The 56,314-nt window shown below is 68.8% G+C and carries 50 protein-coding genes and 1 pseudogene (1 of these 51 cut by a window edge); 27 read left to right on the plus strand and 24 right to left on the minus strand.

Features of this window, described 5'->3' with window-relative positions; all coding sequences use genetic code 11:
- The 3 genes and pseudogenes from HWW87_RS35940 to HWW87_RS35950 all read left to right on the plus strand — a co-directional run.
- Positions 1-264 (plus strand): annotated as a pseudogene (locus HWW87_RS35940) (efflux transporter periplasmic adaptor subunit); the annotation flags it as partial.
- 15 nt (positions 265-279) lie between these two features.
- Entirely contained in the window at positions 280-3,480 is a 3,201-nt protein-coding gene (gene bpeB, locus HWW87_RS35945; RefSeq protein ID WP_175824249.1) for an efflux RND transporter permease BpeB, read from the plus strand.
- Positions 3,480-5,003 carry an efflux transporter outer membrane subunit gene (locus HWW87_RS35950; RefSeq protein WP_175824250.1) on the plus strand — a complete coding sequence of 508 codons (1,524 nt, stop codon included), beginning with the start codon at positions 3,480-3,482 and terminating at the stop codon, positions 5,001-5,003. Before bpeB ends, HWW87_RS35950 begins: the two co-directional genes overlap by 1 nt.
- Positions 5,004-5,393: 390 nt before the next feature.
- Here the strand turns inward: HWW87_RS35950 and HWW87_RS35955 are convergent, their stop codons facing one another.
- Positions 5,394-6,770 (minus strand): nucleobase:cation symporter-2 family protein, encoded by a 1,377-nt coding sequence (locus tag HWW87_RS35955; protein ID WP_175824251.1) that lies wholly within the window; start codon positions 6,768-6,770, stop codon positions 5,394-5,396.
- Positions 6,771-7,208: 438 nt separating this feature from the next.
- Between HWW87_RS35955 and HWW87_RS35960 the strand changes: the two genes are divergently transcribed.
- The 5 genes from HWW87_RS35960 to HWW87_RS35980 all read left to right on the plus strand — a co-directional run bounded on the left by HWW87_RS35960 (position 7,209) and on the right by HWW87_RS35980 (position 12,037).
- Positions 7,209-8,675 carry an FGGY family carbohydrate kinase gene (locus HWW87_RS35960; protein ID WP_175824252.1) on the plus strand — a complete coding sequence of 489 codons (1,467 nt, stop codon included), beginning with the start codon at positions 7,209-7,211 and terminating at the stop codon, positions 8,673-8,675.
- A gap of 213 nt (positions 8,676-8,888) precedes the next feature.
- Complete coding sequence (locus tag HWW87_RS35965) at positions 8,889-9,995, plus strand: S-(hydroxymethyl)glutathione dehydrogenase/class III alcohol dehydrogenase (RefSeq protein WP_175824253.1); 1,107 nt, start codon at positions 8,889-8,891, stop codon at positions 9,993-9,995.
- Between the two features lie 16 nt (positions 9,996-10,011).
- Positions 10,012-10,860, plus strand: a complete 849-nt coding sequence (gene fghA, locus HWW87_RS35970) for an S-formylglutathione hydrolase (protein ID WP_175824254.1) — start codon at positions 10,012-10,014, stop codon at positions 10,858-10,860.
- A 338-nt stretch (positions 10,861-11,198) separates the two neighbouring features.
- Positions 11,199-11,723 (plus strand): hypothetical protein, encoded by a 525-nt coding sequence (locus HWW87_RS35975; protein ID WP_244107411.1) that lies wholly within the window; start codon positions 11,199-11,201, stop codon positions 11,721-11,723.
- 17 nt (positions 11,724-11,740) lie between these two features.
- The gene (locus HWW87_RS35980) at positions 11,741-12,037 is read left to right on the plus strand and encodes a hypothetical protein (protein WP_175824255.1); all 297 of its coding nucleotides are present in this window, start codon (positions 11,741-11,743) and stop codon (positions 12,035-12,037) included.
- Between the two features lie 24 nt (positions 12,038-12,061).
- Here HWW87_RS35980 and HWW87_RS35985 read toward each other — a convergent pair whose 3' ends face one another.
- From HWW87_RS35985 to HWW87_RS36000, 4 genes are read right to left on the minus strand one after another with little or no spacing between them, the layout of a single operon-like run.
- Positions 12,062-12,844 carry a metal ABC transporter permease gene (locus HWW87_RS35985; protein WP_175824256.1) on the minus strand — a complete coding sequence of 261 codons (783 nt, stop codon included), beginning with the start codon at positions 12,842-12,844 and terminating at the stop codon, positions 12,062-12,064.
- On the minus strand, positions 12,837-13,727 hold the full coding sequence (locus tag HWW87_RS35990) for an ABC transporter ATP-binding protein (protein WP_175824257.1): 891 nt from the start codon (positions 13,725-13,727) through the stop codon (positions 12,837-12,839). The genes HWW87_RS35985 and HWW87_RS35990 overlap by 8 nt, the downstream gene beginning before the upstream one ends.
- A gap of 15 nt (positions 13,728-13,742) precedes the next feature.
- Positions 13,743-14,657 (minus strand): metal ABC transporter solute-binding protein, encoded by a 915-nt coding sequence (locus HWW87_RS35995; protein WP_175824258.1) that lies wholly within the window; start codon positions 14,655-14,657, stop codon positions 13,743-13,745.
- A gap of 46 nt (positions 14,658-14,703) precedes the next feature.
- On the minus strand, positions 14,704-15,165 hold the full coding sequence (locus HWW87_RS36000; protein WP_174390673.1) for a Fur family transcriptional regulator: 462 nt from the start codon (positions 15,163-15,165) through the stop codon (positions 14,704-14,706).
- Between the two features lie 328 nt (positions 15,166-15,493).
- Between HWW87_RS36000 and HWW87_RS36005 the strand changes: the two genes are divergently transcribed.
- The 8 genes from HWW87_RS36005 (at position 15,494) to ugpC (ending at position 23,843) form a co-directional block, all read left to right on the plus strand.
- On the plus strand, positions 15,494-16,270 hold the full coding sequence (locus HWW87_RS36005) for an L-iditol 2-dehydrogenase (RefSeq protein ID WP_085041034.1): 777 nt from the start codon (positions 15,494-15,496) through the stop codon (positions 16,268-16,270).
- Positions 16,271-16,348: 78 nt separating this feature from the next.
- Positions 16,349-17,305 (plus strand): sugar kinase, encoded by a 957-nt coding sequence (locus tag HWW87_RS36010; RefSeq protein ID WP_175824259.1) that lies wholly within the window; start codon positions 16,349-16,351, stop codon positions 17,303-17,305.
- A complete protein-coding gene (locus tag HWW87_RS36015) occupies positions 17,293-18,645 on the plus strand; it encodes a D-tagatose-bisphosphate aldolase, class II, non-catalytic subunit (RefSeq protein WP_175824260.1) in 1,353 nt (450 codons plus the stop codon). Before HWW87_RS36010 ends, HWW87_RS36015 begins: the two co-directional genes overlap by 13 nt.
- Positions 18,646-18,717: 72 nt before the next feature.
- Positions 18,718-20,043: a sugar ABC transporter substrate-binding protein gene (locus tag HWW87_RS36020; protein ID WP_174429607.1), complete on the plus strand. Its 1,326-nt coding sequence runs from the start codon at positions 18,718-18,720 to the stop codon at positions 20,041-20,043.
- A gap of 114 nt (positions 20,044-20,157) precedes the next feature.
- A complete protein-coding gene (locus HWW87_RS36025) occupies positions 20,158-21,105 on the plus strand; it encodes a sugar ABC transporter permease (protein WP_174390678.1) in 948 nt (315 codons plus the stop codon).
- Complete coding sequence (locus HWW87_RS36030; RefSeq protein ID WP_027785273.1) at positions 21,102-21,953, plus strand: carbohydrate ABC transporter permease; 852 nt, start codon at positions 21,102-21,104, stop codon at positions 21,951-21,953. The genes HWW87_RS36025 and HWW87_RS36030 overlap by 4 nt, the downstream gene beginning before the upstream one ends.
- Positions 21,950-22,678, plus strand: coding sequence for an HAD family phosphatase (locus HWW87_RS36035; protein ID WP_175824261.1), 729 nt, complete (start codon positions 21,950-21,952; stop codon positions 22,676-22,678). Before HWW87_RS36030 ends, HWW87_RS36035 begins: the two co-directional genes overlap by 4 nt.
- 55 nt (positions 22,679-22,733) lie before the next feature.
- Entirely contained in the window at positions 22,734-23,843 is a 1,110-nt protein-coding gene (gene ugpC / locus HWW87_RS36040) for a sn-glycerol-3-phosphate ABC transporter ATP-binding protein UgpC (protein WP_175824262.1), read from the plus strand.
- Positions 23,844-23,856: 13 nt separating this feature from the next.
- On the opposite strand, the gene HWW87_RS36045 is transcribed toward ugpC, so the two are convergent.
- A complete protein-coding gene (locus tag HWW87_RS36045; RefSeq protein WP_175824263.1) occupies positions 23,857-24,741 on the minus strand; it encodes a LysR family transcriptional regulator in 885 nt (294 codons plus the stop codon).
- 113 nt (positions 24,742-24,854) lie between these two features.
- On the opposite strand from HWW87_RS36045, the gene HWW87_RS36050 reads away from it, so the two are divergent.
- Together HWW87_RS36050 and HWW87_RS36055 are read left to right on the plus strand one after the other, a co-directional pair.
- On the plus strand, positions 24,855-26,051 hold the full coding sequence (locus tag HWW87_RS36050; protein WP_175824264.1) for a serine hydrolase domain-containing protein: 1,197 nt from the start codon (positions 24,855-24,857) through the stop codon (positions 26,049-26,051).
- Positions 26,048-27,295: an MFS transporter gene (locus HWW87_RS36055; protein WP_175824265.1), complete on the plus strand. Its 1,248-nt coding sequence runs from the start codon at positions 26,048-26,050 to the stop codon at positions 27,293-27,295. The genes HWW87_RS36050 and HWW87_RS36055 overlap by 4 nt, the downstream gene beginning before the upstream one ends.
- A 22-nt stretch (positions 27,296-27,317) precedes the next feature.
- Here the strand turns inward: HWW87_RS36055 and HWW87_RS36060 are convergent, their stop codons facing one another.
- From HWW87_RS36060 to HWW87_RS36075, 4 genes are all read right to left on the minus strand, one after another.
- The gene (locus HWW87_RS36060) at positions 27,318-28,274 is read right to left on the minus strand and encodes a sugar-binding transcriptional regulator (protein WP_244107412.1); all 957 of its coding nucleotides are present in this window, start codon (positions 28,272-28,274) and stop codon (positions 27,318-27,320) included.
- Positions 28,275-28,395: 121 nt separating this feature from the next.
- Positions 28,396-29,877, minus strand: a complete 1,482-nt coding sequence (xylB, locus tag HWW87_RS36065; RefSeq protein ID WP_175824267.1) for a xylulokinase — start codon at positions 29,875-29,877, stop codon at positions 28,396-28,398.
- A 105-nt stretch (positions 29,878-29,982) separates the two neighbouring features.
- A complete protein-coding gene (gene dalD / locus HWW87_RS36070) occupies positions 29,983-31,377 on the minus strand; it encodes a D-arabinitol 4-dehydrogenase (protein ID WP_175824268.1) in 1,395 nt (464 codons plus the stop codon).
- 174 nt (positions 31,378-31,551) lie between these two features.
- Positions 31,552-32,463, minus strand: coding sequence for a LysR family transcriptional regulator (locus HWW87_RS36075; protein ID WP_175824269.1), 912 nt, complete (start codon positions 32,461-32,463; stop codon positions 31,552-31,554).
- Positions 32,464-32,561: 98 nt separating this feature from the next.
- Between HWW87_RS36075 and mdlC the strand changes: the two genes are divergently transcribed.
- The 4 genes from mdlC to HWW87_RS36095 all read left to right on the plus strand — a co-directional run bounded on the left by mdlC (position 32,562) and on the right by HWW87_RS36095 (position 38,274).
- Positions 32,562-34,169, plus strand: a complete 1,608-nt coding sequence (gene mdlC / locus HWW87_RS36080) for a benzoylformate decarboxylase (RefSeq protein ID WP_175824270.1) — start codon at positions 32,562-32,564, stop codon at positions 34,167-34,169.
- A 29-nt stretch (positions 34,170-34,198) separates the two neighbouring features.
- Complete coding sequence (locus tag HWW87_RS36085; protein ID WP_175824271.1) at positions 34,199-35,650, plus strand: aldehyde dehydrogenase family protein; 1,452 nt, start codon at positions 34,199-34,201, stop codon at positions 35,648-35,650.
- Between the two features lie 14 nt (positions 35,651-35,664).
- On the plus strand, positions 35,665-36,609 hold the full coding sequence (locus HWW87_RS36090; protein ID WP_175824272.1) for a 2-dehydropantoate 2-reductase: 945 nt from the start codon (positions 35,665-35,667) through the stop codon (positions 36,607-36,609).
- A 258-nt stretch (positions 36,610-36,867) separates the two neighbouring features.
- Positions 36,868-38,274: an MFS transporter gene (locus tag HWW87_RS36095; protein ID WP_175824273.1), complete on the plus strand. Its 1,407-nt coding sequence runs from the start codon at positions 36,868-36,870 to the stop codon at positions 38,272-38,274.
- 20 nt (positions 38,275-38,294) lie between these two features.
- Here HWW87_RS36095 and kynA read toward each other — a convergent pair whose 3' ends face one another.
- The 3 genes from kynA to kynB form a co-directional block, all read right to left on the minus strand.
- Entirely contained in the window at positions 38,295-39,227 is a 933-nt protein-coding gene (kynA, locus tag HWW87_RS36100; RefSeq protein ID WP_174429631.1) for a tryptophan 2,3-dioxygenase, read from the minus strand.
- A gap of 90 nt (positions 39,228-39,317) precedes the next feature.
- A complete protein-coding gene (gene kynU / locus HWW87_RS36105) occupies positions 39,318-40,568 on the minus strand; it encodes a kynureninase (protein WP_175824305.1) in 1,251 nt (416 codons plus the stop codon).
- A 30-nt stretch (positions 40,569-40,598) separates the two neighbouring features.
- Complete coding sequence (gene kynB / locus HWW87_RS36110; RefSeq protein WP_175824274.1) at positions 40,599-41,240, minus strand: arylformamidase; 642 nt, start codon at positions 41,238-41,240, stop codon at positions 40,599-40,601.
- Between the two features lie 129 nt (positions 41,241-41,369).
- Here kynB and HWW87_RS36115 point away from each other — a divergent pair, with 129 nt between their 5' ends.
- Complete coding sequence (locus HWW87_RS36115; RefSeq protein WP_006477992.1) at positions 41,370-41,870, plus strand: Lrp/AsnC family transcriptional regulator; 501 nt, start codon at positions 41,370-41,372, stop codon at positions 41,868-41,870.
- On the opposite strand, the gene HWW87_RS36120 is transcribed toward HWW87_RS36115, so the two are convergent.
- The 4 genes from HWW87_RS36120 to HWW87_RS37495 form a co-directional block, all read right to left on the minus strand.
- Positions 41,857-42,366, minus strand: a complete 510-nt coding sequence (locus tag HWW87_RS36120) for a flavin reductase family protein (protein WP_174389026.1) — start codon at positions 42,364-42,366, stop codon at positions 41,857-41,859. The two genes, HWW87_RS36115 and HWW87_RS36120, sit on opposite strands and share 14 nt — an antisense overlap.
- Before the next feature lie 280 nt (positions 42,367-42,646).
- Positions 42,647-43,312: a hypothetical protein gene (locus HWW87_RS36125; protein ID WP_175824275.1), complete on the minus strand. Its 666-nt coding sequence runs from the start codon at positions 43,310-43,312 to the stop codon at positions 42,647-42,649.
- Positions 43,309-44,715 (minus strand): selenium-binding family protein, encoded by a 1,407-nt coding sequence (locus HWW87_RS36130; RefSeq protein WP_175824276.1) that lies wholly within the window; start codon positions 44,713-44,715, stop codon positions 43,309-43,311. Before HWW87_RS36130 ends, HWW87_RS36125 begins: the two co-directional genes overlap by 4 nt.
- Positions 44,716-44,800: 85 nt before the next feature.
- Complete coding sequence (locus HWW87_RS37495; protein ID WP_279608069.1) at positions 44,801-44,932, minus strand: hypothetical protein; 132 nt, start codon at positions 44,930-44,932, stop codon at positions 44,801-44,803.
- Positions 44,933-45,277: 345 nt separating this feature from the next.
- Here HWW87_RS37495 and msrA point away from each other — a divergent pair, with 345 nt between their 5' ends.
- Entirely contained in the window at positions 45,278-45,838 is a 561-nt protein-coding gene (gene msrA / locus HWW87_RS36135) for a peptide-methionine (S)-S-oxide reductase MsrA (RefSeq protein WP_175824277.1), read from the plus strand.
- A gap of 31 nt (positions 45,839-45,869) precedes the next feature.
- Here msrA and HWW87_RS36140 read toward each other — a convergent pair whose 3' ends face one another.
- The 3 genes from HWW87_RS36140 to pdxH form a co-directional block, all read right to left on the minus strand.
- Positions 45,870-47,180 carry a DUF72 domain-containing protein gene (locus HWW87_RS36140; protein ID WP_175824278.1) on the minus strand — a complete coding sequence of 437 codons (1,311 nt, stop codon included), beginning with the start codon at positions 47,178-47,180 and terminating at the stop codon, positions 45,870-45,872.
- Positions 47,181-47,203: 23 nt separating this feature from the next.
- On the minus strand, positions 47,204-48,424 hold the full coding sequence (locus tag HWW87_RS36145; protein WP_175824279.1) for a cyclopropane-fatty-acyl-phospholipid synthase family protein: 1,221 nt from the start codon (positions 48,422-48,424) through the stop codon (positions 47,204-47,206).
- A gap of 121 nt (positions 48,425-48,545) precedes the next feature.
- The gene (gene pdxH / locus HWW87_RS36150) at positions 48,546-49,190 is read right to left on the minus strand and encodes a pyridoxamine 5'-phosphate oxidase (RefSeq protein WP_175824280.1); all 645 of its coding nucleotides are present in this window, start codon (positions 49,188-49,190) and stop codon (positions 48,546-48,548) included.
- A 128-nt stretch (positions 49,191-49,318) separates the two neighbouring features.
- Here pdxH and HWW87_RS36155 point away from each other — a divergent pair, with 128 nt between their 5' ends.
- Positions 49,319-50,176, plus strand: coding sequence for a tRNA threonylcarbamoyladenosine dehydratase (locus HWW87_RS36155; protein ID WP_053526310.1), 858 nt, complete (start codon positions 49,319-49,321; stop codon positions 50,174-50,176).
- A 108-nt stretch (positions 50,177-50,284) separates the two neighbouring features.
- Here the strand turns inward: HWW87_RS36155 and trxA are convergent, their stop codons facing one another.
- Together trxA and HWW87_RS36165 are read right to left on the minus strand one after the other, a co-directional pair.
- Positions 50,285-51,133, minus strand: a complete 849-nt coding sequence (gene trxA / locus HWW87_RS36160; RefSeq protein WP_174390107.1) for a thioredoxin — start codon at positions 51,131-51,133, stop codon at positions 50,285-50,287.
- A 52-nt stretch (positions 51,134-51,185) separates the two neighbouring features.
- The gene (locus tag HWW87_RS36165) at positions 51,186-52,067 is read right to left on the minus strand and encodes a pirin family protein (protein WP_175824281.1); all 882 of its coding nucleotides are present in this window, start codon (positions 52,065-52,067) and stop codon (positions 51,186-51,188) included.
- A gap of 214 nt (positions 52,068-52,281) precedes the next feature.
- On the opposite strand from HWW87_RS36165, the gene HWW87_RS36170 reads away from it, so the two are divergent.
- A complete protein-coding gene (locus HWW87_RS36170; RefSeq protein WP_175824306.1) occupies positions 52,282-53,160 on the plus strand; it encodes an EamA family transporter in 879 nt (292 codons plus the stop codon).
- A gap of 45 nt (positions 53,161-53,205) precedes the next feature.
- On the opposite strand, the gene HWW87_RS36175 is transcribed toward HWW87_RS36170, so the two are convergent.
- Both HWW87_RS36175 and tsaE read right to left on the minus strand, forming a co-directional pair.
- Entirely contained in the window at positions 53,206-54,732 is a 1,527-nt protein-coding gene (locus tag HWW87_RS36175) for an N-acetylmuramoyl-L-alanine amidase (RefSeq protein WP_175824282.1), read from the minus strand.
- Entirely contained in the window at positions 54,714-55,265 is a 552-nt protein-coding gene (gene tsaE / locus HWW87_RS36180; RefSeq protein WP_175824283.1) for a tRNA (adenosine(37)-N6)-threonylcarbamoyltransferase complex ATPase subunit type 1 TsaE, read from the minus strand. The genes HWW87_RS36175 and tsaE overlap by 19 nt, the downstream gene beginning before the upstream one ends.
- 17 nt (positions 55,266-55,282) lie before the next feature.
- Between tsaE and queG the strand changes: the two genes are divergently transcribed.
- On the plus strand, positions 55,283-56,314 hold the 5' portion of the coding sequence (gene queG / locus HWW87_RS36185) for a tRNA epoxyqueuosine(34) reductase QueG (RefSeq protein ID WP_175824284.1). 204 nt of this gene lie beyond the right edge of the window; the window shows 1,032 of its 1,236 coding nt (coding positions 1-1,032); the start codon lies at positions 55,283-55,285; its stop codon lies off the right edge, out of view.

Genomic DNA, 56,314 nt, shown 5'->3' on the forward strand with positions numbered 1-56,314 from the left:
CAGAACTGGGTCGTCGAAGGCGGTCTGCAGGCGGGCGATCACGTGATCGTGCAAGGCGTCGACAAGGTGCGCCCGGGCGCGACCGTGAAGACGGTCGCCGCGCAGCTCGCTCCGGCGGCCGATGCCGCCTCGGGTGCTGCTGCCCCCGCCGCGCCGGCCGCCGCCGGTTCCGGCGTAGCCGCTTCGGGCGCCGCAGCCGCTTCGGGTGCCGCCGCATCGGGCGCAGCACCGGCGAGCGCCGCCGCTGCGTCGAGCGCGAAATAACAGGGAGCCTGCTTCATGGCAAAGTTTTTTATCGATCGCCCGATCTTCGCGTGGGTGATCGCCATCATCCTGATGCTGGCCGGGGTTGCGGCGATCTTCACGCTACCGATCTCGCAGTATCCGACGATCGCGCCGCCATCGATCCAGATCACCGCGAACTACCCGGGCGCTTCCGCGAAGACGGTGGAAGACACGGTGACGCAGGTGATCGAGCAGCAGATGAGCGGTCTCGACAACTTCCTGTACATGTCGTCGACGAGTGACGACTCGGGCAACGCAACGATCACGCTGACCTTCGCGCCGGGCACCAACGCCGACATCGCGCAGGTCCAGGTGCAGAACAAGCTGTCGCTCGCGACGCCGGTTCTGCCGCAGGTCGTGCAGCAGCTCGGTCTGTCGGTCACGAAGTCGAGCAGCAGCTTCCTGCTGGTGCTCGCCTTCAACTCCGAAGACGGCAGCATGAACAAGTACGACCTCGCGAACTTCGTGGCGTCGCACGTGAAGGATCCGATCAGCCGGTTGAACGGCGTCGGTACCGTCACGCTGTTCGGCTCGCAGTACGCGATGCGGATCTGGCTCGACCCGAACCGCCTGACCAACTACGGCCTCACGCCGGTCGACGTCAGCTCGGCGATCACCGCGCAGAACGTGCAGATCGCGGGCGGCCAGATCGGCGGCACGCCGGCGAAGCCGGGCACCGTGCTGCAGGCGACGATCACCGAATCGACGCTGCTGCAGACGCCCGAGCAGTTCGGCAACATCCTGCTGAAGGTCAACCAGGACGGTTCGCAGGTTCGCCTGAAGGACGTCGCGCAGATCGGCCTCGGCGGCGAAAACTACAACTTCGACACGAAGTACAACGGTCAGCCGACCGCGGCACTCGGTATCCAGCTCGCGACCAACGCGAACGCGCTCGCGACCGCGAAGGCCGTGCGCGCGAAGATCGACGAGCTCGCACCGTTCTTCCCGCACGGCCTCGTCGTGAAGTATCCGTACGACACGACGCCGTTCGTGAAGCTGTCGATCGAGGAAGTGGTCAAGACGCTGCTCGAAGGTATCGTGCTCGTGTTCCTCGTGATGTATCTGTTCCTGCAGAACCTGCGGGCGACGATCATCCCGACGATCGCGGTGCCGGTCGTGCTGCTCGGTACGTTCGCGATCATGTCGATGGTCGGGTTCTCGATCAATACGCTGTCGATGTTCGGCCTCGTGCTCGCGATCGGCCTGCTGGTCGACGATGCGATCGTGGTGGTCGAGAACGTCGAGCGCGTGATGGCCGAAGAGGGCTTGTCACCGAAGGAGGCGACCCGCAAGGCGATGGGCCAGATCACCGGCGCACTCGTCGGCGTGGCGCTCGTGCTGTCGGCGGTGTTCGTGCCGGTGGCGTTCTCCGGCGGCTCGGTCGGCGCGATCTATCGTCAGTTCTCGCTGACGATCGTGTCGGCGATGGTGCTGTCGGTGCTGGTCGCGTTGATTCTGACGCCGGCACTGTGCGCGACGATCCTCAAGCCGATCCCGCAAGGGCATCACGAAGAGAAGAAGGGCTTCTTCGGCTGGTTCAACCGCACGTTCAACAACAGCCGCGACAAGTACCACGTCGGCGTGCACCACGTGATCAAGCGCTCGGGCCGCTGGCTCATCATCTATCTGGTCGTGATCGTCGCGGTCGGGCTGCTGTTCGTGCGCCTGCCGAAGTCGTTCCTGCCCGATGAAGACCAGGGCCTGATGTTCGTGATCGTGCAGACGCCGTCGGGCTCGACGCAGGAAACGACCGCGAAGACGCTCGCGAACATTTCCGACTACCTGCTGAAGGACGAGAAGGAAATCGTCGAATCGGCGTTCACGGTCAACGGCTTCAGCTTCGCGGGCCGCGGCCAGAACTCGGGTCTCGTGTTCGTCCGCCTGAAGGACTACTCGCAGCGTCAGCATGCGAACCAGAAGGTGCAGGCGCTGATCGGCCGGATGTTCGGGCGCTACGGGAGCTACAAGGACGCGCTCGTGATCCCGTTCAACCCGCCGTCGATTCCCGAACTCGGTACCGCTGCCGGCTTCGACTTCGAGCTGACGGACAACGCCGGTCTCGGCCACGACGCGCTGATGGCCGCACGTAACCAGCTGCTCGGGATGGCTTCGAAGGATCCGACGCTGCAGGGTGTCCGTCCGAACGGCCTGAACGATACGCCGCAGTACAAGGTCAACATCGACCGCGAGAAGGCGAATGCGCTGGGCGTGACGGCGGATGCGATCGACCAGACGTTCTCGATCGCGTGGGCGTCGAAGTACGTGAACAACTTCCTCGATACCGACGGCCGGATCAAGAAGGTGTACGTGCAGGCCGATGCGCCGTTCCGCATGACGCCGGAAGACATGAACATCTGGTACGTGCGCAACGGGTCGGGCGGGATGGTGCCGTTCAGCGCGTTCTCGACCGGTCACTGGACGTACGGTTCGCCGAAGCTCGAGCGCTACAACGGCGTGTCGGCGATGGAAATCCAGGGTCAGGCCGCACCGGGCAAGTCGACGGGGCAGGCGATGGCCGCGATGGAAACGCTCGCGAAGAAGCTGCCGGTCGGTATCGGCTATTCGTGGACGGGGCTGTCGTTCCAGGAAATCCAGTCCGGTTCGCAGGCGCCGATCCTGTATGCGATCTCGATCCTCGTCGTGTTCCTGTGTCTCGCGGCGCTGTATGAAAGCTGGTCGATCCCGTTCTCGGTGATCATGGTCGTGCCGCTCGGCGTGATCGGTGCGCTGCTCGCGGCCACGATGCGCGGCCTCGAGAACGACGTGTTCTTCCAGGTCGGCCTGCTGACGACCGTGGGCTTGTCCGCGAAGAACGCGATCCTGATCGTCGAGTTCGCACGCGAACTTCAGGTGACGGAGAAGATGGGGCCGATCGAGGCCGCGCTGGAAGCGGCGCGCTTGCGGCTGCGTCCGATCCTGATGACGTCGCTCGCGTTCATTCTCGGCGTGATGCCGCTCGCGATCAGCAACGGCGCGGGTTCGGCCAGCCAGCACGCGATCGGCACGGGCGTGATCGGCGGGATGATCACGGCGACGTTCCTCGCGATTTTCATGATCCCGATGTTCTTCGTGAAGATCCGTGCGATCTTCAGCGGCGAGAAGGAAGATGCCGACGAGGCGCTGCGCCTGGCTCAGGAGCACTCGCACCACGAAGAGAAGCCGGGCAACGGCGACCAAGGCAACAAGGGACAGTGATGATGCAAAAACACGCTTTGACTGCAATCGCAGTCGCGCTCTTTGCCACGGGCTGCACGATGGCGCCGCATTACAAGCGGCCCGACGCACCCGTCGCGCAGGCGTACCCGGCCGGCGGCGTCTACGCGACGCAGCCGGGCGCGGCCGGCGCGCGCAGCGCGAACGGCCAGGCGGCGACTGCCATCGGCTGGCGCGAGTTCTTCGTCGATCCGCGCCTGCAGCGGCTGATCGAGATCGCGCTGAAAAACAACCGCGACCTGCGCGTGTCGGTGCTGAACATCGAGGCGGCGCGTGCGCAGTACCAGATCACGCGTGCGGGGCTGTTCCCGACGCTCGACGGTACGGGCACCGGCAACATCCAGCGTCTGCCGGCCGGTGTGTCGACGACAAGGGCGCCGTTGATCTCGCGCACCTACAACGTCGGGCTGTCCGCATCGTGGGAACTCGACCTGTTCGGCCGTGTGCAGAGCCTGAAGGATCAGGCGCTCGCGCAGTACCTGTCGACGTCGTACGCGCGGCAGGCGTCGGAGATCTCGCTGGTGTCGCAGGTGGCGGATCAGTACCTGACGCTGCTGTCGACCGATGACCTGCTGCAGGTCACGGAAAACACGCTGAAATCCGCGCAGGCGTCGTACGACCTGACCAAGCTGCAGTTCGACAACGGCACGGGCTCCGAGCTCGAGCTGCGTCAGGCGCAGACGGTGGTCGAGACGGCGCTCGCGAACCAGCAGGCGCAGGCGCGTGCCCGCGCGCAGGCGCTGAACGCGCTGGTGCTGCTGATCGGCGAGCCGCTGCCGGACGATCTGCCGGCGGGCATGCCGCTCGATGCGCAGAACCTGCTGACGGACGTGCCGGCCGGGTTGCCGTCGGATCTGCTGACGCGTCGTCCTGACGTGATGCAGGCCGAGCAGACGCTGCTGGCCGCGAACGCGAACATCGGTGCGGCCCGCGCGGCGTTCTTCCCGCGCATCTCGCTGACGGGTGCGTTCGGCACTGGCAGCCCGACGCTCGGCGGGCTGTTCAAGGCCGGCACGGCGGCATGGTCGTTCGCGCCGCAGATCACGATGCCGATCTTCGAAGGCGGTCAGAACATCGCGAACCTGAACCTCGCGAACGTGCAGAAGCGCATCGAGATCGCGAACTACGAGAAGGCGATCCAGTCGGCATTCCGCGAAGTGTCGGACGGCCTCGCCGCACGCGGCACGTACGACCAGCAGATCGCGGCGCTGGAGCGCAACGAGCACGCGCAGCAGCGTCGCTTCGACCTGTCGGACCTGCGTTACAAGAACGGCGTCGACAGCTACCTGTCGGTGCTGACCGCGCAGACGGATCTGTACTCGGCGCAGCAGACGCTGATCAGTGCACGTCTGGCACGCTGGACGAACCTGGTCGACCTGTACCGCGCACTCGGCGGCGGCTGGATCCAGCGCGCAGGCGAAGCGCCGCGCGCGCCGGATGCACCGGTCGACTACGACAAGGCGGCCGCTCCGGCGCCTGCGTCGGCCACGGCGACGAACGGGTAAGCACGGAGAAGGGCAGGCGCGGTCTGCCGCGCTTGCACGTCGAACCGGCTGTATGCGGAAACGAGAACGCCGCGGACGAAAGTCCGTGGCGTTTTCTTTTGCGCTGTCGGATCGTGCGGGAGAAGGCCGTTGTCGTGACGATGCGTGTGTCGCGTTCTGCTGGTGCCGACCACGCCGACCACGCCAATCACGCCAATCACGCCAATCACGTCAATCACGTCAATCCGCGCGGTCAGTCGACACTGCGTATCGTGCCGCCGGCGACCCACCTTCCCGCGCGAAGCGCGATCGTCCCAGCACCGCGCACGGTCCCGCACCCGAAAACAAAACGCCACGGCATGCCGTGGCGTTCGTCGTTACCGCTTCGCGTCGTCGTCCGGCGCGGCGCGATCAGTGGTGCACGTCGGCGGGACGCCCGTCGAAGTCGTGTCCCGCGCGCCGAATCTCGCAGCGCGCATCCTTTTCGCCTTTCACGCCGTTGAACACGATGTTCAGGATCACGGCCGAGGCCGATGCCAGCAGGATGCCGCTGTGCAGGATCGGCGCGAGCGCGGGCGGCAGCTTCGAGAAGAAGTGCGGCGACACGACCGGCACGAGGCCCATCCCGACGCTCACGGCGACGATGAACAGGTTGTGCGAGTTGTTCACGAAGTCGACCTTCGACAGCACCTTGATGCCGTTCGCGGCGACCATCCCGAACATCACGATGCCTGCGCCGCCGAGCACGAACGGCGGCACCGACGCGACGACCTGCGCCATCTTCGGGAACAGGCCGAGCAGCACGAGGATCACGCCGCCCGTCGCACACACGAAGCGGCTCTTCACGCCCGTCACGCCGATCAGGCCGACGTTCTGCGAGAACGACGTATGCGGGAACGAGTTGAAGATGCCGCCGATCAGCGTGCCGAGGCCGTCGACGCGCAGGCCGCGCACGAGGCGCTCCTGGTTGACCGGGCGATCGACCATGTCGCCGACCGCGAGGAACATGCCGGTCGATTCGATGAACGTGACGAACATCACCGTGACCATCGTCACGATCGACAGCGGGTCGAAGTGCGGCAGGCCGAAGTGGAACGGCATCACGAAGCCGACCCACGGCGCATGCGCCACGCCGTCGGTGTTCACGCGGCCGATCGCGAACGCGATCACGAAGCCGGCGACGATGCCGAGCAGCACCGAGATGTTCGCGATGAAGCCGCGGCCGAACTTGTTGATCAGCAGGATCAGCATGAGCACGAGCAGCGACAGGCCGAGATAGACGGGGCTGCCGTACTCGGGATTGCCGACGCCGCCGGCCGCCCAGTTGATGCCCACTTCCATCAGCGACAGCCCGATCACGGCGATCACCGTGCCGACGACCACGGGCGGGAAGAACCGCAACAGCTTGCCGATCGTCGGCGCGAGCACGATGCCGATGATGCCGGCGGCGATGGTCGAGCCGAAGATGTCGAGAATGCCGAGGCCGGGGTTCGTGCCGATCGCGATCATCGGGCCGACGGCCGCGAACGTGCAGCCCATGATGACGGGCAGGCGGATCCCGAAGATCCACAGGCCGAGCGTCTGGATCAGCGTGGCGATGCCACACGAAAACAGATCGGCGCTGATCAGGAACGCGATCTGGTCTTTCGGCAGCTTGAGCGCAGCGCCGACGATAAGCGGCACGGCGACGGCGCCGGCGTACATGACGAGGACGTGCTGCAGGCCAAGCGTTACCAGCTTGCCGGTCGGCAGCACTTCATCGCACGGATGGACCGTGTTCGATTGCATCTGTCTCACTCCATGATCTTGTTTTCGGGGTGATACGAAGTTATTCGGAATGAATCCATGCAACAAGAGCACTGGGTTCTATTCCGCTCTTTGCTGGTTCGATATGCCATTTCGGCATGGAGCAGGGGGTCGATCATCGGGAAACTGCCGCAGGAGTGAGGTGTACCGGTTTTATAGCGCTTCAAAATAGCGCCGGCCCCCATGTCAAATATGGGTCGCTTTATGGTGTGTATCGGGCGGGCCGCATAGTGGCAAAAAGCGGTGTGCGGAAATCGTGCCGGGTTAACCCGCGAACGGCCGCTTTTGCGTGCAAGGTGCAGCCCGGTGGCACGCGGCGAGCCGACCGCACTTTCGATGCGTCAACGCGGCGGCAAAAACCGGGGCGCGCATCGCGATCCCGTTATCATCGACATCCGTTCATACGAATCTCCTTACGTCATGCGCCTGCTCGGAATCGACCTCGGCACCGGCTCCGTCAAACTCGTCACGCTCGATGCCGACGGCGTCGAGCGGGCCGTTGCGAGCGAACCTTATGGGTTGTCGTCGCCGCAGCCCGGCTGGGCGGAAATCGCGCCCGACACCTGGTGGCAGGCGCTCGTGCGCGCGGCCGCACGGCTGCCGGCCGACGAGCGCGCGCAGGTCGCGGCGATCGGCTTTTCGGGCCAGATGCATGGCGTCGTGCTGATCGACGCGGCCGGCCAGCCGGTGCGGCCCGCGCTGCTGTGGCCCGACACGCGCGCGGCGCGCGAGGCGGACGCGGCCGGATTGCCCGTCGCCGGATTACCCGTCGCCGGATTGCCCGTCGCACCGAATCCCGTCGCGCCCGGCATGGCGGGCCCGCTGTTGCGCTGGCTGGCGGTGCACGAACCCGATGCACTGCGTGCCGCGCGCTGGGCCGTGCAGCCGAAGGACTGGCTGCGCATCGCGCTCGGCGGCGACGTGGCGGCCGATCCGAGCGACGCGTGCGCAACGGCGCTCGCGACGCCCGACGGCGCGTGGGATATCGCCTTGATCGACACGCTCGGCCTGCCTGCAGACCGCTTCGCGCCGGTTCGTGCGTCCACCGCGCGCTGCGGCGTACTCGGCGCGCCGGCCGCCGCCGCGCTCGGCCTGCCGGCCGGCGTGCCACTCGCAACGGGCGCGGCCGATACCGCGTGCGCGGCGCTCGGCAGCGGGCTGGCCGCGGCCGGCGACGCGCTGCTGACGACCGGCAGCGGCGGGCAGATCGTCGTGCTCGCGGATGCGCTGCCGCCCGCGCGGCGCGGATTGCATCGCTATCGTGCGGCGGCCGGCGGCGGCTATTACACGATGGCGGCGATGCAGAACGTCGGGCTCGCGCTCGAAGCCGTGCGCGGCTGGCTCGGCTACGCGCGATGGGCCGATGCGTATGACGACGCGTTCGCGCAGCCGGCGTCCGAACGGCTGTGCTTCCTGCCGTACCTGACCGGCGAGCGTTCGCCGTGGATGAATCCCGATGCGCGCGGCGGCTGGCTCGGCCTCGGGCTCGGCGACACGCGCGGCGCGATGATGCGCGCCGCATTCGAAGGCGTCGCGTTCGCGTTGCGCGCGGGGCTCGATGCGATCCGCGACGCCGATCGCGGCGATGCGGTGACGACGCTGCGCCTCGCGGGCGGCGGCTCGGTCGATCCGCGCTGGCGCCAGTTGCTCGCCGACGCGCTCGGCGCGTCGCTGCAGGCGATCGATTGCCCGAACGCCGCGACGCGCGGCGCCGCGCTGCTCGCGGGCGTCGCGATCGGGCATTGGCGTGAAGAGGCGTTGCGCGCGCTGGCGCCGAGCGCGTCGCCGGTCGCGGCACCGCACGACGACCGCCAGCTGGCCGCACGCCACGCACGCTTCGTCGATCTGTACGCGCGCACGGATGCATGGTTCACGACGGGCGTTTAAACTCGAACACTTGTTCTTTTGCGCCAGCGATGACGCATCCTGGCAAGCCGGCGACCGTTTCCCGCACGCGATGCGCGGCGGGAGCGGCCATCATGGCGAGCACGAGATTCTTGCGCCGTGCCGCGCGGCACGGCTTCGACCGCTTTGCATGAAACCCCGGCCGGCGCCGCACGCCGGCCCGGGCCGATCTCACCGACACACAGGAGTGACACGATGAAAACGAAAGCCGCGATTGCATGGAAGGCGGGTGCGCCGCTGACGATCGAGGAAGTCGATCTCGAAGGGCCGCGCGCCGGCGAAGTGCTGATCGAAGTGAAGGCGACGGGCATCTGCCACACCGACTACTACACGCTGTCGGGCGCCGATCCGGAAGGGATCTTCCCGGCGATCCTCGGCCATGAAGGCGCGGGCGTGGTGGTCGACGTCGGCCCCGGCGTCGGCACCGTGAGGAAGGGCGACCACGTGATTCCGCTCTACACGCCCGAATGCCGTGAGTGCAAGTTCTGCCTGTCGCGCAAGACCAACCTGTGCCAGAAGATCCGCGCGACGCAGGGCAAGGGCCTGATGCCGGACGCGACGTCGCGCTTCTCGCTCGACGGCAAGCCGCTGTTCCACTACATGGGCACGTCGACGTTCTCGAACTACATCGTCGTGCCGGAGATCGCGGTCGCGAAGGTGCGCGAGGACGCGCCGTTCGACAAGATCTGCTACATCGGCTGCGGCGTGACGACGGGCGTCGGCGCGGTCGTGTACTCGGCGAAGGTCGAGGCCGGCGCGAACGTCGTCGTGTTCGGCCTCGGCGGGATCGGCCTGAACGTGATCCAGGGCGCGAAGATGGTCGGCGCGGACAAGATCATCGGCGTCGACATCAACCCGAAGCGCGTCGAGCTCGCGAAGAAGTTCGGGATGACGCACTTCATCAACCCGAACGAAGTCGAGAACGTCGTCGACCACATCGTGCAACTGACCGACGGCGGCGCCGACTACTCGTTCGAATGCGTCGGCAACGTGAAGCTGATGCGCCAGGCGCTCGAATGCACGCACAAGGGCTGGGGCCAGTCGTTCATCATCGGCGTGGCCGCGGCCGGCGAGGAGATCGCCACGCGTCCGTTCCAGCTGGTGACGGGGCGCGAATGGAAGGGCTCGGCGTTCGGCGGCGCGCGTGGCCGCACCGACGTGCCGAAGATCGTCGACTGGTACATGGAAGGCAAGATCAACATCGACGACCTGATCACGCACACGCTGCCGCTCGAGCGGATCAACGAAGGCTTCGACCTGATGAAGGCCGGCGAGTCGATCCGTTCGGTCGTGCTGTACTGACCGGGAGCGCACCGCCATGCTCGAACTCGTTTCCTCGCATGCGTGCCACGGCGGCGAGCAGCGTTTCTACCGTCACGATTCGGCCGCCATCGGCCTGCCGATGAAGTTCTCGGTGTACCTGCCGCCGCAGGCGGCGCACGGCCGCGTGCCGGCGCTGTTCTATCTCGCGGGGCTCACGTGCACCGACGAGACGTTCGCGATCAAGGCCGGCGCGCAGCAATACGCGGCGCAGCACGGCATCGCGCTCGTGATGCCCGATACGAGCCCGCGCGGCGCGGGCGTGCCGGGCGAGACCGATGCGTGGGACTTCGGTGTCGGCGCGGGCTTCTACGTCGATGCGACCGAAGCGCCGTGGTCGACGCATTACCGGATGGAATCGTACGTGACGGGCGAGCTGCGCGAGCTCGTCGCGGCCGAGCTGCCGATCGACGGCGCGCGGCTCGGCATCTTCGGCCACTCGATGGGCGGGCATGGCGCGCTGACGCTCGCGCTGCGTCATCCGGGCCTGTACCGGTCGGTGTCGGCGTTCGCGCCGATCGCCGCGCCGACGCGCTGCCCGTGGGGCGAGAAGGCGTTCTCGGGTTACCTCGGTGACGATCGCGATGCATGGAAGGCACACGACGCGAGCGAACTCGTCGCGCGCGCCGATGCGCCGAAGTTCGCGGACGGCATCCTCGTCGACCAGGGGCTCGCCGATCAATTCCTCGCGAACCAGCTGAACCCCGACGTGTTCGAAGCCGCTTGCGCGAAGGCTGGCCAGCCGCTGACGCTGCGCCGCCATCCGGGCTACGACCACGGCTACTACTTCATCTCGACGTTCATCGCCGATCACCTCGCGCATCACGCGCGCGTGCTTGTGCGGTGAGCGGTCTCTGACGCCACGTCGTCGCGTTCCAACGGGCGACGTGGCTGTCATCCTCCGTTACGCATTCAACCGGGGCGCCCGCCCGGGAAAATCACCTGCCGCCGTAAATTCGTACTCGTTCTATAGGATACCAAATCGATTCGCCGAATAATGATCGACGATTTAATCGTGGTGAAATTTGTTCGAGCGAGGCTTTGACCTGAATGGGCGACAGGGTTTGCGTGGTATCAAACAACTCCCCGAGCTGGGGGTTGATCAATCTGTTTGCGTGGAAACTTGTGTCCGAATGATGGAATGGCGGCATCAAATACATCCAGGCATTCAAGGATGCGTGGGTCATGCACAACAAGTCACATATCCGCGCAGCAGCGGGGCGAAACCGTCTACCTCGGGAAATGCTCGCGGGCGTATGTTGGATCGAGGTTGGCGGCGACCCCGAATTCATCGATCGCGTTGCATTTGAAGTGCGCACGTTCGACTGGAGTGGTCCGCCGTTCGTCGACAGGCATCTGACACTGACACGTCATCCAGCGATGACATCGTTCGGCCCGGTGAGCATGCAGCTTCGCACGGCAGCACAAACACTCGGAATGGATCCGTCGCAAATGTCAGCGTCGCAATTCCGGCGTTTGGCCCACTGCCTTCAACGCGATATTTTTAATATCGATGTGGTTGCGCGTCATCTGGGCCAATTGGCGAAGCGTGATGGACTCCAATATCCGTTCTCGATGGATCAGATTCGCATCATCGGCGCTCGCTACAACCGAGGAAGTGGGTTGTCTCTCGAGCAAATAAGACAAAATACCAGCTACGGTAACTTCATCGTTACGCATTGGTCGCGCTTCGCTCGGCTCATGCAGTAATGCATCAGGATGCAAACATGGCTCGTCTCGTTCGCTTCGTCATTCATGCCGCATGTGTCATCGGATTGCTCGTCGTTATCACGATCACCGGGAACAAGTATGCGTGGATGCATGAAATCGATCCATCCATCGCGATCGACGCGATCAAGGACGAAGCCGGCGACTATGCGCTGGTCAGTTATGCATTGCTGATGGTCGTTGCGATCACACAGGTCGTGTTGCTTGCGAGGTCCGGGGCCACAGGCGCCAAACCCTGGGTCGGGTTCCTGATCCTCGCGGCAACGGTCGTGTGCGCATGGAGAGCGATCACGTAACGCCATCCGTACGCATGCAAGTCATCATGCCCTGCGCAACAGGCTCGCGCCATACACGAGCGCCGACAGCGCGGTGATCCAGAAGCTCGTCGGCCAGTCGGTGTGGTACGCGAGCACGACGCCGGCCCACGCTTCGAACAGCGCGAACAGCGCGGCGAGCAGCACGCCCGTCGACAGTCGCGTCGACACGTTCTGCGCGGCCGCCGCCGGCCCGACCAGCAGCGTGAACACGAGCAGCACGCCGACGATCTGCGTCGCCGCGGCCACCGCGAGTGCGCATACCGCGAGGAACAGCATCGACACCGTGCGCAGCGACACGCCCTTGGCTTCGGCCAGTTCAGGTTGAAGCGACGCGAACAACAGCGGCCGCGCGATCAGCGCGAGCGCGGCGAGGCTCACCGCGCCGATGCCGGCGAGCACCGCGAGCGTGTCGCGGCTGACCGCGAGCACGTTGCCGAACAGCAGCGCGGTGACCTGCGTCGCGAACGACGTGTAGAAGTGCAGGAACAGCAGGCCGAAGCCGAGCGCGCCGGACAGGATCACGCCGATCGCGACGTCGCGGCCCGCGAGCTTTTCGCCGAGCGCACCCATCCCGATCCCGGCCGCGAGCGTGAAGCCGACCATCCCCCAGATCGGCGAGAGGCCGAGCAGCACCGCGCCCGTCGCGCCGGTGAAGCCGACGTGCGACAGCGCGTGGCCGGCGAAGGTCTGCCCGCGCAGCACCAGGAAATAGCCGACGATGCCCGCGAGCACCGCGACGATTCCCGACGCCGCGAAGGCGTTGATCATGAAGTCGTATTCAAACATCGTGCGAATGCCCGGGATGAGCGTGTCCGTGGTGGTGATGGCCGTGGCCGCCGCCACCGCCGTGCGAATGACCGTCGTCGTCCTCGTGTTCGTGATCGTGCTTCTCGATCTCGACATCGCCCGACATCACGAAGATCTTGCCGTTCACGCGCATCACGTCGATCGGCGATCCGTAGAGCCGCGACAGCACGGGCTTCGTGATTACCTCGTCGACGGTGCCGAGCGCCGCGACGCCGTTGCCGAGATACAGCACGCGGTCGAGCGCGTTCAGCAGCGGATTCAGTTCGTGCGCGGAGAACAGCACGGTGATGCCGAGCTCGCGCTGCACGTTGCGCACCAGTTCGACGACGCCGCGCTGATGGTTCGGGTCGAGGCTGATCAGCGGCTCGTCGAGCAGCAGCAGCTTCGGATTGCCGAGCAGGCATTGCGCGAGCAGCAGGCGCTGCCGTTCGCCGCCCGACAGCTCGGACAACGGCCGGCGCGCGAGCGACGGGCCGCCGACGAGATCGAGTACGCGATCGACGTCGCGGCGCGTGGCCGCGTTCGTGTGCGGCAGGCCCCAGCGATGGCCGTCGGCGGCCATCGCGACGAAATCGTAGCCGCGCATCCGGCGGTTCGCGAGGCCGCTCCTGATCTGCGGCATGTAGCCGATCGATGCGTTGCCGCGCACGACCGGCACGCCGCCGACCGACAGCGTGCCGGCCGACACGGGGACGAGGCCGAGCACCGCGCGCATCAGCGTCGTCTTGCCCGCGCCGTTCGGCCCGAGCACGCCGACGAATTCGCCGGGCTCGATCGAGAAGCTGACGTCGCGCAGGATCGTGCGGCCGCCCAGTTCGAGCGTGACGCGATCGACGGCGAGGGCGTGGGGAGTGGCGGTCATGGTGTTGCGGTCGTGTTATTGCTTGCCGGCGGAAAGCGCGCTGGCGAGTGCATCGAGCTGGCCGATCATCCATTGCTGGAAGGTCTTGCCGGCCGGCTGCGTCTCGGTGACGCTGACGGTCGGCACGCCGCCGTCGCGCGCGATCTTCAGCATGCGCTTGGTCATCGGTTCTTCGGCCTGGCTGTTGTAGATCAGCACGCGTACCTGCTTCTTGCGCAGGTCGCTCTCGAACGCGGCGACGTCCTGCGCACTCGCCTCGGTGTCGTTCATCGTCGCGAGCTGGAAGCGCTGGTTGCGCATGTCGAGGCCGATTGCATCCGACATATAGCCGAACACGGGCTCGGTGGCCGTCACGGGCACGCCCTTGTATTTCGCGCGCAGCGCGGCGACCTTGTCGTCGACGGGCTTCAGCGATGCGATGAATTTCTGCAGGTTCGCGTCGTACTCGGCCTTGTTCGCCGGGTCGGCGCGGCCGAACTCGGCCGCGATCGCGCGTGCGGCCGCCGGCATCGTCGCCGGGTCGTACCACAGGTGCGGGTTGTCGCCGGCCTTCTTGCCGACCAGCTCGGCGACGACGATCGTCGCGCGCTTCGCCTGCTTCGATGCGCCGAGCAGCTTGCCCATCCACGGATCGTAGTCGGCGCCGTTGTAGATCACGACCTGCGCGTGCTGGAGCGCGCGGGCGGTTTTCGGGCTCGCCTCGAACAGGTGCGGATCCTGATCCGGATTGCTGAGGATGCTCGTGACCGCGACGTGGCGGCCGCCGATCTGCGACGCGACGTCGCCGTAGAAATTCTCCGCGGCGACGACGTTGACGGTCGCGGCCTGCGCGAGCGCGGGTGCCGCGATCGACAGGGCAGCGGCAGCGGCGGCGAGCCAGCGGACAGGCGACAGGGCGCGCCGCGGCGCGCGCTTCAGGGCAATGGACATGGAACTCCTCGTTGGAAGGGCGGCGCGTACGCCGCGCGATGCGGCGTCAGCGTTGCGCGGGCTTGCGCTTGCAGTGCCCGCACAGGCCGCTCAATTCGACGACCTGGTGGTGGACTTCGAAACCGTGCGCGGGCCCGCTCGCGGACAACTGCTTCGCGAGGTCGCCGCCGGGAATCTCGACGGTGTCGCCGCACGAGTCGCAGATCAGGAACTGGCCTTCGTGCGGCACGCCGATCTCGCAGCAGGCGAAGAACGCGTTCTTCGATTCGATGCGGTGGATGAAGCCGTGCTCGACGAGGAAATCCAGCGCGCGATAGACGGTCGTCGGCGGCACGCGGCCGCGTTGCGGTTCGAGTTCGGCGAGCAGGTCGTACGCGCCGATCGGACGCTGCGCGGCCAGCACGCGTTCGTAGACCTGGCGGCGCAGCGGCGTCCACGCGAGCCCGTGCTCGGCGGCGAATGCGTCGGCCCGGGACAGCCGGGCGTCGATGGGCGATGAGGTAGCCATGGCGTGAAGCAGGGCGATGAAACAAAGTATGGCGATGATATAACGTATCGTCGCGCCGTGCAGCGCGAATTCCGTTTCCCGCCCTCGCTCCGTCCCTTCACCGTCAATGCCACTGCGCCGCACCGTGCGCCGTGCGCGTTGCCGTGCGGGCGCGGCGGGGCGTCGTCGTGCGCCGCCGTGCCGCAGCGCGTCATAGAAAGCCGTCACGTCGTCTTGACAGCGCGTATCGCGTATCCGATCATTCGATCACTAACAGAGCAATTGATCGGTCGGAGAGCGTTCGCTCACCTCGCGACCGTCGTGCAACAGAACGAACCGGAGACAGCCAGTGAGACTGGAAGACAAGGTCGCGATCCTGACGGGCGCCGCAAGCGGCATCGGCGAGGCGGTCGCGCAACGCTATCTGGACGAGGGCGCGCGCTGCGTACTCGTCGACCTGAAGCCGGCAGGCGGCTCGCTCGCGCGGCTGATCGAGGCCAATCCCGGCCGCGCGGTGGCCGTCACGGCCGACGTCACGCGCCGCGACGACATCGAGCGGATCGTCGCGACGGCGGTCGAGCGCTTCGGCGGCGTCGACATCCTGTTCAACAACGCGGCGCTGTTCGACATGCGGCCGATCCTCGACGAATCGTGGGACGTGTTCGACCGGCTGTTCTCGGTCAACGTGAAAGGGCTGTTCTTCCTGATGCAGGCCGTCGCGCAGCGAATGGTCGAGCAGGGGCGCGGCGGCAAGATCGTCAACATGTCGTCGCAGGCCGGCCGTCGCGGCGAGGCGCTCGTTTCGCACTACTGCGCGACCAAGGCCGCGGTAATCAGCTACACGCAGTCGGCCGCGCTCGCGCTCGCGCCGCACCGGATCAACGTGAACGGCATCGCGCCGGGCGTCGTCGATACGCCGATGTGGGAGCAGGTCGATGCGCTGTTCGCGCGCTACGAGAACCGGCCGCTCGGCGAGAAGAAGCGGCTCGTGGGCGAAGCCGTGCCGCTCGGCCGCATGGGCGTGCCGGGCGACCTGACGGGCGCCGCGCTGTTCCTCGCGTCGGCCGACGCCGACTACATCACCGCCCAGACGCTGAACGTCGACGGCGGCAACTGGATGAGCTGAAATGGCGCCGCTCGCACGCGCCACCCGCCGGCCGGCCCGCGACGCAGCGGCCGCCGTCGAACGAGGAGGGCTCGCCTGATGGCCGAGATCGTCGTCGCCGGCGAACTGCTGGCCGAATTCGTTGCCGCCGAGCGCGGCCAGGGCTTCGATACGCCCGGCCTGTTCGCCGGACCGTTCCCGAGCGGCGCCCCGGCGATCTTTGCCGACCAGGCCGCCCGGCTCGGCGCGCGCGTCGCGTATGCGGGCTGCGTCGGCCGCGATGCGTTCGGCGACGCGATCGTCGCGCGGCTCGCACGCGACGGCGTCGACGTCGCGCGCATTCGCCGCGTCGCACGCCCGACCGGCACAGCGTTCGTCGCGTATCGCGACGACGGCTCGCGCAGTTTCGTCTTCTCGCTGTCGACCAGTGCCGCTGCGTGCGTCGATGCGCCCGACGTCGACGCCGCGATGTTCGACGGCTGCCGCTACTTTCACGTGATGGGCTCGTCGCTGACGAGCGAATCGGCGATCGCGGCCGTGCAGCGCGGCGTGATCGAGGCCGCGCGAGCCGGAGCCAAGGTGTCGTTCGATCCGAACGTGCGGCCCGAAATGCTGAGTTTCCGCCCGATGCGCGCGGCACTCGACGAGATGCTCGCCGCGTGCCACCTGTTCCTGCCGAGCGAAGCCGACCTGCCGTTCTTCTGCGGGCCGCAGCCGGCCGAGCGCGCGATCGCGGGCCTGCTCGCGACGCATCCGCTGCTCGAGCGTGTCGTGCTCAAGCGCGGCGCGCAAGGCAGCGTCGCGTTCGATCGCGCGCACCGTGCCGAGGCGCCGGCGTTCGCGGTCGACGAAGTCGATCCGACCGGCGCCGGCGACTGCTTCGGCGGCACGCTGGTCGCGAGCCTCGTCGCGGGCGTGGCGATCGACGTCGCGTTGCGTCGAGCGAACGCGGCCGGCGCGATCGCGGTCACGCGGCGCGGCCCGATGGAAGGCAACAGCAGCGCGGCCGAGATCGACCGTTTCCTGACCGAACGAGGTATCGCATGTCCGGCCTGACGACCGTTGCCGAACGCACGCGCACCGCGCACGCGGACACCGTGCTGCGGATGATCTTCGACGCGAACCGCGCGGATGCGCAGCGCGGCATCTATTCGATCTGCAGTGCGCACCGGCTCGTGCTGGAGGCCGCGTGCGAAGCCGCGCGCACGGACGGCTCGCCGCTGCTGATCGAGGCGACCTGCAATCAGGTGAACCATCTTGGCGGCTATACGGGCATGACGCCCGCCGATTTCCGCCGCGACGTCGATGCGATCGCCGCGCGCTGCGGGCTCGCGCCGTCGGCGCTCGTGCTCGGCGGCGACCATCTCGGCCCGAACCCGTGGCGGCATCGCCGCGCGGCCGATGCGATGCGTGAAGCGGCCGCGATGGTCGCGGCCTACGTCGAAGCCGGTTTCGAAAAGATTCATCTCGATGCGAGCATGGCGTGCGCGGACGATCCGGCGCGGCTCGACGATCGCACGATCGCCGCGCGCGCGGCCGAGCTGTGCCGCGTCGCGGAAGATGCGGCGGCGCGCGCCGGGATCGCGCCCGTCTACGTGATCGGCACCGAGGTGCCGACGCCCGGCGGCGAGGTGAGCGGCGAGGCAAGTCACGACGCGATCGCGCAGATCGCGGTCACGCGCAGCGACGGCATCGCGGCGACGCTCGACGCGCATCGCCGCGCGTTCTCGGCGGCCGGGCTCGACGACGCGTGGACGCGCGTCGTCGCGATCGTCGCGCAGCCGGGCGTCGACTTCGACGATCGCCACGTGCTCGATTACGACAGCGCCAAGGCAGCGTCACTGGGCGCGAGTATCCTGCAGACACCGCGCCTCGTGTTCGAAGCGCATTCGACCGATTATCAGACCGAAGCCGCGCTTGCCGCGCTGGTGCGCGACCACTTCGCGGTGTTGAAGGTCGGCCCCGCGCTGACGTTTGCGCTGCGCGAGGCGCTGTTCGCGCTGACGTTCATCGAGGACGCGCTGATCGACGACGTCGCGCAGCGCTCGCGGCTGCGCGACGTCGTCGATGCGGCGATGCGCGCGCAGCCCGAGCACTGGGCGCCGTACTACCGCGGCGACGAGACCGCGCAGCGGCTCGCGCGCCAGTTCAGCTACAGCGACCGCATTCGCTACTACTGGCTGCAGCCGGCCGTCGCGGCCGCGGTCGAGCAACTGTTTAGCAACCTCGCGCGGCAGCCGGTGCCGGAAACGCTCGTCGCGCAGTGGCTGCCGGATGTCTACGCGGCATGCCGCGCGGGCGGTCTCGCGAAGGCGCCGCGCGCGTGGGTGCGGCACCGGATACGCGACGTGATCGCGCACTATGCGCGCGCGTGCGGCATGCAGCGGCCGGCATGACGGGCCGCGAAGGAAACGACGCAACACCGACGCAAAACCGACGACATTTCGAATAATCAAAGGAGACATGCCATGCAACGAAAGATGCTCGACGCCGCCGCACGCTGCTTCGCCGGAGCCGCGCTCGCGACGGCGGCCTGCGCGGCGTCCGCCGGCACGCTGACGATCGCGACGCTGAACAACCCCGACATGATCGAGTTGAAGAAGCTGTCGCCGGCGTTCGAGAAGGCGAACCCCGACATCAAGCTGAACTGGGTGATCCTCGAGGAGAACGTGCTGCGCCAGCGCGCGACGACCGACATCACGACCGGCAGCGGCCAGTTCGACGTGATGGCGATCGGCACCTATGAAACGCCGCAGTGGGGCAAGCGCGGCTGGCTCGCGCCGATCACGGGCCTGCCGGCCGACTACGACCTGAACGACATCGTGAAGACCGCGCGCGACAGCCTGTCGTACAACGGCCAGCTCTACGCGCTGCCGTTCTACGTCGAAAGCTCGATGACGTTCTACCGCAAGGACCTGTTCGCGGCGAAGGGGCTGAAGATGCCCGACCAGCCGACCTACGACCAGATCGCCGAATTCGCGGACAAGCTTACCGACAAGTCGAAGGGCACCTACGGGATCTGCCTGCGCGGCAAGGCCGGCTGGGGCGAGAACATGGCGTTCGTATCGACGGTCGTGAACACGTTCGGCGGACGCTGGTTCGACGAGAACTGGAACGCGCAGCTCACGTCGCCCGAGTGGAAGAAGGCGATCAATTTCTACGTGAACCTGCTGAAGAAGAACGGCCCGCCGGGCGCGAGCTCGAACGGCTTCAACGAGAACCTGACGCTGACCGCGTCCGGCAAGTGCGCGATGTGGATCGACGCGACGGTCGCGGCCGGGATGCTCTACAACAAGCAGCAGTCGCAGGTGGCCGACAAGATCGGCTTCGCGGCCGCGCCGGTCGCCGCCACGCCGAAGGGCTCGCACTGGCTATGGGCGTGGGCGCTGGCCGTGCCGAAGACGTCGAAGCAGCAGGACGCGGCGCGCAAGTTCATCGCGTGGGCGACGTCGAAGCAGTACATCGAGATGGCCGGCAAGGACGAAGGCTGGGCATCGGTGCCGCCGGGCACGCGCACGTCGACGTATCAGCGCCCCGAGTACAAGGCCGCCGCGCCGTTCTCGGACTTCGTGCTGAAGGCGATCGAGACGGCCGACCCGAACGATCCGTCGCTGAAGAAGGTGCCGTACACGGGCGTGCAGTACGTCGGGATTCCTGAATTCCAGTCGTTCGGCACGGTGGTCGGCCAGTCGATCGCAGGCGCGGTCGCGGGCCAGATGTCGGTCGACCAGGCGCTCGCCGCGGGCCAGGCCGCCGCCGATCGCGCGGTGCGGCAGGCCGGCTACAAGAAGTAACGCGCAAGCCGTCGCGCGGCCCGCATCGTGCGCCGTGGCACACGGCGCGGGCCGGCGAAGCTGACAGGCGGGCAGGCCGTTCGCGCCCGCGTATCAACCGGAGGGACTCCGATCATGCGTCACCTGCGTCTTCCCCTGAGTCACGCGCCGTCGGTCGGCGACGCGTCGTTGCCGCCCGGCGCGCCGCGCCGTGCGCGCGGCGGCGCGAGCTGGCTCGTGTCGCCGTCCGTCGCGGTGCTGCTGCTGTGGATGTCGATTCCGCTCGCGATGACGATCTGGTATTCGTTCTCGCGCTACAACCTGCTGAACCCGGACGTGAAGGGCTTCGCCGGGTTCGACAACTACCGCTTCCTCGCAACCGATCCGTCGTTCCTGCCCGCGATCTGGCACACGCTCGTGCTGATCGGCGCGGTGCTCGCGATCACCGTGGTCGGCGGCGTGCTGATGGCCGTGCTGTTCGACCGCAAGTTTTACGGGCAGGGCATTGCGCGCCTGCTCGCGATTGCGCCGTTCTTCGTGATGCCGACCGTCTCCGCGCTGATCTGGAAGAACATGATCCTGCATCCGGTATACGGGCTCGTCGCGAATGCGATGCGCGCGCTCGGGATGACGCCGATCGACTGGTTCGCCGATTACCCGCTGACCGCCGTGATCATCATCGTCGCGTGGCAGTGGCTGCCGTTCGCATTCCTGATCCTGTTCACCGCGATCCAGTCGCTCGACCAGGAGCAGAAGGAAGCCGCGCGCATCGACGGCGCCGGCCCGATCGCGATGTTCTTCTACATCACGCTGCCGCACCTGAAGCGCGCGATCGCCGTGGTCGTGATGATGGAGACGATCTTCCTGCTGTCGATCTTCGCGGAAATCTACACGACGACCGGCGGCGGCCCGGGCGACGCGACGACCAACCTGTCGTACCTGATCTATGCGCTCGGTCTGCAGCAGTTCGACGTCGGCCTCGCGTCCGCGGGCGGCATCATCGCCGTCGTGGTCGCGAACGTCGTGTCGTTCTTCCTGGTGCGGATGCTCGCGCGCAACCTGAAGGGGGAGTACGAGAAATGAGCGACCTGACCTTCGCAGGCCGGCGCACGCCGGCCGTGTTCGATCTCGTGCGGCGCGCGCTGCCCGGCACGCTCGCGTGGCTGATCGCGCTGCTGCTGTTCTTCCCGATCTTCTGGATGGCGATCACCGCGTTCAAGACCGAGCAGCAGGCGTACGCGTCGACGCTGTTCTTCATGCCGACGCTCGACAGCTTCCGCGAGGTGTTCGCGCGCAGCAACTACTTCGCGTTCGCGTGGAATTCGGTGCTGATCTCGGCGGGCGTCACGGTGATCTCGCTGCTGTTCGCGGTGCCGGCCGCGTACGCGATGGCGTTCTTCCCGAACCACCGCACGCAGAAGGTGCTGCTGTGGATGCTGTCGACCAAGATGATGCCGTCGGTCGGCGTGCTGGTGCCGATCTACCTGCTGTGGAAGAACGCCGGGCTGCTCGATACGGTGTCGGGGCTCGTGATCGTCTACACGCTGATCAACCTGCCGATCGCGGTGTGGATGACCTTCACGTACTTCAACGAGATCCCGAAGGACATCCTCGAAGCCGGGCGCATCGACGGCGCGTCGACGTGGCAGGAGATCGTCTACCTGCTGATGCCGATGGCGCTGCCGGGGCTTGCGTCCACCGCGCTGCTGCTCGTGATCCTGTCGTGGAACGAGGCGTTTTGGAGCATCAACCTGTCGAGCTCGAACGCTGCGCCGTTGACCGTGTTCATCGCGTCGTACTCGAGCCCCGAAGGGCTGTTCTGGGCGAAGCTGTCCGCCGCGTCGCTGCTCGCGGTCGCGCCGATCCTGATCGTCGGCTGGCTGTCGCAGAAGCAGCTCGTGCGCGGGCTCACGTTCGGGGCGGTCAAATGAGCGCGGCCGGCGAAGGTGCGGCCGGCGAACGCACGAACGGTCACGGCATGAACGTGCTGATCTGCGATTGCGACGGCGTGCTGATCGACAGCGAGGCCGTGGCCGCCGACGTGATCGTGCGCGAACTCGATGCGCGCTGGCCGGGCGTCGATGCGCGGCCGGCCGTGATGCCGCTGCTCGGGCTGCGCATCGAGCGCGTGCTGGCCGGCGCGAGCGAAGCGGTGGGGCGCACGCTGTCGGCCGACGACGTCGACGCGATCCGCCGCGCGGTCGAGGCGGCGGCCGTCAATGCGCCGATGGTCGATGGCATCGATGCGGCGCTGGCCGCGATTCCACTGACGACGGCCTGCGCAAGCAACAGCTACCGCGCGTACGTCGAAGCGGCGCTCGCGCGTACCGGCCTCGCGCGCTTCTTCGGCGACAGGCTGTTCTGCGCGGATTCGGTCGCGCGGCCGAAGCCGGCGCCGGACGTGTATCTGGCGGCCGCGCGCACGCTCGGCGCGGTGCCCGCGCAATGCCTGGTCGTCGAGGACAGCGTGACCGGCATCACCGCGGCGGCCGCGGCCGGCATGACCGTGCTCGGCTTCGTCGGCGGCGGGCACGCGTCGGCCGCGCAGATCGACGCGTTGCGCAGCATCGGCGCGCGTCACGTATTCGACGACATGCACGAGCTGCCCGGCTACGTCGCGCGCTGGCAGGCGACGGGCGCGGTGCTGCCGAACTAGCAACGATTGCGCGCCGCGTGTCACGCGGCGCATCACGAACGAACGGAGACAGATCATGGCAAGCGTGCTCCTGCGCAACATCGCGAAGCGCTACGACGACACCGAAGTGCTGCGCAACGTGAACCTCGACATCGCCGACGGCGAATTCGTCGTGTTCGTCGGCCCGAGCGGCTGCGGCAAATCCACGCTGATGCGGATGATCGCCGGCCTCGAGGACATTTCGAACGGCGACCTGCTGATCGACGGCGCGAAGGTCAACGACGTGCCGAGCGCGAAGCGCGGCATCGCGATGGTGTTCCAGTCGTATGCGCTGTATCCGCACATGACGCTGTACGACAACATGGCGTTCGGCCTCAAGCTCGCGGGCGCGAAGAAGCCCGAGATCGACCAGGCGGTGAAGCAGGCCGCGAAGATCCTGCACATCGATCACCTGCTCGACCGCAAGCCGAAGCAGCTGTCGGGCGGCCAGCGGCAGCGCGTCGCGATCGGCCGTGCGATCACGCGCAAGCCGAAGGTATTCCTGTTCGACGAGCCGCTGTCGAACCTCGACGCTGCGCTGCGCGTGAAGATGCGGCTGGAATTCGCGCGGCTGCACGACGAGCTGAAGACGACGATGATCTACGTGACGCACGATCAGGTCGAGGCGATGACGCTCGCGGACAAGATCGTCGTGCTGTCGGGCGGCTCGGTGCAGCAGGTCGGCACGCCGAACACGCTGTATCACGCGCCGGCGAACCAGTTCGTCGCGGGCTTCATCGGCTCGCCGAAGATGAACTTCCTGAAGGGCACGGTCGAATCGGCCGACGCGGGCGGCGTGCTCGTGCGCTTCGACAGTGGCGAGACGCAGCGTGTCGCGGTCGACGCGGCGGGGCTGCAGCGCGGCGCCGCGGTGACCGTCGGCGTGCGGCCCGAGCACCTGCTGGTCGACGCAGCGGCGGCGGGCGTCGCCGCGCGGACGATGGCCGTCGAATCGCTCGGCGACGCCGCGTATCTGTATGCAGAGTCGGCCGTCGCGCCGGACGGGCTGATCGCGCGGATTCCGCCGCTCGACACGTACCGCACCGGCGACGCGCTGCACGTGCATGCGCAAGCCGAGCACTGCCACCTGTTCGACGAGCACGGGCAGGCGTTCCGGCGGCTCAGTGTGCACGCGAAGGCCGCGTGACGGCGGGCGCCGGTTACAGGCGCAAGTGCTCGGCCATGTAGTCGACGAACGCGCGCAGCTTCGGCGTCGGATGACGGCCTGACGGCCACAGCACGTAGAACGGCGTGCGGCTCACGACGTGCTCGCCGAGCACCGCGCGCAGCGCGCCGTCGTCGAGCGCGTCGCGCACGAAGAATTCGGGCAGGCACGCGATGCCGAGCCCGCGCAGCGCGAAGCACAGGCGCGTCTCCGCGCTGTTGCTGACCATCGAGACGGGTATCGCCGGCGGCGTGCCCGAGCGCGATGCGCGCAGCGGCCAGATCTCGAGCTTGCCGCTGCTCGGGAAGCGGTAGTGCAGGCAGCGGTGCTGCACGAGATCGGCTGGCGTGCGCGGCGTGCCGTGCCGTTCGAGATAGTCGGGCGATGCGACGAGGTGCTGGCCGAAGTGGCCGAGGAGGCGCGACGACAGCCGCGAATCCGTCGGCCGGCCGGTGCGCAGCACCGCGTCGAAGCCTTCGTCGACCACGTCGACGATCCGGTCGCTGAAGTCGATGTCGAGTTCGATTTCCGGATACGCGGCCATGAAGTCGGCGAGCACCGGCAGCAGCAGCGTGCCGATCGTCGGCAGGCTCACGCGCAGCCGCCCGCGCGGCGCGTTGGCGCTGTGCGTGAGTTCCTGCTCGGCCGCGTCGATCTCGGCGATCACGCGCCGGCATCGTTCCAGGAAGCGCGCGCCTTCCGCGGTGAGCGTGATGCTGCGCGTGCTGCGGTGAAACAGTCGCACGTTCAGCCGCGCTTCGAGCCGCGCGATGCGCTTGCCGATCGCCGACGCCGACAGCCCGAGCGCGCGGCCGGCCGCGACGAAACTGCGCGTTTCCGCGACCTGGACGAATACGACGAAGCCGCCAAGATTTTCCATGCAGGTTCCCGATTGCGGACATCGATGTCCGGAGTGTCCGGAACTCTACCCCGGTTTTTCTTCCCGCGCCGGCTCCCTACGATGGGCGTTCCTTCATTGTTCGAGGTCACGCCATGTCATCCCTGCCTGTCACCGCCCCCCGCAGAGAACCGGACGCCGCGCTGCGCGCGCGGCTCGACGCCGTGCTCGATCGCGCGCTGGCCGATTCGCGCGTGGTCGGCGCGGTCGTGCTGGTCGCGCGCGACGGCGAAGTGCGTTATGCACGCGCGGCCGGGCTGGCCGATCGCGAAGCCGGCACGCCGATGCGCGAGGACACGCTGTTCCGGCTCGCGTCGGTGTCCAAGCCGATCGTGACCGCCGCCGCGATGCGGCTGGTCGCGGCAGGCCGCATCGGGCTCGACGAGCCGGTCGCGCGCTGGCTCCCCGCGTTCACGCCGACGCTCGCGGACGGCACGCCGGCGATCATCACGCTGCGGCATCTGTTGTCGCATACGGCCGGCCTCGGCTATCGCTTCTTCGAAGCGGACGGCGACGGCCCGTATGCGCGCGCGGGCGTATCCGACGGGATGGATCGCGCGAGCCTGTCGCTCGCCGAGAACGTGCGGCGCATCGCCGGCGTGCCGCTGCAGTTCGCGCCCGGCACAGCGTGGGGCTATTCGCTCGCGACCGACGTGGTCGGCGCGCTGATCGAGGCGATCGACGGTCGCCCGCTCCCGCAGGCCGTGGCCGCGCTCGTCACGACGCCGCTCGGGATGCCAGATACCGGATTCGTCGCACCCGACGCCGCACGCGTCGCGACGCCTTACGTGAGCACGCCGGGCGCGCCGCGCCGGATGGCCGACGACGATCTCGTGCCGGTGTTCGACGGCACGGTCGGCATCCGCTTCGAGCCGGCGCGCGCGTTCGATGCGACCGCGTGGCCGTCGGGCGGCGCGGGCATGGTCGGCACCGCGCACGATTGCCTGACGCTGCTCGATACGCTGCGCACGGGCCTCGACGGCTGGCTCGCACCGCGCTGGATCGACGAGATGGCGCGGGTGCAGCCGGGCGCGCACGAATTGCGGGATGCGCCGGGATTCGGTTTCGGGCTCGGCTTTTCGGTGCTGCGCGATCCGGCGGCCGCGCAGTCGCCGGAGTCGGTCGGCACCTGGCGCTGGGGCGGCGCGTACGGGCATGCGTGGTTCGTCGACCGCGCGGCCGGGCTGACCGTCGTCGCGCTGACCAATACGTTGTACGAAGGGATGCACGGGCGCATCGTCACCGACGTGCGCGATGCGGTGTATGGCGTCGACGACCGGAGCGCGGCATGAGCGAGTGCGTATCCGCTTCCCCGTCCGCTTCCGCGGCCGCCGCCGACCGGGCCGCCGATCCTGCATCGGGTTCGTCTGCACCGGTGCGCGCGCGCCTGCCGGTCGCGAACCTGCTTGCGCTTGCCACTGCCGGCTTCATCACGATTCTCACCGAAGCACTGCCGGCCGGCCTGCTGCCACTGATGAGCGCCGACCTGCACGTGACCGAGGCGCTGATCGGCCAACTGGTGACCGTCTATGCGCTCGGCTCGATCGTCGCGGCGATTCCGCTCGTCGCGGCGACGCGTGCGATGCGCCGGCGCCCGCTGCTGCTCGCGGCGCTGGCCGGGTTCGTCGTGTCGAATGCGGTGACGGCCGCGTCGCCGTACTACGCGCTCACGCTGGCAGCACGGTTCGTCGCCGGGATGGCGGCCGGGTTGCTGTGGGCGCTGCTGGCCGGCTATGCGAGCCGGATGGTCGACGCGTCGCTGCGCGGCCGCGCGATCGCGGTCGCGATGCTCGGCGCGCCGGTTGCGATGTCGATCGGGATTCCGGCCGGCACCGCGCTCGGCGCGATGTTCGGCTGGCGCGTTGCGTTCGCCGGCATCACGCTCGCGGCGCTCGCGCTGATCGGCTGGATCCGCGTGCGCGTGCCCGACTATCCGGGGCAGCCGGCCGGCGCGCGCGAGCCGGTGCTCGGCGTGATGACGCTGCCCGGCGTGCGGCCGGTGCTGACGGTGATGTTCGCGTACGTGCTCGCGCACAACATGCTGTACACGTACGTCGCGCCGTTCCTTGCGGGCGTGCGGATGGGCGCGCAGGTCGATGTGGTGCTGTTCGTGTTCGGCATCGCGTCGCTCGTCGGCATCGCGCTGACGGGCGCATGGATCGGCGCCGCGCAGCGACGCCTGACGCTCGCGAGCATCGCGCTGTTCGCGCTGGCGGCGGCGATGCTCGGCGCCGGTTCCGGGATGACGATCGTCTATGCGGGCGTCGTGCTGTGGGGGCTCGCGTTCGGCGGCGCGCCGACATTGTTCCAGACGGCCACCGCGAACGCGGCGGGGGAGTCGGCCGATGTCGCGCAGTCGATGCTCGTGACGGTGTGGAACCTGGCGATTGCCGGCGGCGGCATCGCGGGCGGGATGCTGCTCGGCGCGACGGGCGCCGGCGCGATTCCGTGGGTGCTCGTCGCGCTGCTGGCGCTGGCGTGGGTCGGCGCGTGGCGCGCGCGCCGGCATGCGTTTCCGGCACCGCGCGCGGCCTGAACCGGCGCGTGCGACGGCGGCGTCAGGCCGCCTTCGCGGCGAGCGCGGCGCGCGCGCAGGCTTCGTCGGTGACGAGCCCAGACAGCCAGCCGCCGCGCAGCGCGGCAATCACCGCGTCGTGTTTCTTCGGGCCGCCGGCGAACGCGATCGTTGGCAGCTTCGGCGGCGTGGCGAGCGACACGCTCGTCACGCGTGCGCTGGTCGACACGTCGATCAGCTTGCCCTGCGCGTCGATCGGCACGCCGAGCAGTTCGGCCACCGCGCCGAGCGCGGTCATCTCGTCGCGTTCCTGTTCGGTGATGAAGCCGTCTTCGTAGAGCGGGCAGTGCGGGCCGATGTTGCCGATCCCGACGAACGCGACGTCGGCCTCGCCGGACAGCGCCTCGACGATCCGGTACAGCCGGTGATTGCACCACTGCGCGCGCTCGGCGTCGCTGTCGGCGAACAGCGGCGCGGGCAGCAGGAAATGCTTGCTGCCGGTTTTCTCGGAGATGTACTGCGCGACGTCGTAGCGGTTCGACGAGCCGTCGGCCGCGATCGCGCCGACCATCGACACGAGCCGGTGCTGCGGGCGGTCGATCTGCGCGATCTGCGCGACCGCGGCCTTCAGCGTCCGGCCGCTGCTGACCGCGATCACCATCGGCCGCGTTTCGTTCAGGTAGCGCTCCATCACCTGCGCGCCGGCGACCGCGAGCTTGCGGTCGATCGCGTCGGGCGCGTCGGCGTCGACGGGCACGACTTCGCACATCGCGAGGCCGTAGCGTTTCGACAGCTGCGCGCCGAGATCGAGACAGTCGGCGAGCTGATGGTCGACGCGCACGCGGATCAGGTTCTTCTCGACCGCGAACGCGACGAGGCGCTGCGCGACGGGGCGCGACACCTGCAGCTTTTCGGCGATTTCGTTCTGCGTGTCGCCCGCGACGTAGTAAAGCCACGCGGCGCGCGTGGCGAGATCGAGTTTTTCTGAGGACTTGGACACGATAGCGATTCGGTTCGGATCTGGGGGCCGCCCCGCGGGCCGGCCGGCGGGCCGCATGACGGCATCCACTGTACCGCATGTCGCTCGCACGGCCGGCGGCCGGCCGCGTGACCGTGCTCGCCTACGCGAGCCGTGCGCGCGACGGCTCGTACAGCGGCCGCACGTGACGGTACAGCGTGCGGAACGCGTCGAGGCGTTCGCGCAGCCGCGCATGGCGGGCGGCGTCCGGCGCGTATTCGGCGCGCACCGGCGGCTTGGTCAGCACCGTCTGCGGATCGCCGCCGACGGCCAGCCAGCCGAGCCGTGCCGCGCCGAGCGCCGCGCCCGTTTCGCCGCCGCCGATCTGGCGCGTGCGCACGTTCAGCGCATCCGCGATCAGTTGCGCCCAGAACGCGCTGCGCGCGCCGCCGCCGATCAGCGACAACTGGTCGGTTTCGACGCCGGCCGCATGCAGCGCGTCGAGGCCGTCGGCGAGCCCGAGCGTCACGCCTTCGAGCACCGCGTAGCCGAGGTGCGCGCGCTCGGTCGCGTGCGTCATGCCGAAGAACACGCCCTGCGCGTACGGATCGTTGTGCGGCGTGCGCTCGCCCGACAGGTAGGGCAGGAACAGCGGCGCCGCCGCGAGCGCGTCGGGATCGAGCGCCTCGACTTCGGCGAGCAGCGCGGGCTCGTCGGTGCCGGTCAGCTTGCAGACCCAGCGCAGGCAGCTCGCGGCCGACAGCACGACGCTCATCAGTTGCCAGCGGTCGGGAATCGCATGGCAGAACGCATGCACGGCCGATGCGGGATTCGGCATGAAGCGGTCGCCGACCACGCTCAGCACGCCGGACGTGCCGAGCGACACGAAGCCGTCGCCCGCGTGGATCGCGCCGATGCCGAGCGCGCTCGTCGCGTTGTCGCCGCCGCCGCCCGCGACCACGACGGCCTCCGACAGCCCGAGCGCGCGTGCGATATCCGCACGCAGCGTGCCGGACGGCGCGTTGCCCTCGACGATGCGCGGCATCTGCTCGCGCGTCATCCCGCACGCGGCGAGCAGTGCATCGGACCAGTCGCGGCGTGCAACGTCGAGCCACAGCGTGCCGGCCGCGTCCGACGGATCGGACACTTTCGCGCCGGTCAGCCGGAATCGCAGGTAGTCCTTCGGCATCAGCACGCACGCGGTCGCCGCGAACACGTCGGGTTCATGCTTCGCGACCCACAGCAGTTTCGGCGCGGTGAAGCCGGGCATCGCGAGGTTGCCGGCCAGCGCATGGAGATCGGGCGCGCGTTCGGTGAGCAGCGCGCATTCGTCGGCGCTGCGCATGTCGTTCCACAGGATCGCGGGGCGCAGCACGCGATCGTCGCGGCCGAGCAGCACCGCGCCGTGCATCTGGCCCGACAGGCCGATGCCGCGCACCTGTGCGAATGCCTGGGGATGCTGCTCGCGCAGCGCCGCGAGCGCGGCGAGCGTGCCTTGCCACCAGTCGTCCGGATGCTGTTCGGCCCAGCGCGGATGCGGCCGCGACACGCTGAACGGCGAGCCGGCGGTGCCGACGACCGCGCCGTCCGGGGCGAGCAGCAGCACTTTCACTTCCGAGGTGCCGAGGTCGATGCCGAGATACATGAGCGATCCGTTCCGTCAGAGAGGAGCCGCTACTTTAGCCGTGCCGCACGGCATGTGCCAAGCAGGTTCGCCCGGCTGCGCGGCCGGGCGCCGGCGCGCGCGTCGTCAGCGCGCCGCGAGCCATGCGTCGACGCGCGCGAGCCCGGCGCGCAACGCTTCGAACAGCGCCGCGTTGCCGGCCAGCGAGCCCCACAGCGCGCGGCTCGCGCACAGCGCGACGACCGGATCGTCGGCCCCGACGAGCGCGCGTGCGCTGCTTTCGTCCATCACGCCGTCCTGGTACGCATACGGCAGCGTGCCGCGCGCCCAGCGTTCGAGAAAGCGCAGGAACAGCGCGGGCAGCACGGCGGTGGCGACCGGCGCGGCGCCGCGCGCGAACGATTCGGCGAGCGTCGGCGCGATGAAGCCGGGAATCTTCGAGAAGCCGTCGGCCGCGACGCGCTGGTTCGTGTCGAGCACGTACGGGTTGCCGAAGCGCTCCAGCACGACGTCGCGGTAGCGCGCGAGATCGAGCGGGCTCGGCGTCAGGCACGGGATTACGTCCTGCGTCACGTAGTCGTGCGCGAAGCGGCGGATCGCCGCGTCGTGCGTGCCTTCGTGAATGTAGGTGTAGCCCGCGAGCGTGCCGGCCCATGCAATGCAGCTGTGGGTCGCGTTGAGGATGCGGATCTTCGCTTCCTCATACGGATGCACGTCGTCGACGAGTTCCGCGCCGGCCAGCTCCCAGCGCGGCCGGCCGGCCGCGAAGCGGTCCTCGATCACCCACTGGATGAACGATTCGCCCATCACCGGGCACGCGTCGTCGACGCCGGTGGCCGCGCGCACGCGTTCGCGCACGTCGGCGGTCGGGCGCGGCGTGATGCGGTCGACCATCGCGCTGGGCGTCTCGACGTTCGCATCGAACCACGCGATGAGATCCGTTTCGCCGCGCCGTTCGAGGAATTCGCGCATCCCCGCGCGAAAGCGTGCGCCGTTGTTGCGCAGGTTGTCGCAGCTTTGCAGCGTGAGCGGGCCGGCGCCGCGCTTCACGCGTTCGGCGAGCAGCGCCGCGAGCGCACCGTACAGCGTCGTGCGCGCGCCCTGCAGGTCGGCGGCGAGATCGGCGTTCGCGACGTCGAGCCGGTTGTGTTCGTCGAGGTAGTAGCCGCCTTCGGTGACGGTGAACGACACGATCCGGCAGGCCGGATCGGCGCCGGCGTCGATCAGTGCGGCGAGATCGATCGACCACGGCAGCACGCGCGTGATCGCACGGATCGTCTCGTACGCGCGCTCGCCTTGCGGCGTGACGGTTTCGAGCGTGTACGCGCCGCGTTGCGCGGCGAGCGCGTCCATCGTCTCACGCATGTCGTCGCGGATGTTGCCGACGGTCAGCGACCAGCGTTCGTCGGCCGGCACGGCCGCGTTCACGCGATGCAGATACCACGCCTGGTGCGCGCGGTGAAACGAGCCCGCGCCGATGTGCAGCAGCACGGGCGCGTGGGCGGAGGGCGATTCGCTCATCCGGTGTCTCCTGTTCCTGCCTGTCTATCGTGTCGAATACGATCATTTGCTCTTTGTGTGAGCGAATGATCGTATTCGGACGAACGAAAGTCAAGGCGGGGACACGGCATTTCGATGGTGCGCTGCGGCGGTGTGCGGCCAGGGCAGGCGCGCCGGAGCGGGCGGAAAAAAGCGTCAGCGCCCTTCGCGCGTGAGTGCGACGAGTTCGTCGAGCAGCTTGCCGGCCGGCCCCGGCAGGATCCCGTGGCGGCGCCGGAACGCGGTGAGCGTGCGTACCGCGACCACTTCGCGCACGGGCAGCGTGTCGATCGTGCCGGCGCGCCGCTCGGCGCCATACATCGGCTCGGCCATCCAGCAAAGGAACCCGGCATGCGCGACCAGGCTTTTCAGCGTCGTGACCGAGCGCGTCTCGACCGCGATGTCGGGCAACGGGAGCCCGTGCGCGTCGAAGGTCGCGCGCATGTGGTCGAACGGCGCGGTGCCGCGCGGCGGAATCGCCCAGCGCGCGTGCAGCGTATCGGCGAGCGTCGGCGCGCGGCCGAGCGCGCGCAGCGGATGGTGCGGCGCCGCAACGATATGGCTGCGATCTTCCCAGCGGCATTCGGGAATCGCGACGATCTCGTCGGTATCGGGCCCGTGCGCGGACAGCGCCAAGTCGATCTCGTGCTTGTTCAGCCCTTCCGCGAGCCGGTCCCACACGCCTTCGATGATTTCGACGCGCAGGTTCGGCCAGCGGTCGAGCACGCGGCCGACCGCGATCGGCAGCACGAGGCTCGCGATGCTGCCCACCGTACCGACCTTGATCGTGCCCTTCGCGAACCCGCGCATCGCGTCGAGCTCCTCGCGCGCATGCTCGGCCTCGTGCTGCAGCAGCGTCGCGTGCGGCAGCAACGCTTCGCCGAACGCGGTGAGTTGCACGCCCTTCGAATGGCGCTCGAACAGCGGCGCGCCGACCTGCTCCTCGAGCCGCTTCAGGATCCGGCTCAGCGCCGGCTGCGTGACATGCAATGCGTCGGCCGCGCGGCCGAGGCTGCCGCACGCGACGATCGTCGTGAACGCGCGCAGTTGTCGGAGATCGAAAGTCATGCTGGAGCGTAATGGCTTTTTGCAGAAAATACAGTATCGGTGAATGGCTTGCGCTTCGATACTGTGGAAACCGCCAAGCCATCGAGGAGACACCGAGCATGCCCGGCCATCCGCCTTCCTCCGCCGCATCGATCACCGTTCGCGATGCGGTCATCGATCTGCTCCGCCAGTTCGGCATCGACCGCGTGTTCGGCAATCCCGGCTCGACCGAGCTGCCGATGTTCCGCGATTTCCCCGACGATTTCCGCTACGTGCTCGGCCTGCACGAAGCCGTCGTGGTCGGGATGGCCGACGGCCATGCGCAGGCCACCGGCCACGCGGCGGTCGTCAACCTGCATTCGGCGGCGGGCGTCGGCAACGCGATGGGCAATCTGTTTACCGCGTTCAAGAACCGCACGCCGCTGATCGTCACCGCGGGCCAGCAGGCGCGCGCGATTCTGCCGTTCGATCCGTTCCTCGGCGCGACGCAGGCCGCCGAGCTACCGAAGCCTTACGTGAAATGGAGCATCGAGCCCGCTCGCGCGCAGGACGTGCCGGCCGCGATCGCGCGGGCGTACCGGATCGCGATGCAGGAGCCGCGCGGCCCCGTGTTCGTGTCGATCCCGGTCGACGACTGGGACCAGCCGGCCGAGTTGCTGCCGCGGCGCGACGTCAGCAGTATCGTGCGTCCCGATCCCGACGCGCTCGCGCGGCTCGGCGATGCGCTCGACGCGGCGCGGCGCCCCGCGTTCGTGGTCGGCGGGGCCGTCGATCGCGCGGGGGCGTGGGACGACGTCGTGCGCCTCGCCGAGCGGCACCGTGCGCGCGTGTACGTCGCGCCGATGTCGGGGCGCTGCAGCTTTCCCGAGGACCATCCGCTGTTCGCCGGCTTCCTGCCCGCGATCCGCGAGAAGATCGTCGCGCGGCTCGACGGGCACGATCTCGTGTTCGCGTTCGGCGCGCCCGCGTTCACCTATCACATCGAAGGCTTCGGCCCGCACGTGCCGCCGGGCGCCACGCTCGTGCAGCTCGTCGACGATCCGGGCGTCGCCGCGTGGACGCCGTCGGGCGATGCGGTCGTCGGCAATTTGCGGCTCGCCGCGCGCGATCTTCTTGCGCGACCGGCGCCGCCCGAGCGGCCGATGCCCGCGCCGCGCGCGCCGCGGGTCCGTGTCGACGCACCGGCTGCCGGCGAGCGCATGTCGGTCGCGTTCGCGCTGCAGACGCTCGCCGACGTGCGCGACGCACACGACATCGTCGTCGAGGAGGCGCCGAGCGCGCGGCCGGTGATGCAGGAGCATCTGCCGTTCACGCGCAGCGGTACGTTCTACACGATGGATAGCGGCGGGCTCGGCTACGGGATGCCGGCCGCCGTCGGCGTCGCGCTCGCGCAGCCGGGCCGGCGCGTGATCGGGCTGATCGGCGACGGCTCGAGCCTGTATTCGATCCAGGCGCTGTGGAGCGCCGCGCAGCTGAAACTGCCGATCACGTTCGTGATCCTGAACAACCGGCGTTACGCGGCGCTGCAGGATTTCGCGCCCGTGTTCGGCTTCGGCCCCGGCGACCCGGTGCAGGGCACCGATCTGCCCGACCTGGATTTCGTCGCGCTCGCGCAAGGGATGGGCTGCCGCGGCGTGCGCGTCGCCGAAGCGGCGAAGTTGCGCGACGTGCTGACCGACGCGCTGCGTGCGGCGACGCCGGTCGTCGTCGAAGTCGAGATTGCCTGACGCGCGGCGCGCGTCTTTCCGGAGATTCCATGCAAACCGTAGCAATGCTGATCGGCGGCGAACGCCGCCACTCGTCCAGCGGCGCGACCTTCGTGCGCCGCAACCCGCTCGACGGCGAAATCGCGTCGGCCGCGCCCGCGGGCACCGTCGACGATGCGCGCGCGGCGGCCGACGCGGCTGCCCGCGCGTTTCCGGGCTGGGCCGCGCTCGGCCCCGGCGCGCGGCGCGCATTGCTGCTGAAGGCGGCCGCCGCGCTCGAAGCGAAACACGAGCAGTTCGCCGCCGCGATGGCGGCCGAGACGGGCGCGTCCGCGCTGTGGGCCGGCTTCAACGTGCAGCTCGCGGCGAGCGGGCTCATCGAGGCCGCGTCGCTGACCACGCAGGTCGGCGGCGAGCTGATTCCGTCCGACGTGCCGGGCTCGCTCGCGATGGGCGTGCGGCAGCCGGCCGGCGTCGTGCTCGGCATCGCGCCGTGGAATGCGCCGGTGATTCTCGCGACGCGCGCGCTCGCGCTGCCGCTCGCCTGCGGCAACACGATCGTGCTGAAAGGCTCGGAGCTGTGCCCCGTCACGCACGGGCTGGTCGTCGAGGCGCTGCAGGAGGCCGGGCTGCCGCCGGGCGTCGTCAACTTCGTGACGAACGCGCCAGACGATGCGGGCGCCGTCGTCGACGCACTGATCGCACATCCGGCCGTGCGCCGCGTGAATTTCACCGGCTCGACGCGGGTCGGGCGGATCGTCGCCGAAGCGTGCGCGCGTCACCTGAAGCCGGCGGTGCTGGAACTCGGCGGCAAGGCGCCGTTCATCGTGCTCGACGATGCCGATCTCGACGCGGCGGTCGCCGCGGCCGCCTTCGGCGCCTTCGCGAATTCCGGGCAGATCTGCATGTCGACCGAGCGCATCGTCGTCGATGCGTCGATCGCCGACGCGTTCGTCGCGAAGCTCGCCGCCAAGGCCGCATCGCTGCCGCTCGGCGACCCGCGCCAGGGGCCCGTCGTGCTCGGTTCGCTGATCGACACGAAGGCCGTCGAGCGCTGCAACGCACTGATCGACGATGCGCTCGCACACGGCGCGACGCTGCGGTGCGGCGGCAAGGCCGACAGCACGCTGTTCCCCGCGACGCTGCTCGACCACGTGACGCCGGCGATGCGCATCTACGCGGAAGAATCGTTCGGCCCGGTGAAGGGCATTGTGCGCGTCGACGGCGCGGAGGCCGCGATCCGCTGCGCGAACGACAACGCGTTCGGGCTGGCGTCGGCCGTGTTCAGCCGCGACGTCGCGCGGGCGCTGCGTGTCGCGGCGCGTATCGAATCGGGCATCTGTCACGTGAACGGCCCGACCGTGCACGACGAGGCGCAGATGCCGTTCGGCGGCGTGAAGGACAGCGGCTTCGGCCATTTCGGCGGCCAGGCCGGCATCGCCGCGTTCACCGACCTGCGCTGGATCACCGTGCAGACGGCGCCGCGCCACTATCCGTTCTGACGAGGCCGCCGACGATGAGGATTGCGATTCTGGGCGCGGGCGCGATGGGCTCGCTGTTCGGCGGGCGGCTCGCCGAAAGTGGCGAAGCCGTCACGCTGATCGACGTGAACGATGCGCATCTCGATGCGATCCGTCGCGACGGGCTGCGCATCGACGACGACCGCGGCGAACGGCGCATTCGCACGCTGCAGGCCGTGCGGCCGGAAACCGCGAATGCGCACGCGGCCACCGCGCCCGACATACCTTTCGACCTGCTGATCGTTTTCACGAAATCGCTGCACACGCGGGCGGCGCTCGGCGGCGTGCGCGCGCTGCTGACGTCGGACACGTTCGTGCTGACGCTGCAGAACGGGCTCGGCAACGTCGAGACGCTGAATGCGTTCGTGCCGCTCGAGCGCATCCTGGTCGGCGTGACGACGTGGCCGGCCGACGCGGCCGGGCCCGCGCACGTGCGCTCGCACGGCGCCGGCGCGATCCGCATGATGACGGCCGACGGCGCGGCGCGCCCGTTCGCGACGGCCGTGGCCGACGCGCTGTCGCGCGCGGGGCTCGCGTGCACGCTCGATGCCGACGTGTGGGCCGCGATCTGGGAGAAGGTCGCGTTCAATGCGGCGCTCAACACGCTGTGCGCGGCGACGGGCTGCACCGTCGACCAGCTCGGCCATCATCACGACGGTCCGCGGCTCGCGCTGGCGATCGCGGCCGAGACCGCCGCCGTCGCGCGCGCGAAGGGTATTGCGGTCGACGGCGAACGCATCGCGCGCAACGTCGAGCATGCAATCCGCGAACACCGCGGCCATCGCCCGTCGATGCTGCAGGACGTGCTCGCGGGCCGCCGCACCGAAATCGACGCGATCAACGGCAAGGTCGTCGCGGCCGCGCGCGAAGCGGGCGTCGCGGTGCCGCATGCCGAGACGCTGCTCGCGCTCGTCCGGTTGATCGACGCACGGACGAACTGAGCAACAGGCCGGCGGCCGGCTGGCGCCGCGTGACGATACGGATGCCGCGCCCGCGGGGCGATGGCACCGGATCGTGAAGGGCAGGACAGGACGCCGGCGCCGATGCATGGGCGCCGGCCGACTGCGCAGCACGAGATCCGGGCACGCGTGTGCGCCAGCCCGGGCAAATGGAGACGCCATGAAAGCCATCGAATGCCGTTGTCTTGCCGCGCGCCGTTCGCGCACCTTGCCGCCGACGCGCGGCGCCCGGGAGGTCGCATGAGCACGCGCGACGCATCGGATGGACGGCTGCCGCCGTCGGTCGACATCGGCACGACGCTCGACGACGGGCCGTTTACGCCGATGCAGCGCGGCGTGGTGCTGCTCGCCGCGCTCGCGATCGTGCTCGACGGCTTCGACGGCCAGTTGATCGGTTTCGCGATTCCGGTGCTGATCCGCGAGTGGGGCATCACGCGCGGCGCATTCGCGCCGGCCGTCGCGGCGGGGCTGGTCGGGATGGGCATCGGCAGCGCGTGCGCGGGGATCGTCGCGGACCGCTTCGGCCGCCGCCAGGCCGTGATCGGCAGCGTGTTCCTGTTCGGCGTCGCGACCTGCGCGATCGGGTTCGCGCCCGACGTCGCGACGATCGCGATGCTGCGCTTTTGTGCGGGGCTCGGGATCGGCGGCGCACTGCCGACGGCCACCACGATGACCGCCGAATACACGCCCGCGCGGCGCCGCACGATGATGGTGACCGCGACGATCGTCTGCGTGCCGCTCGGCGGGATGCTCGCCGGCCTGTTCGCGCACGAGGTACTGCCGCGCTACGGCTGGCGCGGGCTGTTCTTTGCGGGCGGCGCGTTGCCGCTCGTGCTCGGCTTCGTGCTCGTGCGCGCGTTGCCCGAATCGCCGCGCTATCTCGCGCGGCGCCCCGCACGCTGGCCCGAACTCGGTGCGTTGCTCGCGCGGATGCAGCGGCCGGTCGCGCCGGGCACCGTGTTCACCGATACGAAGGACGCACGCGCGCTGGGCGGCCGCGGCGGCTTCGGCGCGCTGTTCGCGAGCGGGCAGGCACGCGACACGATCGCGCTGTGGTGCGCGTTCTTCATGTGCCTGCTCGCCGTGTACGCGGCGTTCAGCTGGCTGCCGACGATGCTCGCGGCGAGCGGATTGAGCGTGTCGGTCGCGGGCTCGGGACTCACCGCGTACAACCTCGGCGGCGTGATCGGCGCGCTGCTGTGCGCATGGGCGATCGCGCATGCGGGGTCGCGCTGGCCGCTCGCGCTGTGCAGCATCGGCGGCGCGGCGAGCGCGGTATGGCTGATGGGCGTTGATGCGAGCCGCCACACGGGCTGGCTGATCGTCGGGCTCGGCCTGCACGGGCTGTTCGTCAATGCGGTGCAGTCGACGATGTATGCGCTGTGCGCGTACATCTACCCGACGGCCGTGCGCGCGACCGGCACCGCGGGCGCGCTCGCGTTCGGCCGGCTCGGCGCGATCCTCAGTGCGTTCGCGGGCGCGATCGTGATCACGGCGGGCGGCGCGGGCGCGTACCTGACGATGCTGGCCGTGGCGATGGGCGTGGTGTGCGTCGCGCTGCTCGCGATGCGGCGGCACATTCCGCGGCTGACTCGCGAACGGGCAGTGCCGCGCGAAGGGGAGGAACTCGCCCGCACGTCGTCGTGACGGCGGGCGCGTGACGGGCGTTACAGCGTGGTGCGCACGTGCCAGAGCTCGGGGAACAGCACGACGTCGAGCATCTTGCGCAGGTACGGCGCGCCGCTCGTGCCGCCGGTGCCCTGCTTGAAGCCGATGATGCGTTCGACGGTCGTCACGTGACGGAAGCGCCACTGGCGGAACGCATCCTCGAGATCGACCAGTTCCTCGGCCATCTCGTACAGCTCCCAGTGCTGCTGCGGATGACGATAGACCTCGAGCCACGCGGCTTCGACCGTTTCGTCGTGCTGCATCGGCTGGGTCCAGTCGCGCTCGAGCCGCTCCGGCGCGATCGGAAACCCGCGCCGCGCGAGCAGGCGCACGACCTCGTCGTAGAACGACGGCGCCTCGAGCGTCGCGCGCACCTGCTCGAGGATGTCGGGCCGGTGCGCATGCGGCTGCAGCATCTGCGCGTTCTTGTTGCCGAGCAGGAATTCGAGCTGGCGATACTGGTACGACTGGAAGCCCGACGACTGGCCGAGATACGGCCGCATCGCCGAATACTCGGACGGCGTCATCGTCGACAGCACGTTCCACGCCTGCACCAGTTGCTCGAGGATGCGCGACACGCGCGCGAGCATCTTGAACGCGGGCGGCAGCGCGTCGGTGCGCACCGCATCGAGCGCGCCGCGCAGTTCGAACAGTGCGAGCTTCATCCACAGCTCGCTCGTCTGATGCTGGATGATGAACAGCATCTCGTTGTGATCGGGCGACAGCGGATGCTGCGCGTCGAGGATTGCATTCAGCGACAGGTAGTCGCCGTAGCTCATCGACTTCGAGAAATCGAGCTGCGCGTCGTGCCAGCCGCCTTCAGCGGCGTCGCCCGGCACGTGCGGCGCTTCGTGCGCGGCTTGCGCCGGCTGGGCGGCGCGTGCGCCCGAGAACGGACAGCCTGCCGGCGCGTCGCCGCCGGGGGGCTGCATATGACCAGAATTCACGACTTTCTCCAGATTTGAATGACGAACGCGCGGCGCGCGCACCGCATGCAACTGCGGCGCGCCGCGCAAAACCGGTCAGGTCACCGCGCCGCGTTCGGCGAACTCGGGCGCCTTCCACGCGTCGGTGGCGAGGATGTCGCGCAGCGTCTCGACCGCATCCCACACGTCGGCGAAGCGCGTATAGAGCGGCGTGAAGCCGAAGCGCAGCACGTACGGCTCGCGGTAGTCGCCGATCACGCCGCGCGCGATCAGCGCCTGCATCACTTCGTAGCCGTGCGGATGCTCGAAGCTCGCCTGCGAGCCGCGCTGGTGATGCGCGCGCGGCGTGACCAGCTTCAGCGACAGGCCCGCGCAGCGCGCTTCGACGAGCGCGATGAACGCGTCGGTCAGCGCGAGCGACTTGCGGCGGATCGTGTTCATATCGGTCTGCAGGAACACGTCGAGCCCGGATTCGACCATCGACATCGACACGATCGGCTGCGTGCCGCACAGGAAGCGGGCGATGCCCGGATCGGGCGCGAAGCCCGGCTGCATCGCGAACGGCGCGCGGTGGCCCCACCAGCCGGACAGCGGCTGCGAGAAATGCGCGAGATGGCGCTGCGGCACCCACACGAACGCGGGCGAGCCGGGGCCGCCGTTCAGGTACTTGTACGTGCAGCCGACCGCGCCGTCCGCGCGTGCGCCGTTCAGGTCGACCGGCACCGCGCCGGCCGAGTGCGCGAGATCCCACAGCATCAGCGCGCCCGCGTCGTGCACGAGCTGCGTGACGGCCGGCATGTCGTGCATGTAGCCGGTGCGGTAGTTCACGTGCGTGATCATCGCGACGGCCGTGTCCGCGCCGAGTGCGCCCGGCAGGTCGGCCGGATCGTCGATCAGGCGCAGCTCGTAGTTGCCGCCGAGCTGTTCGATCAGCCCCTGCGCGATATACAGGTCGGTCGGGAAGTTCGAGCGTTCCGACACGATCACGCGGCGCTCGGGCGCGCGCTCGGCCTGGTGACGCAGCATCGCCGACAGCAGCTTGAACAGGTTGATCGAGATGGTGTCGGTGACGACCGTCTCGCCGGGCGCGCCGCCGATCAGCGTCGCGAGCTTGTCGCCGAGGCGGCGCGGCAGCGCGAACCAGCCGGCCGTGTTCCAGCTGCGGATCAGGCCTTCGCCCCATTCGGCGCCGATCACCTGCTGCGCGCGGACAGCCGACGCGCGCGGCTGCGCGCCGAGCGAGTTGCCGTCGAGGTAGATCACGCCGTCGGGCAGCGAGAACTGGTCGCGCAGCGGGGCCAGCGGGTCGTCGCGGTCGAGCGCGAGCGCGTCTTCACGGGTCTTGATCATCATGATGTGGGGTCGTAGGTCGGGTAATCAGGAGGCCTGCGCGGGCAGCGCGCGCAGCACCGCGCGCACGGGGCTCGCGTCGAGCGTCGCGAATTTCAGCGGCAGCGCGATCAGTTCGTAGTCGCCGGGCGGCACGTCGTCGAGCACGATCCCTTCGAGGATCGCCATCCGGTGCGCGCGCACGCGGTGATGCGCATCCATCGTCTTCGATTCCTGCGGGTCGAGCGACGGCGTATCGATGCCGATCAGCTTCACGCCGTGCGCGGCGAGCAGGTCGACGGTGTCGGGCGCGACCGCGCAGAAATCGCTGTCCCATTGCTCGACGCTGGCGCGCGGGTACGTGCGCAGCAGCACGCGCGGCGGCACGCCGTCGAGCGCGGCCGCGAGGTCGGCCGGCCGCACGACCGGCGATGCGCCGATGCAATGGATCACGCGGCACGGGCCGAGATAGGTGTCGAGCGGCACCGCGCCGATCGGTGCGCCGTCGGCGTCGTAGTGCAGCGGCGCGTCGCAGTGCGCGCCCGTGTGCGGCGACAGCGTCAGGCGCGCGACGTTGACCGGCGAACCGGCCTCCATGCGCCACACGCGTTCGACGGAAACGGGCGTATCGCCCGGCCATACGGGGGTGGCGGGGCTGACAGGCGGCGAGATGTCCCAGAGTGTGTCCATGGCATGACGAAGCGTGAGTCGATGCTTCGAATGATAGGTGGACGCTCGCAGAAAGTGCTTGCGAAATAAACATGGACAATCCGCCAGATTGGCAGATAATTCGACTGAGAGGGAAAACGGGGACCAAAAATGCACGCGATCACGCTCGATGCCACCGACTGCCGGATTCTGGCGGTACTGCAGGAGGAAGGCAGAATCAGCAATCTCGACCTGGCCGAACGCATCTCGCTTTCGCCATCCGCCTGCCTGCGCCGCATGCGCCTGCTCGAGGAGCAGGGCGTGATCGAGCACTATCGCGCGTGCCTGAGCCGCGAGAAGCTCGGCTTCGAGCTCGAGGCGTTCGTGCAGGTGTCGATGCGCAACGAAGAGAATCAATGGCACGAGCGCTTCGCGGAAGCGCTGCGCGAATGGCCGGAGGTGGTCGGCGCGTTCGTCGTGACGGGCGAGAGCCACTATCTGCTGCGCGTGCTCGCGCACAACCTCAAGCACTATTCGGATTTCGTGCTGAATCGCCTCTACAAGGCGCCGGGCGTGATGGACATCCGTTCGAACATCGTGCTGCAGACGCTGAAGGACGAGGCCGGCGCGCCGGTCGGCCTGGCGCGCACGGGGGCGATCAAAGCGGTGTGAGGCCGTGGAAGCCGCCGCCGTGGAACACGAGCGGCGGTGCCGTTTCCGATACGGCGCGTACGCCGCAGCGTTCCACTTCGCCGACGAAGATCACATGGTCGCCTTCGTCGTAGCGGCTGCGGTTGTGGCATTCGAACCATGCGAGTGCGCCGTCGAGCACGGGCATCCCCGAGTTGCCGGCCGCATGCGCGATCCCTTCGAAGCGATCGCCCTTGTAGGTCGAGAAGCGCTTGCACAGGTCGAGCTGCGACGCCGCGAGCACGTTCACCACGTAATGGCTGTTGCCGCGGAACACCGGCGTCGACGCCGATTTGTGCGCGAGGCTCCACAGCACGAGCGGCGGATCGAGCGAAACCGAATTGAACGAGCTGGCGGTGATGCCGATCAGCTGGCCGGACGGCGCCTGCGTCGTGATCACCGTCACGCCCGTCGCGAACTGGCCGAGCGCCTGCCGGAAGGCGGCCGCGTCGAAATCCGGCGGATTGGCGTGGCTCATCGGGCGGCCATCCGGAACGGGACGAGCGGGCGCGACACGACACGGGCGTGACGGGCGCGGCGGACGAAAGACGACAACGCGGTCGAGTGGGAAGGGGTGCGCATGGCCCGATTTTAGCGGAATCGGGGCCGCCGGGCCCGGTCGGGCGGCGCAGCGCGACGGCAGGGTGGCGTAGCGAACACTGCGGTGCGCGGCCGGCAGCGCCGTTCTGTCGCGTTTTTCAACGGTACGGCCGTTCCGGCTGGCACCCTGTTGTTCCACCCGGCATCGCTGCCCCGCACTATCGCGCCGCCGCCAGCCCGAGCGACAGCGCACCCGTCACGATCAGGCCCGACGCCCACACCGCATCCAGATTGAACCAGCTCCGCGACACGAACTTCAATCCGAGATAGCGGTACACGAGCCACGCGAGCCCGCCGCCGGCGGCGATCATCGCGGCCGCATGCACGGCCGCGACGACGAGCGCCATCCCGAGATGCGCATCGACGAGCATCGCCGCCGCGCGGTGGCCGGCATCCCGGTCGAGCCCGCACAGGCCGAGGTAGATCGGCACGAGCATCAGCCCCGCGCCGTGCGCGAGCGCGACCGCGAACGACCACAGGCCGAGCCGCGCCGGCGGAATCCGCGCGAGCGCCCGTGGATGCCGGCGCCGGATCAGCAGCACCGCGCCGAAGCCGATCACGAGCGCGCTCGCGCCGATCCGGATCGCCGACTGCCACGCGAGCAGCGCGGCAAGCAGCCCGAACGGCAGCATCACCGCGAAGACGGCGAGCGCATGACCGAGCGCGAGATAGCCGAGCGCCGCGACGAGCGCGCCGCCGCGGCGCGTCATCAGCGCGTTCGACACCGCGAGCGGCCAGCCCATCGCCGGGTTGAGCCCGTGATAGACGCCGCTCGCGAGCACGGCCGCCCATAACGCAAACGGCGCATGAAGGCCGGCGCTCAACGCTTGACCGACGGATAGCAGAACGAGTCGGTCGAGCAGTCGCCGCCTTCGAGCCGGATCTGGTGCGCGCGATAGCCTTCGGGGAATTCGACCCAGTAGTCGTCGGCGAGCGTCAGCCCGCCGTCCGGCCCCGCGTGCGCGAGCACCTGCGCGGCCGGCACGCCGTCCGGATAGAACTGGTCGTCCCACGTCGAATAGAGCGAGTTGGTCCAGTACACGCGCCGGCCGTCGCGGCTGATCTCGACCATCTGCGGGCCGCCCGCGAACGTGCGGCCGTTCGAGTGCGGCGCGCGGCGCGCGATGCCGCCGATGCGCACCGACCCCGCGAGCACCGGGTTGTGCGGATCCGACACGTCGTACTGGCGCATCTCGCCGGTGCCCCAGCACGACACGTACAGGAAGCGGTCGTCGAGCGACAGGTCGATGTCGGTCACGAGCGGCGGCACCGCGCCAAATCCTTGCAGCAGCGGCGGCAGCGCGTCGGCCGTGGCCGGCTCGGCCGGAATCGTCGCGGTCTTCTTCACATGGAACTGGCCGCCTTCGCGCCACCAGGTCCAGATCGAGCCTTCGAGATTGGTCGTATCGACCACGACGCCGACGAATCCGTATTCGCGTACCGGGTCGTGCGCGGGCCGCACTTCGAGCGCCATCTGGTGCTGCGCGCCGAGATCGATCGTCTGCACGTTGCGCCGCGCGCGCAGGTCCCAGAAATGCAGCCGATGCCCGTACTTGTTCGCGAGCAGATCCTCGGGGACGATCCCGTTCTCGAATTGCGGCGGCAGCGCCCATTCGCTCGACACCATGTAGTCGCGCGGCAGGTTCCACCAGAAGTCGTAATGCTTGTCCTGCGGGCCGCGGTCGATCTCCCAGCGGCCGAGCACGTCGAAGGTCTCGCAATCCATGATGAAGATGCCGGGCGCGCCGTCGGTGCCGTCCTTGCCCGCGCCGCCGAGCGTGCTCACGTAGATGCCCTCGGGGCCGCAATGCACGGTGTGCGGCCGCGAATAGCCGGTCTTCGCGAAGATCTCGTCGGGCTCGATGATCTTGTGGATGCGCGCCTGCGTCGGATGCGGCTTCGTGTCGATCACGTAGATGCGCGACGAGCGCAGGCCGGGGATGATCAGGAAGCGGCGCTCGAGGAACGCATGGCCGGTCAGCGGCGACAGCGACGACGAGCACGCATTCCAGCCGAAGTGGTGAAACTCGTCGCCGGTGTTCGGCATCGTCACCGTATGCACGATCTTGCCGTACGTCGACGAACCGGGCTTCACGTCAATCACGGCGAGCGCGTCGGGTCTGGAAAAATCGGGGCTCAGCAACAACGTATAGGCAAACTCCTCCGCCGGCGCCTGCATCGCAAGCTCGGGCGAAGCGTGAAACGTCGGGTCAGGCCGCATGCTCATGGTGATGCCCTCTCGGTGGTGTCGGATCGTGGACGCACGGCCGTTCATTGCGGGCGTGCGGACTGCGGTTGCCGCGCGGCGCGCATCATGCCGGCGGCGCGAGCGGCAGGCGGAGGCACGCGTCGGCGACGCGCGCGATGTCGTGCATCAGGTCGTGAAAGCGGGAAAAGGCGAAGGGTTGCCGCGCGGTGCTCGCGGTGAAACGGGCGCGCGCCATCGCGATGGTGCGATTGGCGTGTCGGCGACCAGGCCCGCGAGGCAGGCGATGTCTGTCAAGGCGTGCATATCGATGTTCCGGCAGATGATGTTGGCATCGGGGTCGGGCATGCATCGGACGCTGCGCGGGCGCGACAGGTTGGCCGTCGCTGGCGCGTGTCTAAGTGTAGACGAGAAAGCCGCGACGGAGCGCGTGCGGCACCTGGCCGATCTGCCAGGTTCGCGCGCGAGTGAGATACTTGCCGGAGTGCCGCTGCGTCCCGCACCGCGGGCGGGCAGCGGCGATGCGAAACGAGGGCGCCGGCACCTGCGTGCCGGCTGCCGTCATCCACGAGGGACTGATTTCATGGGGAACGAGATGCTTGAAACCGCGACGCTCGGAGGCGGGTGTTTCTGGTGCACGGAGGCCGTGTTTCTCGACGTCGACGGCGTGACGGCCGTCCAGTCGGGTTACGCGGGCGGCCATACGCGCAATCCCGGCTATCGCGACATCTGCGAAGGCGACACGGGCCACGCTGAAGTCGTCAACGTGACGTTCGATCCGGCGCGCATCGGCTATCGCGAGATCCTCGAGATCTTCTTCGCGACGCACGATCCGACCCAGTTGAACCGGCAGGGCAACGACGTCGGCACGCAATACCGGTCGGTCGTGTTCACGCATTCGGATGCGCAGCGCGACACGGCGCTCGACGTGATCCGCACGCTCGAACGCGAACAGGTGTTCGGACAACCGATCGTCACGCAGGTCGTGCCGCTCGACGGCAACTACTGGCCGGCCGAGGACTATCACCAGAACTATTACGCGCGTAATCCGGGGCAGGGCTATTGCTCGGTCGTGATCGGGCCGAAGCTCGCGAAATTCCGGCAGAAGTTCTCGCACCGGCTGAAGTCGCTGCGCGGCGCCTGAGCGTCGGTCGCGGAAGCCGGCGAAACCGACGTCACGCCGCCTCGTTGCGCCACTGCGCGCACGCGGCGGCGATTTCGCGTGCGAGCGCGATGCACGACAGCGGCGCGGAGCCTTCCGCCTTGTTGTTGATCGTGATGATCACCGGCTGCCCGGCCAGCGCGTAGCGCGCGGCCAGTTCGGCGAGCGCCGAGCGCGTGGCCGGATCCTCGTCGACGAGCTTGTCGAACGGCTCGTATTTCGCTTTCGCCTGCTCGTACTTGAAGCCGCCGTGCAGGCTCCAGCGTACGATCAGCGGGCCCGGCGCGTCGCCGTCGAGCAGCGCGAGCGCGGCGGCCTGGCGCAGCGGGTCGGGCATCCGCGCATGCAGGCCGACGCAGTAGCGCACGCCGAGCGCGGCCAGCGCGCGGATGAAGCGCGGCGTGAGCAGGCTCGCGTCGCGGATCTCGATCGCGTAACGCGTGCCGTCGGCGTCCGGCGGCAGCGGCGGTAGCGCCGCGAAGAACGCGGCGAGCCGGTCGATCAGCGCGGCCGGCTCCGCGAGCAGCTGATCGGGCAGCGGCGAGAACTGGAACACGAGCACGCCGGCTTTCCGGCCGAGCCCGTCGAGGCACGGCTGGACGAATTCGCGGGTGGCGAGCGGCGCATCGAGGAAGGTCGGGTTCGGCCCGGACGGCTCGCCGCGCCGGCCGCGGATCACCGCGTCGGTCACCGCGGCCGGCGCCTTCACGACGAAGCGGAAATCGTCGGGCACCTGCTGCGCGTAGCGCAGGTAGTCGGCCACCGACAGCGGCCCGTAGAACGACCGGTCGAGGCTCACGCTCTTCAGCAGCGGATGCGCGCCGTACGCTTCGAGCCCTTCGCGCGACAGCTTCGTCTGCGCGAAATCGCCGTCGTAGACGATGCCGTTCCAGCCGGGGAAATACCACGACGACGTGCCGAGCCGCACGTTCGGCGGCAGCCCGGCCGCGGCGTCGGCCACGTCCGCCGGGATCGACGCAGGCAGTACGCCGCGCTTGCGGCGGCCTTTCTTCGGCGGGGCGGCCGGCGGGGTCGGCTCGTCCCACAGCAGGCCGGACGAAGGGGCAGGCTCGTCGTCGTCGTCGGCGGCGGCGGCGGGGCGGGAGATCGTACGGGCGGGCGGCGTCGGTCGCGCGTCTTCCTGCGCGTCCGGCGTCACGTGCTCATCGGGGCTGGCGGGGCGGTCGTTGCTCGCGGGCGACGCGCGTGCGGCGTCCGTCGGCACGCCGAACAGGTCGAATTGTCCGTCGGCGTGCGACTCGTTGGCGTCGTCGCGCTGCTGTCGTTGCGGCGGCGTCTTGCGCCGCGTCCTGCCGTCACCCATGCATGCCCAGCGTGAGGCGCCGCCTAGCGCGGCAGCGCGTGTTCGTACATGTAGCGCCGCGACCACGGCAGCGTTTTCGCGCTGCGTCCGGCCTTGCGGCACACGATCTGGAAGATCGACACGTCGTCGTGCTCGAACGCATACGCGCAGCCGGCCAGATACACGCGCCAGATGCGGAATTTTTCGTCGTCGACGAGCTTTCTCGCTTCTTCGGCTTTCGCTTCGAAGTTTTCCGTCCAGATATCGAGCGTGCGCGCATAGTGCCGGCGCAGGCTTTCGACGTCAACCGCCTCGAGTCCGCCGCGCTGCGCCGCTTCGAGCGCGAGGCTGATGTGCGGCAGCTCGCCGTCCGGGAACACGTAGCGATCGATGAATTCGCCGCCGCCGAGCGCGGTTTCGCCGCTTTCCGCGTCGGTCGACGTGATCCCGTGGTTCATCGCGATGCCGTCGTCGGCGAGCAGGTCATGCACGCGCGAGAAGTAGAGCGGCAGGTTCTTGCGGCCGACGTGCTCGAACATCCCGACGCTCGTGATGCGGTCGAACTGGCCTTCGATCTCGCGGTAATCCTGCAGACGAATCTCGATCCTGTCTTCCAGCCCCGCGGCCTTCACGCGCGCGGTCGCGAGGTCGAACTGGTTCTGCGACAGCGTCACGCCGAGACACGTCGCGCCGAACTTCTGCGCGGCGCGCAGCACGAGCGCGCCCCAGCCGCAGCCGATGTCGAGCAGGCGCTGGCCGGGCTCGAGCTGGATCTTCGTCAGGATGTGGTCGATCTTCTTGATCTGCGCGGTGGCGAGATCCTCGTCGCCGTTCTCGAAGTACGCGCACGAGTACACCATGTTCTCGTCGAGCCACAACTGGTAGAACTCGTTCGAGACGTCGTAGTGGTACTGGATCGCCTTCTTGTCGGTGCTCTTCGTGTGATTGAAGTAGCGCTTCACGCGTGCGAGCTTGCTTGCGCTCGTCACGGTGCTGCGCGCGAGCGAGTAGCTGATGTTGATGATGTCCGACAGCTTGCCTTCGATGTCGATCTTGCCCTTCACGTACGCCTCGCCGAGATTGTCGAGGCTCGGTTCGAGCAGCAGCGGCAACGCCGACGCGCTGTTCACCTTCAGCGTGACCTGCGGTGCGCTGAAGGTGCCGAAATCGAGTTGATCGCCGTTCCACAGCACGAGTCGCGCCGGTATGTTCGCTTTCGCCCGTACTTCATCCGCCCACTGTGCCAGCTTCTTTTCCCAGAACATTTGGATTCTCCGTTTGTTCGTTGAATCGAATACAGCCAAGTATCTTGACCGGCGCCCGCCGCTTGCGGCGCGGGCGCCCGGATGCAACACGAGACACGACCGGCGTGCGCCGGCGCCGCGCTTACGGCGACAGGCGCGAGATCGTCCAGCCCGGCGACGCCGCGGCGTCGCGCGTATAGAGCAGGCGGTCGTGCAGCCGCGACGGGCGCCCCTGCCAGAACTCGATCGCGTCGGGCACGAGGCGGTAGCCGCCCCAGTGCGGCGGGCGCGGCGGGTTGTCGCCGTAGCGTTCGCTGACGGCCCGTTCGCGCGCTTCGAGCGTCGCGCGGCTGTCGATCACGGCGCTTTGGTCGGACGCCCATGCGCCGATGCGCGAACCGAGCGGGCGTGACGCGAAATAGCGGTCGCTTTCTTCCGCGCTGGTTTTCTCGATCCGGCCTTCGATGCGCACCTGGCGCTCGAGCTCGATCCAGTAGAACAGCAACGCGGCTTGCGGATGCGCGGCGAGATCGTGTCCCTTGCGGCTTTCGTAATTGGTGAAGAAGACGAACCCGCGTTCGTCGACGCCCTTGATGAGCACGATCCGGGCTGACGGCCGGCCGTCGGCGCCGACGGTCGCGAGCGTCATCGTGTTCGGCTCGGGCAGCTTGGCGGCGAGCGCCTCCTTGAACCAGCGATCGAACTGGGCGAAGGGGTCGGGGGCGGCATCGGCTTCGTCGAGCGAAGCACGCGAATAGTTGATGCGGAGATCGGCGAGAGTCGTCATGTTATGCAAACGCTTCAATCTGGGGCCAGTATAGCGAACGCGCAAGAATCGTGCGTGCACAGTGGCGTGTGGGAGCGGGGAGTTCAGGCAAAATAGAGGGCTGCACGACTTACGTTTTCCTTGCTGCCATGTCCTCCGCCGACGCTGCCCCGCCCAGTTCTTCTGATCTTACCCCGACCCCGGAAATCCAGCTTGACGTGGATCGCGCGCGGCGTTTCGGCGGTGTCGCGCGCCTGTATGGCGCGCCGGCCGCCGCCGCGTTCGAGCGGGCGCACGTCGCGGTGATCGGGATCGGGGGCGTCGGGTCGTGGGTGGCCGAGGCGCTCGCGCGCAACGCGGTCGGCACGCTGACGCTGATCGATCTCGACAACGTCGCGGAAAGCAACACGAACCGGCAGATCCATGCGCTCGACGGCAATTACGGCAAGCCGAAGGTCGACGCGATGGCCGAGCGGATCGCGCTGATCGATCCCGCATGCCGCGTGAACCGGATCGAGGATTTCGTCGAGCCCGACAACTTCGACGCGCTGCTCGGCGGCGGCTTCGACTACGTGATCGATGCGATCGACAGCGTGCGCACGAAGGTCGCACTGATCGCGTGGTGCGTCGCGAAACGGCAGCCGTTGATCGTCGTCGGCGGCGCGGGCGGGCAGCTCGACCCGACGCGCATCCGCATCGACGATCTCGCGCTGACGATCCAGGATCCGCTGCTGTCGAAGGTGCGCGCGCAGTTGCGCAAGCAGCACGGTTTTCCGCGCGGGCCGAAGGCGCGCTTCAAGGTCAGCGCCGTGTATTCGGACGAGCCGCTGATCTATCCGGAAGCGGCCGCCTGCGACATCGAGGACGGCGCGGAGCCGTCCGCGGCCGCGCACGTCGCGGGGCTCAACTGTGCGGGCTTCGGTTCGAGCGTGTGCGTGACCGCGAGCTTCGGGTTCGCGGCTGCCGCGCATGCGTTGCGGGCGATCGCGGCACAGGCGGCCGGCTGAGCGCGCGACGCGCGGGCAGGGAACGGTGATACCGCGGCGCGGGTAACGCGCCGCGAGCGATACGGCAAGCCAGCCGGGCCATCGCGGCCCGGCCGGTCGTGCGTCAGGTCAGTTGAGCGCCATGCTCAGCTTGCGTCGCCACGCGGCGATGAGGTCGGGGCGATCGCCGGCCAGTTCGAACACCGAGATCATCGTGCGGCGGCCGAGGTCGTCGCCGTACGCGCGATCGCGCGTCACGATTTCCAGCAACTGTTCCAGCGCGCCTTCGTACGCGCGCCGTGCGATCAGGCTCTGCGCGAGGTCGAAGCGCGCGTCGAGATCGGCCGGGTTCGCCGCGATGCGCGCTTCGAGCGCGTCGGTCGGCGGCAGGTCGGCCGTGGCGTCGAGCGCGTCGAAACGGGTCTTGATCGCCTGGTAGCGCGGGTCGCCGTTCTGCACGGTTTGCGGCGACAGGCGCTCGGTCTCGGCGCGCGCGGCGTCGACCTCGTTGCGCGCGAGCAGCAGCTCGATCAGGTCGAGGCGCGCGTCGTCGTAGCCGGGGTTCAGCGCGAGCGCCGCTTCGAGGTGCGCGAGTGCGTCGTCGAAGCGCTGTTCGGCCATCGCGTACTGCGCGGCGCGGCGCTCGGCTTCCTCGGCCGCCGGCAGCAGCCGGTCGAGGAACGCGCGCAACTGGCCTTCGGGCAGCACGCCGACGAACTGGTCGACCGGGCGCCCGTCGGCGAACGCAATCACGTGCGGGATGCTGCGCGTCTGGAAGTGCGCGGCGAGTTCCTGGTTCTCGTCGACGTTGACCTTCACGAGCTTCCAGCGGCCTGCATAGTCGGCTTCGAGCTTTTCCAGCAGCGGGCCGAGCGTCTTGCAGGGGCCGCACCACGGCGCCCAGAAGTCGACCAGCACGGGCGTGTCCAGCGACGCCTCGATGACGTCTTTCTCGAATGTGGCAAGCGTGGTGTCCATGTCGTTCTCTTCCGTTCGAATATCGTCAGGATGGGGGCGGCGCGCCGCTTTTTCAACGCGGCTTCGATTCGGGCAGCGGAATCCATTCGGTCTCGCCCGGCACCTTGCCCATTTCCTGGCGCGTCCACGCCGCTTTCGCACGCTCGATCGCGTCGCGGCTGCTCGCGACGAAATTCCATTCGATGTAGCGTTCGCCGTCGATCCGGTCGCCGCCGAGCAGCATCGCGCGCGCGCCGCTGCCGCTCGTCAGCGTGACCGTCGCGCCCGGCGCGAGCACGGCCATCTGTTCGGCCGGCACCGGCGTGCCGTCGATCGCGAGCTCGCCGTCGACCACGTAGACCGCGCGCTCTTCGTGCGACGCATCGAGTTCGAGCCGGCCGCCGGCCGCGAATTCGGCGGCGACGTACAGCGTGCGCGAGAACGTCGTCACGGGCGATTGCAGCCCGAACGCGTCGCCGGCGATCACCGTCAGCGCGACGCCGTCTTCGTTCCGCTTGGGCAGCGTATCGGCCGCATGGTGCTCGAACGACGGCTCGGTCGTCTCGTGCGCCTGCGGCAGCGCGACCCAGGTCTGGATCCCGTGCACGGTGTGGCCGCTGGCGCGCTGCGCGTCGGGCGTGCGCTCCGAGTGGACGATCCCGCGGCCGGCCGTCATCCAGTTCACGTCGCCCGGCACGATTTCCTGCAGCGAGCCGAGGCTGTCGCGGTGCAGGATCGCGCCGTCGAACAGGTAGGTGACCGTTGCGAGCCCGATGTGCGGATGCGGGCGCACGTCGAGCCCCGTGCCGGCCGGCAGCGCCGCGGGCCCCATGTGATCGAAGAAGATGAACGGGCCGACGAGGCGTGCGGCGAGTGCGGGCAGCGTGCGGCGCACCTGCAGGTTGCCGATGTCGCGTACGTGCGGCTTCAGCAGGGCTTTGATCGAGTCGGTCATGGCGGGCCTCGTGGGGAACGGCTGGATTGCCGGTCATTGTACTGGCGGCGCGAGGCGGCCGCGGCAGGCACGCGTCGTGCGGCATCCGCCGCGTTGCACAAGCCGCTGCGCGCGCCGCCGATTCCATGCGCGCCGCGCGGGTATCGGGCCGGGCGGCAAACCCGGTAGACTGACCGGCTTCAGAAATCATCCAACCATCGAGGAGACGCCGATGATGGCCCCGAAGGACCTGCTGCTCGCGCTGGTCGTGATCCTGGCGTGGGGCGTGAACTTTGTCGTGATCAAGGTCGGCCTGCACGGCATGCCGCCGATGCTGCTCGGCGCGCTGCGCTTCACGCTCGCGGCCGTGCCCGCGGTGTTCTTCGTGCGCCGGCCGCAGATTTCGTGGCCGCTGCTGGTGCTGTACGGCGCGACGATCCAGCTCGGCCAGTTCGTGTTCCTGTTCACCGGCATGTACGTCGGCATGCCGGCCGGCCTCGCGTCGCTCGTGCTGCAGTCGCAGGCGTTCTTCACACTGGTGTTCGCGATGCTGTTCCTCGGCGAGCGGCTGCGCGTGCAGAACCTGATCGGGCTCGCGATCGCCGCGGGCGGGCTCGCCGTGATCGCCGCGCAGGGCGGCCGCGCGATGACGCTCGCGGGCTTCCTGCTGACGATCTGCGCGGCCGCGATGTGGGCCGTCGGTAATATCGTCACGAAGAAGGTCGGGAAGGCGAACCTCGTGTCGCTCGTCGTGTGGGCAAGCCTCGTGCCGCCCGTGCCGTTCTTCCTGCTGTCGCTGTGGTTCGAAGGGCCGCAGCGGATCGCGACCGCGCTCGCCGGGCTGGACGGCGCGTCGATCTTCGCGGTCGTCTATCTCGCGTTCGTCGCGACGCTGCTCGGCTACGGGCTATGGAGCCGCCTGCTGTCGCGCTACCCGGCCGCGCAGGTCGCGCAATTCTCGCTGCTGGTGCCGATCGTCGGGCTCGCGTCGTCGGCGCTGCTGCTCGACGAGCATCTGACGCAAGCGCAACTGGTCGGCGCCGCGCTCGTGATGGGCGGGCTCGCGGTGAACGTGTTCGGCGGGAAACTGCTGAGCCGCTTCGCGGCGTCGTGACGCGCCGGCACGCGCTGCGTGCCGGCGGCAGGGAACGGGCGGCGCTCAGGCCATCCGGTTCTTCGCGAGCGGCGGATTCGCGGCGAAGTAACGCTTGATGCCGCGGAAGATCGCGTCGGCCATCTCGTCGCGATAGCTGTCGTCGTTGAGCCGGCGCTCTTCATCCGGGTTGCTGATGAACGCGGTCTCGACGAGGATCGACGGAATGTCGGGCGCCTTCAGCACCGCGAACCCGGCCTGCTCGACCGAGCCCTTGTGCAGCTTGTTGATGCCGCCCACTTCCTTCAGCACGTAGTTGCCGTAGCGCAGCGAGTCGCGGATCTGCGCGGTCGTCGACATGTCGAACAGCGCGCGGTTCACCGCCGCGTCCGCCGTCTTGATGTTGATGCCGCCGATCAGGTCCGACGAATTCTCCTTGTTCGCCATCCAGCGCGCCGCGGCGCTCGTCGCGCCGTGGTCGGACAGCGCGAACACCGACGAGCCGCGTGCGGACGGCGTCGTGAACGCGTCCGCGTGGATCGACACGAAGAGATCCGCGCCGACGCGGCGCGCCTTCTGCACGCGCACGTTCAGCGGCACGAAGAAATCGGCGTCGCGCGTCATCATCGCGCGCATGTTCGGCGCGGCGTCGATCTTCGCGCGCAGCTTCTTCGCGATGTCGAGCGCGATGTGCTTCTCGTACGTGCCGCCGCCGCCGATCGCGCCCGGATCCTCGCCGCCGTGGCCCGGGTCGATTGCGACCGTCAGCAGGCGCACGGTGCCGCCCTTGCCCGATTTCGGCGCGGTGAACTTGTAGGTGTCGCCGTCGTCGTCGTTGTCGTCGCGGCGCGCGATGACGGGCGGCGGCTTGACGGCCGGCTTCGCGGGCGTCGACGGCGTGCCGGCGGCCGGCGGCGCATGCGGCGCGGCGGGCGTGTTCTGCGCGAAACGCTGGAAGAATGCGTCGCTGTTGTCGCCCGCGGCGGGCGGCGGGGTGCCCGGGCCGGCCAGCGTGGACGGCGGCTGCATCTGCTGCGCGCGCGCGTTGTCGTTGAGCGCCTGTTCCTTGCGTTCCGTCTGCGCGATCAGGTCGGACAGCGGATCGGGCGCAACGGCCGGATACAGGTCGAACACGAGCCGGTACTTGTACGTGCCGACGGGCGGCAGCGTGAACACCTGCGGCTTCACCGAGCCTTTCAGGTCGAACACCATCCGCACGACGTGCGGCTGATACTGGCCGACGCGCACCGACTGGATCTGCGGATCGTTCGGCGCGATCTTCGATACGAGGTCGCGCAGCGCCTGGTCGAGGTCGAGGCCGCTCAGGTCGACGACGAGCCGGTCGGGACCCTGCAGCAGCTGTTGGCTATTCTGCAGCGGCTGGTCGGATTCGATCGTGACGCGCGTGTAATCGCGCGCGGGCCACACGCGCACGCCGAGCACCGACGACGCGTGCGCGAGCCGCGGCGCGACGAGACCGAGCACCAGCGTCGACGCCCCCGCGCGCAGGATCTGACGGCGCCGCCAGTTGTGCGTCGCGGTGGCCGCCGATTCGATCGAGCGGAACGGTTTGATCAACATCTTTCGAGACATGCCTTTCCTGAAGCGCTGTACGCCCGGACGGTGAGAGCGCGGCCGTCGCCGTCCACGTCGAGCGAGAAAACCAGATCGGGCACGCCGAGCAGGGCGCCCGCCTGTTGCGGCCATTCGACGAGGCAGATCGCGCTGGAATTGAAATATTCGCGAAAGCCTGCGTCGGACCATTCGGCCGGATCGTTGAATCGATACAGATCGAAGTGATAGACCTCGAGTTCCCCATCGCTGCGTTCGAGCGCGTACGGCTCGACGAGCGTATAGGTCGGGCTGCGCACGCGTCCCTGGTGGCCGAGGCCGCGCAGGATCGCGCGTACGAGGCTCGTCTTGCCCGCGCCGAGATCGCCGACCAGCTGGATCTGCAGCCCGTCGAACGCATGGACGCGGTCGAGCTCGATGCGCGCTGCGTCGAGCGCGTGCGCGAAGCGCGTGCCGAAGGCCTCGGTTGCCGCTTCGTCGGCGAGCGCGATCACGCGCTCCGCGAGCGGGGCGGGCAACATGGCATGAGGCGGTTGGCTGGGCGTGGCTGGCATTCTCGTAAAATAGTGCGATGAACCGACTACCGGAACGCGCCGCATCCGACAGGCCTTCGACTCGTGACGAAGGCGCGGCGCCGTGCGCGCTCGACGATGCGGCGTTGACTGCGCTCGCCGCTCGCATCAGGGCGTGGGGGCGCGAATTGGGTTTCGGGGCGATCGGCATCAGCGATACCGATCTCTCGGATGCCGAAGCGGGCCTCGCCGCCTGGCTGGAAGCCGGATACCACGGCGAAATGGATTATATGGCGAAACATGGGATGAAACGCGCGCGGCCGGCCGAACTTGTGGCCGGTACGCGACGCGTGATCTCCGTGCGGCTCGCCTATTTGCCGGCCCAGACGCTCGCTGACGAGGCGCCCGGTGGCGGGCCCGGTGCGCTCGCGCCGCACGACTGGCGCGCGCGCGAACGGGCGCGGCTCGACGATCCGCAGGCGGCCGTCGTGTCGATCTATGCGCGCGGCCGCGATTATCACAAGGTGCTGCGCAACCGGCTGCAGACGCTCGCGGAGCGTATCGAGCACGAGATCGGCGGGTTCGGCTACCGCGTGTTCACCGATTCGGCGCCCGTGCTCGAAGTCGAGCTCGCGCAGAAGGCCGGGGTTGGCTGGCGCGGCAAGCACACGCTGCTGCTGCAGCGCGATGCCGGCTCGCTGTTCTTTCTCGGCGAGATCTACGTCGACCTGCCGCTGCCGACCGACGCGCACACGTCGCCCGACACCGCGCCCGAAGCACCCGGCGCGCATTGCGGCAGCTGCACGCGCTGCATCGACGCGTGCCCGACCGGCGCGATCGTCGAGCCGTACCGCGTCGATGCGCGCCGCTGCATCTCGTACCTGACGATCGAACTGAAAGGCAGCATCCCCGAGCCGCTGCGGCCGATGATCGGCAATCGCGTGTACGGCTGCGACGACTGCCAGCTCGTGTGCCCGTGGAACAAGTTCGCGCAGGCCGCGCCCGTCGCCGATTTCGACGTGCGGCACGGCCTCGACCGCGCGACGCTCGTCGAGCTGTTCGCGTGGGATGCCGACACGTTCGATACGCGG

This window comes from Burkholderia sp. BCC0419, assembly GCF_902830285.1.
Classification (GTDB): domain Bacteria; phylum Pseudomonadota; class Gammaproteobacteria; order Burkholderiales; family Burkholderiaceae; genus Burkholderia.

Coding starts and splice junctions, on each gene's coding strand:
- bpeB (WP_175824249.1), top strand. CDS start 280: ATGGCAAAGTTTTTTATCGATCGCCCGATCTTCGCGTGGGTGATCGCC.
- HWW87_RS35950 (WP_175824250.1), top strand. CDS start 3,480: ATGATGCAAAAACACGCTTTGACTGCAATCGCAGTCGCGCTCTTTGCC.
- HWW87_RS35955 (WP_175824251.1), bottom strand. CDS start 6,770: ATGCAATCGAACACGGTCCATCCGTGCGATGAAGTGCTGCCGACCGGC.
- HWW87_RS35960 (WP_175824252.1), top strand. CDS start 7,209: ATGCGCCTGCTCGGAATCGACCTCGGCACCGGCTCCGTCAAACTCGTC.
- HWW87_RS35965 (WP_175824253.1), top strand. CDS start 8,889: ATGAAAACGAAAGCCGCGATTGCATGGAAGGCGGGTGCGCCGCTGACG.
- fghA (WP_175824254.1), top strand. CDS start 10,012: ATGCTCGAACTCGTTTCCTCGCATGCGTGCCACGGCGGCGAGCAGCGT.
- HWW87_RS35975 (WP_244107411.1), top strand. CDS start 11,199: ATGCACAACAAGTCACATATCCGCGCAGCAGCGGGGCGAAACCGTCTA.
- HWW87_RS35980 (WP_175824255.1), top strand. CDS start 11,741: ATGGCTCGTCTCGTTCGCTTCGTCATTCATGCCGCATGTGTCATCGGA.
- HWW87_RS35985 (WP_175824256.1), bottom strand. CDS start 12,844: ATGTTTGAATACGACTTCATGATCAACGCCTTCGCGGCGTCGGGAATC.
- HWW87_RS35990 (WP_175824257.1), bottom strand. CDS start 13,727: ATGACCGCCACTCCCCACGCCCTCGCCGTCGATCGCGTCACGCTCGAA.
- HWW87_RS35995 (WP_175824258.1), bottom strand. CDS start 14,657: ATGTCCATTGCCCTGAAGCGCGCGCCGCGGCGCGCCCTGTCGCCTGTC.
- HWW87_RS36000 (WP_174390673.1), bottom strand. CDS start 15,165: ATGGCTACCTCATCGCCCATCGACGCCCGGCTGTCCCGGGCCGACGCA.
- HWW87_RS36010 (WP_175824259.1), top strand. CDS start 16,349: ATGGCCGAGATCGTCGTCGCCGGCGAACTGCTGGCCGAATTCGTTGCC.
- HWW87_RS36015 (WP_175824260.1), top strand. CDS start 17,293: ATGTCCGGCCTGACGACCGTTGCCGAACGCACGCGCACCGCGCACGCG.
- HWW87_RS36020 (WP_174429607.1), top strand. CDS start 18,718: ATGCAACGAAAGATGCTCGACGCCGCCGCACGCTGCTTCGCCGGAGCC.
- HWW87_RS36025 (WP_174390678.1), top strand. CDS start 20,158: ATGCGTCACCTGCGTCTTCCCCTGAGTCACGCGCCGTCGGTCGGCGAC.
- HWW87_RS36030 (WP_027785273.1), top strand. CDS start 21,102: ATGAGCGACCTGACCTTCGCAGGCCGGCGCACGCCGGCCGTGTTCGAT.
- HWW87_RS36035 (WP_175824261.1), top strand. CDS start 21,950: ATGAGCGCGGCCGGCGAAGGTGCGGCCGGCGAACGCACGAACGGTCAC.
- ugpC (WP_175824262.1), top strand. CDS start 22,734: ATGGCAAGCGTGCTCCTGCGCAACATCGCGAAGCGCTACGACGACACC.
- HWW87_RS36045 (WP_175824263.1), bottom strand. CDS start 24,741: ATGGAAAATCTTGGCGGCTTCGTCGTATTCGTCCAGGTCGCGGAAACG.
- HWW87_RS36050 (WP_175824264.1), top strand. CDS start 24,855: ATGTCATCCCTGCCTGTCACCGCCCCCCGCAGAGAACCGGACGCCGCG.
- HWW87_RS36055 (WP_175824265.1), top strand. CDS start 26,048: ATGAGCGAGTGCGTATCCGCTTCCCCGTCCGCTTCCGCGGCCGCCGCC.
- xylB (WP_175824267.1), bottom strand. CDS start 29,877: ATGTATCTCGGCATCGACCTCGGCACCTCGGAAGTGAAAGTGCTGCTG.
- dalD (WP_175824268.1), bottom strand. CDS start 31,377: ATGAGCGAATCGCCCTCCGCCCACGCGCCCGTGCTGCTGCACATCGGC.
- HWW87_RS36075 (WP_175824269.1), bottom strand. CDS start 32,463: ATGACTTTCGATCTCCGACAACTGCGCGCGTTCACGACGATCGTCGCG.
- mdlC (WP_175824270.1), top strand. CDS start 32,562: ATGCCCGGCCATCCGCCTTCCTCCGCCGCATCGATCACCGTTCGCGAT.
- HWW87_RS36085 (WP_175824271.1), top strand. CDS start 34,199: ATGCAAACCGTAGCAATGCTGATCGGCGGCGAACGCCGCCACTCGTCC.
- HWW87_RS36090 (WP_175824272.1), top strand. CDS start 35,665: ATGAGGATTGCGATTCTGGGCGCGGGCGCGATGGGCTCGCTGTTCGGC.
- HWW87_RS36095 (WP_175824273.1), top strand. CDS start 36,868: ATGAGCACGCGCGACGCATCGGATGGACGGCTGCCGCCGTCGGTCGAC.
- kynA (WP_174429631.1), bottom strand. CDS start 39,227: ATGCAGCCCCCCGGCGGCGACGCGCCGGCAGGCTGTCCGTTCTCGGGC.
- kynB (WP_175824274.1), bottom strand. CDS start 41,240: ATGGACACACTCTGGGACATCTCGCCGCCTGTCAGCCCCGCCACCCCC.
- HWW87_RS36115 (WP_006477992.1), top strand. CDS start 41,370: ATGCACGCGATCACGCTCGATGCCACCGACTGCCGGATTCTGGCGGTA.
- HWW87_RS36120 (WP_174389026.1), bottom strand. CDS start 42,366: ATGAGCCACGCCAATCCGCCGGATTTCGACGCGGCCGCCTTCCGGCAG.
- HWW87_RS36130 (WP_175824276.1), bottom strand. CDS start 44,715: ATGAGCATGCGGCCTGACCCGACGTTTCACGCTTCGCCCGAGCTTGCG.
- HWW87_RS37495 (WP_279608069.1), bottom strand. CDS start 44,932: ATGGCGCGCGCCCGTTTCACCGCGAGCACCGCGCGGCAACCCTTCGCC.
- msrA (WP_175824277.1), top strand. CDS start 45,278: ATGGGGAACGAGATGCTTGAAACCGCGACGCTCGGAGGCGGGTGTTTC.
- HWW87_RS36140 (WP_175824278.1), bottom strand. CDS start 47,180: ATGGGTGACGGCAGGACGCGGCGCAAGACGCCGCCGCAACGACAGCAG.
- HWW87_RS36145 (WP_175824279.1), bottom strand. CDS start 48,424: ATGTTCTGGGAAAAGAAGCTGGCACAGTGGGCGGATGAAGTACGGGCG.
- pdxH (WP_175824280.1), bottom strand. CDS start 49,190: ATGACGACTCTCGCCGATCTCCGCATCAACTATTCGCGTGCTTCGCTC.
- HWW87_RS36155 (WP_053526310.1), top strand. CDS start 49,319: ATGTCCTCCGCCGACGCTGCCCCGCCCAGTTCTTCTGATCTTACCCCG.
- trxA (WP_174390107.1), bottom strand. CDS start 51,133: ATGGACACCACGCTTGCCACATTCGAGAAAGACGTCATCGAGGCGTCG.
- HWW87_RS36165 (WP_175824281.1), bottom strand. CDS start 52,067: ATGACCGACTCGATCAAAGCCCTGCTGAAGCCGCACGTACGCGACATC.
- HWW87_RS36170 (WP_175824306.1), top strand. CDS start 52,282: ATGGCCCCGAAGGACCTGCTGCTCGCGCTGGTCGTGATCCTGGCGTGG.
- HWW87_RS36175 (WP_175824282.1), bottom strand. CDS start 54,732: ATGTCTCGAAAGATGTTGATCAAACCGTTCCGCTCGATCGAATCGGCG.
- tsaE (WP_175824283.1), bottom strand. CDS start 55,265: ATGCCAGCCACGCCCAGCCAACCGCCTCATGCCATGTTGCCCGCCCCG.